The organism is Chryseobacterium sp. ON_d1, from assembly GCF_006829085.1.
Lineage (GTDB): Bacteria > Bacteroidota > Bacteroidia > Flavobacteriales > Weeksellaceae > Chryseobacterium.
Genome location: NZ_BJTC01000014.1, coordinates 1 through 57,671, shown reverse-complemented (window position 1 = coordinate 57,671; position 57,671 = coordinate 1). Strand labels below are relative to the sequence as shown.

Annotated in this window: 52 protein-coding genes (1 of these 52 running past the window's edge); 41 read left to right on the top strand and 11 right to left on the bottom strand. The window is 37.5% G+C overall.

The window, feature by feature from the left end; translation table 11 throughout:
* On the top strand, nucleotides 1–370 hold the 3' end of the coding sequence (locus CRS_RS20100; RefSeq protein ID WP_142725741.1) for a DEAD/DEAH box helicase. 1,769 nt of this gene lie to the left of the window's left edge; 370 of the gene's 2,139 nt are visible here — the last part of the coding sequence; the start codon falls outside the window, past its left edge; its stop codon occupies nucleotides 368–370.
* A 39-nt stretch (nucleotides 371–409) separates the two neighbouring features.
* On the opposite strand, the gene CRS_RS20095 is transcribed toward CRS_RS20100, so the two are convergent.
* Nucleotides 410–1,003 carry a Crp/Fnr family transcriptional regulator gene (locus CRS_RS20095; protein WP_142725740.1) on the bottom strand — a complete coding sequence of 198 codons (594 nt, stop codon included), beginning with the start codon at nucleotides 1,001–1,003 and terminating at the stop codon, nucleotides 410–412.
* A gap of 587 nt (nucleotides 1,004–1,590) precedes the next feature.
* Here CRS_RS20095 and CRS_RS20090 point away from each other — a divergent pair.
* Nucleotides 1,591–1,932, top strand: coding sequence for a hypothetical protein (locus CRS_RS20090; protein ID WP_142725739.1), 342 nt, complete (start codon nucleotides 1,591–1,593; stop codon nucleotides 1,930–1,932).
* 10 nt (nucleotides 1,933–1,942) lie between these two features.
* Here the strand turns inward: CRS_RS20090 and CRS_RS20085 are convergent, their stop codons facing one another.
* Nucleotides 1,943–2,674, bottom strand: a complete 732-nt coding sequence (locus CRS_RS20085; protein WP_142725738.1) for an MBL fold metallo-hydrolase — start codon at nucleotides 2,672–2,674, stop codon at nucleotides 1,943–1,945.
* 257 nt (nucleotides 2,675–2,931) lie between these two features.
* Here CRS_RS20085 and CRS_RS20080 point away from each other — a divergent pair, with 257 nt between their 5' ends.
* Nucleotides 2,932–4,128, top strand: a complete 1,197-nt coding sequence (locus tag CRS_RS20080) for an MFS transporter (protein ID WP_142725737.1) — start codon at nucleotides 2,932–2,934, stop codon at nucleotides 4,126–4,128.
* Between the two features lie 121 nt (nucleotides 4,129–4,249).
* On the opposite strand, the gene CRS_RS20075 is transcribed toward CRS_RS20080, so the two are convergent.
* Complete coding sequence (locus tag CRS_RS20075) at nucleotides 4,250–4,627, bottom strand: helix-turn-helix domain-containing protein (RefSeq protein ID WP_142725736.1); 378 nt, start codon at nucleotides 4,625–4,627, stop codon at nucleotides 4,250–4,252.
* 196 nt (nucleotides 4,628–4,823) lie between these two features.
* Here CRS_RS20075 and CRS_RS20070 point away from each other — a divergent pair, with 196 nt between their 5' ends.
* From CRS_RS20070 to CRS_RS20025, 10 genes are all read left to right on the top strand, one after another.
* Nucleotides 4,824–5,714, top strand: a complete 891-nt coding sequence (locus CRS_RS20070; protein WP_228451308.1) for an alpha/beta hydrolase — start codon at nucleotides 4,824–4,826, stop codon at nucleotides 5,712–5,714.
* A 7-nt stretch (nucleotides 5,715–5,721) separates the two neighbouring features.
* Nucleotides 5,722–6,894, top strand: coding sequence for an MFS transporter (locus CRS_RS20065; protein WP_142725734.1), 1,173 nt, complete (start codon nucleotides 5,722–5,724; stop codon nucleotides 6,892–6,894).
* Between the two features lie 67 nt (nucleotides 6,895–6,961).
* The gene (locus CRS_RS20060) at nucleotides 6,962–7,663 is read left to right on the top strand and encodes a DsbA family protein (RefSeq protein WP_142725733.1); all 702 of its coding nucleotides are present in this window, start codon (nucleotides 6,962–6,964) and stop codon (nucleotides 7,661–7,663) included.
* Between the two features lie 109 nt (nucleotides 7,664–7,772).
* Nucleotides 7,773–8,786: a hypothetical protein gene (locus CRS_RS20055; RefSeq protein WP_142725732.1), complete on the top strand. Its 1,014-nt coding sequence runs from the start codon at nucleotides 7,773–7,775 to the stop codon at nucleotides 8,784–8,786.
* An 80-nt stretch (nucleotides 8,787–8,866) separates the two neighbouring features.
* On the top strand, nucleotides 8,867–9,448 hold the full coding sequence (locus tag CRS_RS20050; RefSeq protein WP_142725731.1) for a 5'-methylthioadenosine/S-adenosylhomocysteine nucleosidase: 582 nt from the start codon (nucleotides 8,867–8,869) through the stop codon (nucleotides 9,446–9,448).
* 65 nt (nucleotides 9,449–9,513) lie between these two features.
* Nucleotides 9,514–10,308 carry an AraC family transcriptional regulator gene (locus CRS_RS20045; RefSeq protein ID WP_142725730.1) on the top strand — a complete coding sequence of 265 codons (795 nt, stop codon included), beginning with the start codon at nucleotides 9,514–9,516 and terminating at the stop codon, nucleotides 10,306–10,308.
* A 69-nt stretch (nucleotides 10,309–10,377) separates the two neighbouring features.
* Nucleotides 10,378–11,388 (top strand): S41 family peptidase, encoded by a 1,011-nt coding sequence (locus CRS_RS20040; protein WP_142725729.1) that lies wholly within the window; start codon nucleotides 10,378–10,380, stop codon nucleotides 11,386–11,388.
* A 9-nt stretch (nucleotides 11,389–11,397) separates the two neighbouring features.
* Nucleotides 11,398–11,919 carry a GNAT family N-acetyltransferase gene (locus tag CRS_RS20035; RefSeq protein ID WP_142725728.1) on the top strand — a complete coding sequence of 174 codons (522 nt, stop codon included), beginning with the start codon at nucleotides 11,398–11,400 and terminating at the stop codon, nucleotides 11,917–11,919.
* 80 nt (nucleotides 11,920–11,999) lie between these two features.
* Nucleotides 12,000–12,575, top strand: coding sequence for a Crp/Fnr family transcriptional regulator (locus tag CRS_RS20030; protein WP_142725727.1), 576 nt, complete (start codon nucleotides 12,000–12,002; stop codon nucleotides 12,573–12,575).
* 161 nt (nucleotides 12,576–12,736) lie between these two features.
* Nucleotides 12,737–13,549, top strand: a complete 813-nt coding sequence (locus tag CRS_RS20025; RefSeq protein ID WP_142725726.1) for an alpha/beta hydrolase family protein — start codon at nucleotides 12,737–12,739, stop codon at nucleotides 13,547–13,549.
* 270 nt (nucleotides 13,550–13,819) lie between these two features.
* Here CRS_RS20025 and CRS_RS20020 read toward each other — a convergent pair whose 3' ends face one another.
* Nucleotides 13,820–14,917, bottom strand: a complete 1,098-nt coding sequence (locus tag CRS_RS20020) for a TauD/TfdA family dioxygenase (protein WP_142725725.1) — start codon at nucleotides 14,915–14,917, stop codon at nucleotides 13,820–13,822.
* A 217-nt stretch (nucleotides 14,918–15,134) separates the two neighbouring features.
* On the opposite strand from CRS_RS20020, the gene CRS_RS20015 reads away from it, so the two are divergent.
* The 9 genes from CRS_RS20015 to CRS_RS19975 are packed head-to-tail and all read left to right on the top strand — an operon-like array spanning nucleotide 15,135 to nucleotide 28,803.
* Nucleotides 15,135–16,661, top strand: a complete 1,527-nt coding sequence (locus tag CRS_RS20015; RefSeq protein ID WP_142725724.1) for an aspartate aminotransferase family protein — start codon at nucleotides 15,135–15,137, stop codon at nucleotides 16,659–16,661.
* The gene (locus tag CRS_RS20010; protein WP_142725723.1) at nucleotides 16,633–19,041 is read left to right on the top strand and encodes a GNAT family N-acetyltransferase; all 2,409 of its coding nucleotides are present in this window, start codon (nucleotides 16,633–16,635) and stop codon (nucleotides 19,039–19,041) included. Before CRS_RS20015 ends, CRS_RS20010 begins: the two co-directional genes overlap by 29 nt.
* Complete coding sequence (locus CRS_RS20005; protein ID WP_142725722.1) at nucleotides 19,034–20,350, top strand: lysine N(6)-hydroxylase/L-ornithine N(5)-oxygenase family protein; 1,317 nt, start codon at nucleotides 19,034–19,036, stop codon at nucleotides 20,348–20,350. The genes CRS_RS20010 and CRS_RS20005 overlap by 8 nt, the downstream gene beginning before the upstream one ends.
* A 7-nt stretch (nucleotides 20,351–20,357) precedes the next feature.
* Nucleotides 20,358–22,169 (top strand): IucA/IucC family siderophore biosynthesis protein, encoded by a 1,812-nt coding sequence (locus CRS_RS20000; RefSeq protein WP_142725721.1) that lies wholly within the window; start codon nucleotides 20,358–20,360, stop codon nucleotides 22,167–22,169.
* Nucleotides 22,166–23,569, top strand: coding sequence for an MATE family efflux transporter (locus CRS_RS19995; protein ID WP_142725720.1), 1,404 nt, complete (start codon nucleotides 22,166–22,168; stop codon nucleotides 23,567–23,569). Before CRS_RS20000 ends, CRS_RS19995 begins: the two co-directional genes overlap by 4 nt.
* A 1-nt stretch (nucleotide 23,570) precedes the next feature.
* Nucleotides 23,571–23,816, top strand: a complete 246-nt coding sequence (locus CRS_RS19990) for an acyl carrier protein (RefSeq protein WP_002979498.1) — start codon at nucleotides 23,571–23,573, stop codon at nucleotides 23,814–23,816.
* Between the two features lie 4 nt (nucleotides 23,817–23,820).
* Nucleotides 23,821–25,209: an AMP-binding protein gene (locus CRS_RS19985; protein WP_142725719.1), complete on the top strand. Its 1,389-nt coding sequence runs from the start codon at nucleotides 23,821–23,823 to the stop codon at nucleotides 25,207–25,209.
* The gene (locus CRS_RS19980; protein WP_142725718.1) at nucleotides 25,196–27,613 is read left to right on the top strand and encodes a TonB-dependent receptor; all 2,418 of its coding nucleotides are present in this window, start codon (nucleotides 25,196–25,198) and stop codon (nucleotides 27,611–27,613) included. The genes CRS_RS19985 and CRS_RS19980 overlap by 14 nt, the downstream gene beginning before the upstream one ends.
* 2 nt (nucleotides 27,614–27,615) lie before the next feature.
* Nucleotides 27,616–28,803 carry a PepSY domain-containing protein gene (locus CRS_RS19975; RefSeq protein ID WP_142725717.1) on the top strand — a complete coding sequence of 396 codons (1,188 nt, stop codon included), beginning with the start codon at nucleotides 27,616–27,618 and terminating at the stop codon, nucleotides 28,801–28,803.
* Nucleotides 28,804–29,056: 253 nt separating this feature from the next.
* On the opposite strand, the gene CRS_RS19970 is transcribed toward CRS_RS19975, so the two are convergent.
* Nucleotides 29,057–30,544, bottom strand: coding sequence for a PLP-dependent aminotransferase family protein (locus CRS_RS19970; protein WP_142725716.1), 1,488 nt, complete (start codon nucleotides 30,542–30,544; stop codon nucleotides 29,057–29,059).
* Nucleotides 30,545–30,610: 66 nt separating this feature from the next.
* Here CRS_RS19970 and CRS_RS19965 point away from each other — a divergent pair, with 66 nt between their 5' ends.
* Genes CRS_RS19965 through bioB form a run of 4 tightly spaced genes read left to right on the top strand, consistent with a single transcriptional unit; the run spans nucleotide 30,611 to nucleotide 33,989 of the window.
* Entirely contained in the window at nucleotides 30,611–31,234 is a 624-nt protein-coding gene (locus CRS_RS19965) for a hypothetical protein (RefSeq protein WP_142725715.1), read from the top strand.
* On the top strand, nucleotides 31,227–32,342 hold the full coding sequence (locus CRS_RS19960) for a pyridoxal phosphate-dependent aminotransferase family protein (RefSeq protein ID WP_142725714.1): 1,116 nt from the start codon (nucleotides 31,227–31,229) through the stop codon (nucleotides 32,340–32,342). The genes CRS_RS19965 and CRS_RS19960 overlap by 8 nt, the downstream gene beginning before the upstream one ends.
* A 49-nt stretch (nucleotides 32,343–32,391) precedes the next feature.
* Nucleotides 32,392–33,006, top strand: coding sequence for a dethiobiotin synthase (gene bioD / locus CRS_RS19955; protein WP_142725713.1), 615 nt, complete (start codon nucleotides 32,392–32,394; stop codon nucleotides 33,004–33,006).
* Nucleotides 33,006–33,989, top strand: a complete 984-nt coding sequence (gene bioB, locus CRS_RS19950; protein ID WP_142725712.1) for a biotin synthase BioB — start codon at nucleotides 33,006–33,008, stop codon at nucleotides 33,987–33,989. Before bioD ends, bioB begins: the two co-directional genes overlap by 1 nt.
* A 151-nt stretch (nucleotides 33,990–34,140) precedes the next feature.
* On the opposite strand, the gene CRS_RS19945 is transcribed toward bioB, so the two are convergent.
* Nucleotides 34,141–34,320 carry a hypothetical protein gene (locus CRS_RS19945; RefSeq protein WP_114820171.1) on the bottom strand — a complete coding sequence of 60 codons (180 nt, stop codon included), beginning with the start codon at nucleotides 34,318–34,320 and terminating at the stop codon, nucleotides 34,141–34,143.
* A gap of 22 nt (nucleotides 34,321–34,342) precedes the next feature.
* Between CRS_RS19945 and bioA the strand changes: the two genes are divergently transcribed.
* The gene (gene bioA / locus CRS_RS19940; RefSeq protein ID WP_142725711.1) at nucleotides 34,343–35,635 is read left to right on the top strand and encodes an adenosylmethionine--8-amino-7-oxononanoate transaminase; all 1,293 of its coding nucleotides are present in this window, start codon (nucleotides 34,343–34,345) and stop codon (nucleotides 35,633–35,635) included.
* Between the two features lie 121 nt (nucleotides 35,636–35,756).
* Here the strand turns inward: bioA and CRS_RS19935 are convergent, their stop codons facing one another.
* Nucleotides 35,757–36,308, bottom strand: a complete 552-nt coding sequence (locus CRS_RS19935; protein ID WP_142725710.1) for a hypothetical protein — start codon at nucleotides 36,306–36,308, stop codon at nucleotides 35,757–35,759.
* Nucleotides 36,309–36,852: 544 nt separating this feature from the next.
* Here CRS_RS19935 and CRS_RS19930 point away from each other — a divergent pair.
* Together CRS_RS19930 and CRS_RS19925 are read left to right on the top strand one after the other, a co-directional pair.
* Entirely contained in the window at nucleotides 36,853–37,053 is a 201-nt protein-coding gene (locus CRS_RS19930) for a hypothetical protein (RefSeq protein WP_142725709.1), read from the top strand.
* A 41-nt stretch (nucleotides 37,054–37,094) separates the two neighbouring features.
* On the top strand, nucleotides 37,095–38,807 hold the full coding sequence (locus CRS_RS19925) for an RICIN domain-containing protein (protein ID WP_142725708.1): 1,713 nt from the start codon (nucleotides 37,095–37,097) through the stop codon (nucleotides 38,805–38,807).
* A 263-nt stretch (nucleotides 38,808–39,070) separates the two neighbouring features.
* On the opposite strand, the gene CRS_RS19920 is transcribed toward CRS_RS19925, so the two are convergent.
* Nucleotides 39,071–39,397, bottom strand: coding sequence for a helix-turn-helix domain-containing protein (locus tag CRS_RS19920; RefSeq protein WP_142725707.1), 327 nt, complete (start codon nucleotides 39,395–39,397; stop codon nucleotides 39,071–39,073).
* A gap of 92 nt (nucleotides 39,398–39,489) precedes the next feature.
* Between CRS_RS19920 and CRS_RS19915 the strand changes: the two genes are divergently transcribed.
* Nucleotides 39,490–40,260, top strand: coding sequence for an MBL fold metallo-hydrolase (locus CRS_RS19915; protein WP_142725706.1), 771 nt, complete (start codon nucleotides 39,490–39,492; stop codon nucleotides 40,258–40,260).
* A gap of 79 nt (nucleotides 40,261–40,339) precedes the next feature.
* Here the strand turns inward: CRS_RS19915 and CRS_RS19910 are convergent, their stop codons facing one another.
* Nucleotides 40,340–41,545, bottom strand: a complete 1,206-nt coding sequence (locus tag CRS_RS19910; RefSeq protein WP_228451307.1) for an MFS transporter — start codon at nucleotides 41,543–41,545, stop codon at nucleotides 40,340–40,342.
* Nucleotides 41,546–41,617: 72 nt separating this feature from the next.
* Here CRS_RS19910 and CRS_RS19905 point away from each other — a divergent pair, with 72 nt between their 5' ends.
* The 5 genes from CRS_RS19905 to CRS_RS19885 all read left to right on the top strand — a co-directional run bounded on the left by CRS_RS19905 (nucleotide 41,618) and on the right by CRS_RS19885 (nucleotide 46,254).
* Nucleotides 41,618–42,400, top strand: coding sequence for an AraC family transcriptional regulator (locus tag CRS_RS19905; protein ID WP_142725705.1), 783 nt, complete (start codon nucleotides 41,618–41,620; stop codon nucleotides 42,398–42,400).
* A 581-nt stretch (nucleotides 42,401–42,981) separates the two neighbouring features.
* On the top strand, nucleotides 42,982–43,590 hold the full coding sequence (locus CRS_RS19900; protein ID WP_142725704.1) for a hypothetical protein: 609 nt from the start codon (nucleotides 42,982–42,984) through the stop codon (nucleotides 43,588–43,590).
* Between the two features lie 85 nt (nucleotides 43,591–43,675).
* Nucleotides 43,676–44,851 (top strand): MFS transporter, encoded by a 1,176-nt coding sequence (locus tag CRS_RS19895; RefSeq protein WP_142725703.1) that lies wholly within the window; start codon nucleotides 43,676–43,678, stop codon nucleotides 44,849–44,851.
* A gap of 14 nt (nucleotides 44,852–44,865) precedes the next feature.
* Nucleotides 44,866–45,618, top strand: coding sequence for a siderophore-interacting protein (locus CRS_RS19890; RefSeq protein ID WP_228451306.1), 753 nt, complete (start codon nucleotides 44,866–44,868; stop codon nucleotides 45,616–45,618).
* A gap of 66 nt (nucleotides 45,619–45,684) precedes the next feature.
* Complete coding sequence (locus tag CRS_RS19885) at nucleotides 45,685–46,254, top strand: Crp/Fnr family transcriptional regulator (protein WP_142725701.1); 570 nt, start codon at nucleotides 45,685–45,687, stop codon at nucleotides 46,252–46,254.
* 13 nt (nucleotides 46,255–46,267) lie between these two features.
* Here the strand turns inward: CRS_RS19885 and CRS_RS19880 are convergent, their stop codons facing one another.
* The gene (locus CRS_RS19880) at nucleotides 46,268–46,861 is read right to left on the bottom strand and encodes a LysE family transporter (protein ID WP_142725700.1); all 594 of its coding nucleotides are present in this window, start codon (nucleotides 46,859–46,861) and stop codon (nucleotides 46,268–46,270) included.
* 82 nt (nucleotides 46,862–46,943) lie between these two features.
* Between CRS_RS19880 and CRS_RS19875 the strand changes: the two genes are divergently transcribed.
* The 6 genes from CRS_RS19875 to CRS_RS19850 all read left to right on the top strand — a co-directional run bounded on the left by CRS_RS19875 (nucleotide 46,944) and on the right by CRS_RS19850 (nucleotide 57,503).
* The gene (locus CRS_RS19875) at nucleotides 46,944–47,828 is read left to right on the top strand and encodes a LysR family transcriptional regulator (RefSeq protein ID WP_142725699.1); all 885 of its coding nucleotides are present in this window, start codon (nucleotides 46,944–46,946) and stop codon (nucleotides 47,826–47,828) included.
* Nucleotides 47,829–47,908: 80 nt separating this feature from the next.
* Complete coding sequence (locus CRS_RS19870; protein ID WP_142725698.1) at nucleotides 47,909–48,271, top strand: hypothetical protein; 363 nt, start codon at nucleotides 47,909–47,911, stop codon at nucleotides 48,269–48,271.
* A gap of 215 nt (nucleotides 48,272–48,486) precedes the next feature.
* A complete protein-coding gene (locus CRS_RS19865) occupies nucleotides 48,487–52,824 on the top strand; it encodes a CusA/CzcA family heavy metal efflux RND transporter (RefSeq protein ID WP_142725697.1) in 4,338 nt (1,445 codons plus the stop codon).
* Nucleotides 52,825–52,831: 7 nt separating this feature from the next.
* Nucleotides 52,832–53,983, top strand: coding sequence for an efflux RND transporter periplasmic adaptor subunit (locus CRS_RS19860; RefSeq protein ID WP_142725696.1), 1,152 nt, complete (start codon nucleotides 52,832–52,834; stop codon nucleotides 53,981–53,983).
* 386 nt (nucleotides 53,984–54,369) lie between these two features.
* On the top strand, nucleotides 54,370–56,178 hold the full coding sequence (locus tag CRS_RS19855; protein ID WP_142725695.1) for a hypothetical protein: 1,809 nt from the start codon (nucleotides 54,370–54,372) through the stop codon (nucleotides 56,176–56,178).
* Nucleotides 56,179–56,558: 380 nt separating this feature from the next.
* Entirely contained in the window at nucleotides 56,559–57,503 is a 945-nt protein-coding gene (locus CRS_RS19850) for an aldo/keto reductase (protein WP_142725694.1), read from the top strand.
* Between the two features lie 73 nt (nucleotides 57,504–57,576).
* Here CRS_RS19850 and CRS_RS24850 read toward each other — a convergent pair whose 3' ends face one another.
* Entirely contained in the window at nucleotides 57,577–57,669 is a 93-nt protein-coding gene (locus CRS_RS24850) for an IS3 family transposase (protein WP_373995763.1), read from the bottom strand.
* Between the last annotated feature and the right edge of the window lie 2 nt (nucleotides 57,670–57,671).

The window sequence follows — 57,671 nt, the reverse complement described above, 5'->3', positions numbered from 1 at the left end:
GCCTCTTCTCAACCATAACGGAAGACTTACTTTTTATTCTTTTACCGGTTCAAAGATCAACCGAACGCTAAAATTGATGTTAGACAGCATGAACGTAGAGGTTACATTTGATGATAAAGACAGCTCGTTCACAACAGACGATCTTGCTGTGGAAGAGCTGGTAACCATTCTTTCCGACCCCACACTTAGCAGGAATACAGATGAAATATTAACAGGTTTAATAGAAAATCTGCCGGGAATTATTGATTTTTCCAAATGGGGAAAATATCTTCCCGTCATATATCAGGTTAAATTATTAAGAGATAAATATTTTGATTTTGAAGGATGCCATACGTACCTCCGGAACCTGAAAATAATAACAAACCCATGACAAAGCGTTAATAAAGCCGGATAGATTCCGGCTTTCATCTTAATAATAGATCTTCCGCCGCTCTATCTTTACAATCTGATCCTTTTCCATTTGCTTTATAGTTCGTATTACTGTTTCTACACATAAACCGGTAAGTGAAGCCATCTGCTGACGGGTAAGAGGAATCTGGAAGGAGTAAGGTTTTTTATGATCCTGATAGCTTTTCAGATAGTCCATCAGCAGCTTCAGTTTGGTAACAGGATTTTGAAAAGAAAGATTATATAACATAATGTACTTATAATACATTCTTTCAGCCAGACACTCATAAATATTCAGCGAAACTTCAGGGTTATTTCGGATCAGGTTCAGAAAGTTCTGTTTAGACATTCTGTAAATGGCTGAGTCTTCCAGCACAACAGCATTCATAGGGTAAGGTCTGTCTACAAAAAGAAGAGATTCTCCAAAGCTGTGTCCTTCTGAGAAAATATTCTGGATAAATTCCTTTCCTTCTTCTGTATAATTGTTGAGTTTAATTTTACCTTTTTTAATCTGGTAATAATACATTGGAAGCTCTTTTTCACGGAAAATAACATCTTCTTCTCTGTAGTTTTTAATTTCAGCTCCAAATGAAACTAATAAATTTTCAATGATCATAGCAGTTATTTATTTTCAGTTACAATTTTAAAACCTTTAAAAAACCTTTTTCATCATTCAAAAATTTTAAAAATAAAGGAACATGGATTTTATTTATTCTCCTTAAAATGTGGTACCACACATATACCACATATTTTTATTTTCTGGATGATTATTCTGAGAATATTGATTGAAATCATAAAAACCAAACTAATGAATCCACTACATTTACATCCTCCTCATCAATAGACACAGATAATGGAAAACAGGCTGATAAAAGCTGTTATGATATTTTGTTTAAAATATAACGTGGTATCTATGTGGTACACAGTTTTGATAGAATTTTAATCATTTTTTCTTTCTTTGCCTGTATAAAAATGAGACAAAATTCACATGTGGATTTTTTTAACATAATCATTCAATAATATAACCTATACGCTATGATTTATTACATTATATTAACTTAAACCGATGAAATTTTGAATACTTCAGAATTATTTCACTTTTAATATTAAATCAGCCAAACACAGACAGATAAGAGAAAAAAAGACTTTGTACTGATGCACAAAGGATGTTGCATCTGAAATACGTAGAGATGAGAAAGTATTATGAAAAATAAAAAACCTGAACCGAACATAGAGGATTTGAATCAGAAGATTCTTGTACAAGACGAAATAATGGCATTAGCCAAAGCCAATTCTCCCCGCTTACTAAATAAATTCAGGCTCGTCTATCCTGATTTTTTTAAAAAATTATCTGCCATACAGCCTTCACTGAAAAATTCTGAACTGATCTTTTGTATTTACCTTAAGCTCAATATGACTACTAAGGAAATTGCAACCTGTATTTTTGTGACCCCAAAGGCGATACAAAACAGAAAAAACAGGATCAGAAAAAAACTCAATATCCCTTCGGAATTTGATATTTATAAATGGTTTAATGAAATTTAAACCATTTTTTTTAGAATTTTATGACAGCTTTATCGAGATCATGATACAGAAGGATTTTCCAATGGTTTTCTCTTGCCTCTTTTTCCCATTTCAACCTCAGTTCCATAGCTCTTCTCCCGTCAAAGTCACTTTTATAAGCCAAATGATACTTTAAGTAAGAAGCCTGCGGAAGATCATCAGCACCATAGAAAACAGTTTCTCCATTTTCCCTGATCCAGAAAACCTGCATAAACGGAGTGTGCCCGCCTACTACTTCATATGAAATTTCATCTGTGATCTGTCCCTGATCTTCATCCATCCAGATAATATTGGGCAGTTGAATCAATTTTTCCAGCATGTCAAAATCAAAAGACGGATTGCCTTTCTGTTCCATTGCAAAATCCAGTTCGCGTTTCTGTATATAAATCAGCGCATTGGGAAAGACCGCTTCAAAACCATTATCCATAAGCCTTACTGCTCCTTCAATATGATCTTTATGAAGATGAGAAAACAATACCTTTGTGATTTGTTCAGGGCTGATATTTTCTCTTTCCAGGATTTCGGAAATAACTGTTGTTCCCGTTTCATTTTTCCAGCCGATACCTGCATCCAAAAGGATATAATCACTTTCAGTAATGATAAGAAACGGCTGTACAGACATCTTAATTCCTCCAACCTGATCAAAATTTTCATCTGTTAAAAGTGTAAAATCCTTGGTTTTACTGGCCGAAAAATTACCTTCTTTGAGCGGAATGATTTTCATATTGCAAATTTCCTTAATATTTCTAATTATTCAAAAGGTTTTCATCAATACATACCATCAATAAAAACAATCATACTGCTGTATTCTGAAAATCATTCTATTTATTGTTATTCTGGCATTATTTATTATAATGCAAAAGCAAAAAACCATAAATTTCTTTTTTTAATGGTTATCTTTGATCTCTTAAAATCTGGCGATATATCATCATGATTAAACAGTCAGGTCACCACTTATTCAAATAAAAAACTTTATACGTAATGCAGGAGAGTTCTTCCCATGGTATTTCAAGAACCGTCATCTGGCTTATGGCTATCATTTCCGGTCTTGTGGTTGCTAACAATTACTATAATCAGCCATTACTGGCACTTATTTCAGAAGAGCTTCATATCTCTGAGAGTGCAGCGAGTAAGATCTCTGTACTTACCCAGATTGGTTATGCATTGGGGCTTTTGCTGATTGTTCCGTTAGGAGATAAATTTTTCCGTAAGAAATTAATTTTAATAGACCTGTTTCTGGTTTTTGGAGCCCTTTTATGGATGACTTTTGCAAGCCAGCTGTGGATGTTATATGCTGCCAGCTTATTGATTGGGGCAACTTCAGTTATTCCTCAGCTATTTGTCCCTATTGCTGCAGAACTTTCTTCAGATAAAGAAAAATCATCCAATATAGGGCTTGTCATGTCCGGATTATTGCTTGGGATTCTTCTTTCCCGTTTTATAGGAGGAATTGTAGGAGAAGTATGGGGATGGAGAGCCATGTTTGGTATTGCAGCGGGACTGATGATTCTGGTATGGCTGGCTGTTTATAAAATGCTTCCGGAATTATCTCCTAACTTTAAAGGTACTTATAAAGAGCTGATGCGTTCAGTTGTACATCTTGCTAAAACACAGCCCATTCTTCAGCTGGCTTCTTTCAGGGGAGCTATGGCATTCGGGTCTATGTGTGCTCTGTTTACAACGCTGGTTTTCCATATGGAGAAGCCTCCCTTCAATGCAGGATCTTCTGTAGTAGGCAGTTTTGGTCTGGCAGGGGCGGTAGGGGCTTTGGCCGCCGCAAAAGTGGGAAAACTTCAAAAGTACATGGATATTAACAGAATTATCTTGTATTCTTTACTGATCGTTATTGGAAGCTGGGGCTTTACTTATTTTGCAGGAGAAACATACTGGGGGCTGATAGTTGGAGTAATCCTTGTTGATCTGGGGGTCCAGTCGAGTCATATTATGAATCAGACCAATTATTTTTTAATTAAATCAAACGCAGTGAACAGGCTGAATACAGTCTATATGGTTTCTTATTTTATCGGTGGGTCACTCGGAACCTGGCTGGCTTCTATAGCATGGCAAAAAGCTCAATGGACGGGTGTTTGCTTGGTAGGAACAACATTTGGAGTATTGGCACTGATTGCTCATCTTCTGTTCTCTAAAAACGTAAATAAAGTACAACAGGAACTATAATTTTTTATATTCCGAAGTGTTTAATAATATGGGGATTTTATCTAAGATAAAATCCCCATATTATTAAATATATCTTATTAATAACTTCGTATCCATTGACTTCCTGAGCTACAGGCTCTCTCTATTCTTCATCTGCCTGTCGGGTCTGCATCAATTCTCGGTGCTTTCCTCCCCATTCATCAAGCTGTTTCCAGATAGGGATAAGCTCCTTCGCAATATCCGTAAGTTCATAATCAACCCTTGGAGGAACTTCCGGATGGACTGTTCTCTTCACCAAATATTCTTTCTCCAGTTCTCTTAGCTGAAGTGTAAGCATCCTTTCCGTTATTCCTGAAATACATCTTCTAAGTTCACTGAACCGTAATTTCCCATCCTTTAACTTGTTTAAAATAAGCAGCTTCCATCGCCCTCCGATTTTACATACAGCATAGCTCAGATCACATTCATGTATATATTGCCTGTTGATATTGTTTGTGGAATTCTCCTTTATTTTACCCATAACTTACAAATTTGTTAGTACCATACATTTAGCTGTATACTATGCAAATGTAAGGTTTGATATTTAATTTTGTTCATCTGAAAAAGAAAAAATCAGCAACCAGGAACAATAGCGCTAACATTCCTGCAGCCAAAACAGAAACTTAAATCATAACAAAATGCAATTAACACCTAAAATAGTACAGATTTTAAATCATTTGGAAACAATACAACCATTCAATCCAGAGAATTCTTTAGACGGAGCCCGTAAGTATCTTGAAACGATGTCACTTCAGCTTAGCGGAAAGAAAGAACCTGTGGCAATGATTGAAGAAGTGATGATTCCGCAGGAAAATCATCAGATCCCTGTTCGGATTTACCGTCCTGATGGTAAAAATATTCAACAATCATCAGCTATTATTTATATTCATGGAGGATGGTTTATAGCAGGGGGCTTTGAGACCCATGATGCCGTAGTCCGCAAACTAGCCAATCAAACGGGATCTGTAGTTTTTTTTATAGATTATCGCCTTGCCCCGGAATATCCTTTCCCGGCAGGTTTAAATGATTGCATCAACGGAATAAAATGGATAACAGAAAATGCGGAATCTCTAGGAATTGATTCCGATAAAATAGGAATTATAGGGGATAGTGCAGGAGCAGCTTTGTCTACAGCAGTTTCTACCCGGTTAGGCAGACAGTTTAAATTTCAGGTCTTGATTTATCCGGCAGCTGATAATCAATTGAGTTCAAAATCATGGAAAACGTATGAAAACGGACCTGTTCTCAACAGGCAAGGAGGGATAGAAGCATGGGACTGGTATCTTCCGGAAGCAGAAAAAGATAATCCCTTGGCCATTCCTGTTTTAATAAAAGATTTTAAAGATACTCCGCCTACTTTAATGATCCTGGCAGAACATGATCCTCTGCTGGATGACGGAAAACTGCTTTCTGAAAATATGAAAAATGCAGGAGTTGAGCTTAAAACGAGCCTTTACAAGGATATGGTCCACGGATTTATGCACATGGGCGAACTTTTGGAAGAAGTACAATCAGCGATAAATGAAATGGCTGATTTTGCCCATCAAAACTTAAAATCTGACGAATAAAAGGATCATGAAGAAATATGCATACATTGGATGTCTCGGATTTATAGCGGTGATTACAACAGAATTTGGCGTTATCGGTATTCTGCCGCAAATTGCAGAATATTATCAAATTAGCATAGACAAAGCGGGGTATCTCTTGAGTGCTTTTGCTCTAATCATTGCCCTTACAGGACCTTTTATGACCCTACTTACCTCAGGTTTTGATCGTAAAAAAATAATGCTGACTGCCATTTTTATGTTTCTGGTGACAGGACTGGTCTCTTCCTTTTCACCTCCTTTCTGGCTGCTGATGCTGGTAAGAATCCTGCCAGCCTTTCTTCAGCCTGTTTATATTGCTACAGCATTATCCGTAGCGGTATCTCAGACAGATGACCGGAAAAAGAATGAGCTGATGGGAATCGTTTTTAATGGAGTTGCCATTGCAATGGTAACCACAGTTCCTTTCGCCACATGGATTGCCGGGCTTTGGTCCTGGGAATATTCATTTATGATACAGACTGTGGTTAGTTTGATTGCTCTGGCTGTCATTTATTTCCTTCTTCCTCCGATGCCTGTAAAAGAGAAGAAATCCTACGGAAATCAGATCAGAATATTGAAACAGCCTCCATTTATTCTGAGTACTCTGACTAACTTTTTTATGATTACTGCCTGGTTTTCTACGTACAGTTACTTTGCTGATTATCTGAATAAAGCCAAGGGAATGGATACTTCCATGGTAAGTTATATGCTTCTGCTTTTTGGACTTATCGGAATTGCAGCCAACGGAATTGCAGGTAAAATGCTCAATAAGAATGTTGCAGGGACTACAGCATTTTTTCTTTCAGGCACCGTTTTAGTACCCATTTTTTTATATTTTTCTGATGGAAATTTATGGGCAACTATTGCAGTTATAGGAATTTGGGGATTTTTGTATTCACCAAGCTTTCTGAATGCCTCCGCTTATATGATTTCTTCTGCACCTGAATCATTAGAATTTGCCAACAGCCTGGCTACCTCATTCGGAAACCTGGGAGTAACATTGGGAACAACAATCGGAGGGTGGATTATCGTGACAAAAGGAGTAGAATATATTCCCTGGCTAGTGCTGATCTTTGGTCTTCTTGCATTTCTGATGATGATCTTAAAAGGCATAGCAGAGAAACGTAATCAGGTTCTAAGTACGTGTCAGAATCAAATGTAATAATTTTTGTTACATTAAATAAATTGTCGTAACTTTGTATTGTTAATTTGATTTAAAATTCAATAGAATGAAAATAGAAATCTGGTCGGACGTAATGTGTCCGTTTTGCTATATCGGAAAGAATAATTTTGAACAGGCCTTGAACAAACTTCCTTTCAAAGATCAGGTAGAAGTGGAGTGGAAGAGTTTTCAGCTGGATCCTACTTTAGATCCCAATAAAACTCAGGACACCTTTCAGTATTTCAGAGAGAAAAAAGGGGTTGCCGAAGCTCAGGCCGCTCAAATGCTGGGGCAGGTTACCCAAATGGGAAAGGGAGCCGGAATTGATTTCAACTTCGGAAAAACATTGATCACCAATACATTCAGTGCTCATAAGCTGCTTCATTTGGCTAAAAAGCATAATAAATCCAATGAAATGGAAGAGGCATTATTTATTGCTCACTTCATTGACGGTAAAAATGTAGGAGATACTGAAGTTTTAATTGCTCTTGCAGAAAATCTGGGAATTGATAAAGATGAAGCCAGAGAAGCCGTTACAACAGACCAACTGGATTATGAAGTAAACCAGGATATTCAGGAGGCAAGAAACAATGGGATTTCCGGAGTGCCCTTCTTTGTTCTGAACGGTAAATATGCTGTTTCCGGAGCTCAGCCTGCGGAGGTATTTGAAAATGCACTTCAGCAGACTTATAAAGAAACGGTGAGTCCGTTTAAGGATCTTTCCGGTGGCAGTGGAGCGTCCTGTGACACTGATGGATGCAGTATTTAAGATATCAGAACCCCAAAGTAAATAAAATTGCTTTGGGGTTTTTAATTATATTAGCATTCACTTTTACAGTTAAACCACATTTAAAATTATTGTTTGACAGTTACTATTTATGAAAAGAATTTATTTTATTCTGTTGACTTTTTTCCCTATATCTTTTTTTTCACAGACTAGATATGAAAATAATATAGATTTCATCAGAAAAAACTGTAACCAGGAGTCATTGGATAAAGCCAGAAAAATTTATACTGAACTGCAGGCCAAACAAATGGATAACTCATTTGATACCACTTTAAAAGAATATTATGAAATTTTAGAATCAACAGGATGCAGGAAATTTGATACAATATTATTTTCTGCCTGGGAAAAAGATAAAGTAATCAGTAAAAGAGTATTTGAGACTTCTTTTTATGGTTCAAATGAAAATTACAGCATTTTTATGAATGGATATCTTCAGAAGAAAGAATTCAGATTTGCCAATCAGGAAAATCTTGATCAGGGAATAGATGATGAGCTCCAGCTTAAAATGTTAAAGTATATAGCAGCACACTCAAAAAGTGATTTGCAGAAAGTCATTAGGGTCAATATTCAAAAATTAAGTGGCCAGGAATTAATCCATTTTATATCTGCTATAGAAAAAGGATTTGAGCTCAAAGAATTTCAGGAAGATTTAATTAGTAAATCTTATCATGCAGAATATGCTTTTGATCTTAATTATTTAATGACCCAATTGATCAGTTTAAAAGCTGATAATTCTACCCTGGAGAGCATTTTAACCGATAAAAAAAATATTTGGGACAAAGAGAACTGGTCAGAAAAATTTTGGAGTTTAATAAGGAGTAATGGATTTAATATTAAGCCAGATCCATTCTACCAAATAGATGATAAGGGTAGAAAAAGATACAGGGTCAGAGCGTATATCAGCCATCTGAAACAAAATAAATCAATTGGAGAGAACCCATTGCTTTTTATCAATTATAATCTCGTTGAATATAAAGAAAATGCATTAATAGAAATGTTGGAAAAACTTGATATTAAAGACATTCAAATTGAATCTAAAGACGAGAGTGTAAATACATTTGGGGCAAGAGGTACCCAAGGTGTTTTAAAGATACAGACTTATTAAACGGTGAATAATACTCTACATTATGGTAAACTCTCTTATCTTTGTAAAGCAGTTCTAACCGCTGTTTAAATTATTTCTCAATGATAAAAATTAACGACGAAACCCAATATTCAATTGATGATACACTATTCGTTTTTGCATTAGATTCCGAAGCAGGAACCGTTTTTGACGATAAAAATAAATTAATTACAGGTATTGGAAAAGTAAATGCAGCGATAGAACTAACCAAAGAAATTCATACCAGAAAGCCTAAACTGATTGTAAATTTAGGGTCTGCGGGAAGTAAAGGATTTCATAAGGGAGAAGTCGTGTGCTGTACAAAGTTCATCCAAAGGGACATGGATGTAAGAGGACTGGGATTCAAATTATATGAAACACCACTCTCCGGAGTACCACCTGTATTGGAGTACGGTCTGAAAATGGACACTTTAAAAGAAGGAATCTGTGGAAGTGGCGACAGTTTTGAAATGAACCATTCTGAAACCGATTATAATATTGTAGACATGGAAGCCTATCCATTGGCATTGATTGCTCAGCAGGAAAACATTCCGTTTCTATGTCTTAAATACATTTCTGATGACGCAGGAAGTGATGCTGCAGACGACTGGAGCGTGCAGGTACATCTGGCTTCTGAAGCATTCAAAAAAATACTGTTTTCATAAAATGGTAGAATACTGAACCCATTCAGTATTTTTTTCTGTTTGTATTTCATCTTCAATTTTTTAGTATGAAAGTTACTTTTTATCAACCCACGCACCCTGTACTTAAAGAATATATTGAAGGGTATTATTTTGTGGAGAAAGATGACAGTCATCAACCCATCAGATATCTCACATTTCCGGACAATTATTTTATCGTATCAGCATGCCAGGATGTCTCTATTGCTCAGAGTAAGGGACGGGTAGAAATTATGAGATCTCCATCTGAGAATATGGTCATTGATTTTGTATCCAGATGTTCCGTTCCCACAGAAATTTTTTATCAGCAGTCCGTTAATGAAGTTACTGTTTATTTTAAACCATTAGGAATTTATCATTTTTTTGATGCTGATAAAAACCAGGATCTGCAGCAGGAAATTCATATTGCAGATTTTAAAGATATCATGAATGGAATTTTAAAAGAATCTGACAGGAAAACACAAATCGAAATACTGGAAAATTACTGGCTCTCAAAATTCAGGAAAAAGGATATGATTCTGGCTTATGCGATACTGGATGATTTTGAAAATGAACTGAGTATTGAAGAAATTGCGGTAAAAAATAAAATAACCAGGCAATATGTCAATAAAATTTCCCAGCGTTATCTGGCGAAACCTGCTTCAGAATTCAAAAAAATACAACGATTTCGCAATGTGCTCATCTCAAATAAAAAGACCAGAAATCTTACAGAGCTTTCCTACGAAAACCTGTTTTATGATCAGTCCCATCTTATTAAAGATTTTAAAGAGCTTACCAGAATAAGCCCCGGAAAGTTCTTTGATCATGTAGATACGGAGAAAAATAATATCTGGTTATTTATCTGAGTTTCCATTTTTACAATGCTCACAGATTTCATTGAAATACATTTGTTGAAATATTAAATCTTTATTTCAATGAAAAAAATATGTATTGGAGTTTGTCTCCTTTTCCCTTTATTCGCTCTTGCCCAGAAGAATGATTTTTCAGTAGTACTTTCTGAAATTACAGGAAAAGTGAAAGACTACTATGTCGATAAAGAAACGTATAAAAAAGTAGACTCTCTGTTTAAGAGTGAACTGAAAAAAGGAACATTTAATCAGCTCAGTAAAAAGGATTTTTCTTCACTTCTAACTCAAAAGCTGAGAACGACTGTTAAGGATGAACATTTTTTTGTTAAATATCTTGAAAACTATACTCCTGAGCAACGGATGAGCGAGAAGGAAAAAGAGGCGTTAAACAATGAGCACAACCGGCTTGAAAATTTTGGATTTGAAACAGTTCAGCGTCTTCCGGGAAATATCGGTTATATCAATTACAAAGGCTTTGCGTCTCCCGATGCCAGTGAAAAAACACTGGCTGCCGCTATGGATTTTGTGGCGAATACCCATTCCCTGATTATTGATCTCAGAGAAAATGGAGGAGGAGAAAATGGTATGCTTCTTCTGTTTTTGAGCTATTTTTTTGATCAGAAAACAGATCTTTATACCACGTATTTCAGACATGATCAGAAAACGGTTATCAACAGTACTCAGCCCAAAGTTTCCGGACAGAAATACCTTCATAAAAAAATCTATATTCTTACCAGTAAAAAGACGTTTTCGGCAGGAGAGGGAGTAGCCTACTTTTTGCAGCAAAAGAAGCTTGCTGAAGTAATAGGTGAAAAAACGGGTGGTGCAGCCAATCCTGTAGATCATTTTATAGTCCGTAATCAATATTTGCTGCTTGTTCCGGGAGGAAAAATAGCCTCTCTTGCAGATGATAAAAACTGGGAGCATATTGGAGTGATTCCTGATTATGAAGTAAAAAGTGAAGAGGCTTTAAAGACGGCCCATAGTATAATTTTAAAAAATATTATAACAACAGGTACAAAAACAGAACTAACCCTACCTGAAATAAAAAATCTTATTAATACATTAGAGCAATAAATGCAAAATATGTCATCAATAATCATCAGTAAGTCGGGAGAGAAAGATCTGGAGATAGTACAAAATCTGGGTATACAAACTTTCACTGAAACATTTGCAGAAGATAATACGGAAGAATCCATGAAAAAATATCTGGATGAAAGCTTTAATACGGAGAAGATAAAATCGGAGCTTAATAGCCCTGACTCCCTTTTTTATATTGCCTGGGAAGAGGATAATCCTGTAGGCTATCTTAAAGTAAACTTCGGAAAAGCACAGACAGAACTGCAGGATGGAAACAGCCTGGAAATTGAAAGGATCTATGTGAAGAAAAGCCATCACGGGAAAAAAGTAGGACAGCTTCTTTATCTTCAGGCTTTGGAAACGGCTCAGCAGCTTGGTAAATCGTATCTTTGGCTGGGGGTCTGGGAGAAAAACCTACGCGCGATCAGCTTTTATAAAAAAAACGGATTCGTTGAGTTTGATCAACATATTTTCAGACTGGGAGAAGAGGAACAGACTGACCTGATGATGAAAAAAAACTTGGATTAAAGCGTTTTAACTTCCTGTAACGCAGACTGTAGCAGACCATTGCGTGGCAGTTCTTTATACTTCCTTAACAATATTCTAAAATGATCCATTCAGAATTTATAAAGCAAATCAATCAATATAATCCACTATCCGAAGAAACGATTAAGGATTTACTGGATATCTGTACTGAAGAATACTATCCAAAAAATAGCCTGCTACTGGAATCCGGTACCATGGCCAGATATTATTATTTTCTGAAATCAGGATTGATAGGGTACTACACTGTAGATGAACAGGGAAATAACATTTACAAGATCTTCTTTGAAGAAAACAGCTTTGTTGCTTCTACAGCAGCCATCATCAAAAATGAACCCAGTGATTTCAATATCATTGCGATGGAAGATTGTTCAATCATACAGTATCCTGCAAAATCATATCGTGAATTATTAAAAAAACATCATGACCTTGCCCTTTTTCATATGTACTATCTGGAAAAAAACTGGGTGGTTAAAAAAGAGCCCCTGGAAGTCTCCCTCAAATACGAAACCGCAAAACAAAGATATGTGCAGTTACTGGAAAATAGATCACTGTACAACAGGTTAAAACAGCATCATATTGCTTCTTATCTGGGAATTACGCCTACCCAGCTAAGCCGGATAAAAAAAGAAATCAATTGATATTTCTAAACCTAAATGAAAAATAAATTCATAAAAGCTTCAACATATGTTGAAGCTTTTATTCTTTTTCTGTCGCAATTTTGCTTTGTCATCGGGTCATTGGTACATTATATGTTTTGTAATAAAAACCTGTGACCATCATTAATTAAACATTTTTTAGCATGAAGAAGCTTATTAACATTGTAATTGTACTGACTGCCTTTATTCAGACATCAGCACAAAAAATTATTCATCAGGAAATTTTCAGTCCGAAAATGAATAAAAAGATCAAAACAATAATCATTATCCCTAATCTACAGCCTAAAACGACCTATCCATCCGTGTATATTCTCCATGGCTTCAGCGGTAATCCGGACAGAATCATTAAACAGGATATCCCGGATCTGGTCAAAAAAGCACAGGAATATAAAACAATTTATGTGCTCCCGGATGGAAATTACAGTTCATGGTATGTAGACAGCCCGATTGTTAAAGATTCGCAATATCAGACTTTTATCGGGAAAGAACTGGTGGAGTTTATTGATAAAAATTACCCTGTGAAAACGGAGAAAAAATTCCGCGGAATTTTGGGATGGAGTATGGGGGGCTATGGTGCAACCAATATCGGGGTCACTTATAACAAAACATTTGGTATTGTTGGAAGCTCGTGTGGCGCACTTGATTTCAGCGTATTTGGAGAAGCCTATCAGAAATATATGGTGAATAAAGTTCTGGGTCCGTTTGAATCATTAAATCCCAATTTTCTTACCGACAGCAAAATTAAGCTGATGGCAGATGCTGGACAGCAATATATTTTTGATTGCGGAACAGAAGATACCCAAATGATTACCATGAACCGCAATTTTCATAAAAAACTGACAGAATCAAAGGTTCAGCATCTTTACATCGAATCTCTGGGAGGACATACTCCTGAATACTGGAGCAGATCATTGTCTGAGCAATTGTCTTTGTTTGAAAGGTTCTTTAAACAGTAAAATAGCTAAAGGTAATTTTTAGGTTTTGGCTAAAGCCCGCTTCTATTGATATAAAACCAGTCTGAAATTTTTGAAATAATAGGATCATAAAACATTGAATGTTTTAAATATTCAATAGGAACGGGCTTTAGCCCGTTTTAATAAATAAATATAAATTCCGATGGCTTTAGCCAAAACTTAAAATCAAATAAAAAAAAACCTTTTTGAGCCTTGCCCAAAAAGGTTTTTGATTGATTGAATGTTCAAAAATGCTAACTAACAAGCATTCTATTAAAAATGTCGAAAGTTTTTACCCAAATGCTCTTCTATCACAAAGAATGGATCTTCCGTAAGGGTGTGTGCCCTCATATCAATAAGGCTCACTTTACTCATCATACGAAGCATGATTCTTCTCTCACAGGACTGTTCAATACCATTTATGTTTCTCACTCCGGCGCGGAAAGCTGATCTTCCGTGGGCGCATAAGTGATTGTTAACCAAAATAACGTCTCCTGCCTGAGGCGTAAATCCTGAATAAATTAAATGCCTTGCTTCCTCCCAGAATTCATGCAGGGTATGCTGTGCTTCTTCTGACTGCCTGATGCTGGAATTGAAAAGCTGTTCTGCCGCATCAAACCTCATGAAAGGGAGATTGGCATTCCCATACAATACAGAATCCAGTGTTTCTTCTTCATTTTCTCCCATCTCAAGATTGGCATCCTTGGGAATTTTATAAATACGCTCAAAAAGAGGTTTGTAATTTTCACCAATCGATTCATGAGAACGTATAGAATAAAGGGTTGAAGGTACCTGTTCATCATTTCTTACATACATAAAGCTTAAAAAATCAGCCTGATGCTTCAGAAAAGCATCTTCGGTATGTACATACAGATCTGTTGAAGATCCTGATCCGGTTTGTGTCTCCTTCATTTTCTCATCCGGAATGATAGCATGGATCAGCCCTCCTCCTTTACGCTGTGAATAATATTGTACGGGCTTTGAGGGAAGTGCTCCATGAATTAGAGCACACGCAAAACCATATAAGTTAAATTTTGAATAATCTGCCGATTGCCAGTTGGGTGGAGTAGATCCTATTTCCTCCTGATCTATGTCCATCAGGCCTGTAAAGATCAGTGCACCATACTGATTTTTTGAAAAGTCACTCGCAAAATCAGCCGCTGTATTTAAAATCCTCTCTGGCAAGAAGTAAGAAGCCAGCTGATGAACATGCTTAATAAAATCGCGGTTTTCATAGGTATCATATTTTTTCTGAAGATGCACGGCTGCATCTTTGATCATTCTTCTCTCCTGAGAGGTGATTTCTATGACTGTAGGAAGCAGTTTTATTGCTGCAGAACAGTCTTTATCTAAAATTTGTGTAGAATTCATTAAAAAAAATTTGATGTTAAATAATAATTTTTATCTTTGTTTTTAATTATTCTAAATAACAATAGTCGAGTCAAATTTAGTAATAATTACGTAATCACCAAATAAAAATATAATAAAAAATGCAAAATTTAAAAAACTGACTTACAGATATATACGATAATATATTGAAAAAACCACAACAACTCACAGATTAAAAAAATCACATTACAAAACATTTATGAACAATAAAATAATATCCCTGGAAGAGCTATCAGGTTCAAATTCACCACATATTTCGGAGAATTTTGGGAATATTTTTCATCCTGACAATTATGATCATTATCGTAATGCTGTCAACAGAACTTTAGACCTTGTACAGGAATTTCTTCATAGGAATAACAAACCTTTCAGTGGTATAGAAGCCAAAACAATGAAAGGACTGGTACAAAAGATTGATCTTAATCAAAAACTTTCCAATTATAATGAGCTGCTGGCAGAAGTAGATGATATTTATGTGAAACATGCCACCGCTTTTCACCTTCCACAATATGTAGCTCATCTTAACTGTCCTGTAGTAATTCCGGCATTGGCAGGGGAAATTCTTGTAAGTGCTATCAATTCTTCACAGGATACTTATGATCAGAGTGCGGGAGGAACCTTCATGGAAAGAAAACTGATCGACTGGACTGCCGGTCAAATTGGATATAATACGAATGAAAGCGACGGTGTTTTCACCGCAGGGGGCTCACAGAGCAATTTAATGGGATTGGTCATGATGCGTGACTGTTTTTCTCAGAAAAGATATCATCACAACATTAAAATGGATGGTCTGCCGGCAGAAGCAAGCCGTTTCAGAATATTTGTTTCAGATAAATCCCACTTCAGCAATCTGAAAAATGCATCCATTATGGGACTGGGCGAGAAAAGCATTGTTAAAGTGCCTACGGATGAGCGTTTTCGTATGGATATCACTCTTTTAAAGAAATATATTAAAAGGGAAGAACAGCTAGGAAATATTCCTATTGGCATTGTAGCTACCGCAGGAACCACAGACTTTGGAAATATTGATCCACTAGAAGATATCGCGAATATAGCAGAACACTATAACATCTGGATGCACGTAGATGCAGCGTATGGATGTGCATTATTATTGAGCGAAAAATACCGTGATTTGATCAACGGTATTGAAAGAGCAGACTCTGTAACGATTGATTATCACAAATCATTCTTCCAGCCCATCAGCAGCAGTGCTTTCATTGTTAAAAACAAAAAAGAACTGTTGATTCTTAAACATCACGCCGATTATCTGAATCCGAAGGAAATGGACGAAGAAGAAATACCGGCACAGATCAATAAATCCATTACTCAAAGTACCCGAAGGTTTGATGCTTTAAAGCTTTGGTTTACCTTAAGAATGATGGGTAAAGAACAGCTGGCGGCATATACAGACACGGTGATAGATCTTACCAAAGATGCTGCAGCGATGATCTCTGAAGATACTGATTTTGAACTCCTTTCAGATTCCGACTTAAGTGTTCTTGTTTTCCGGTATCTCAATCCGGAAACCAGTGATCTGAATGCCCTGAATCAGTACATCAAGATGAAACTGTTCTACAGTGGAGAAATCCTTGTAGCGAGCACAAAAGTGGATGGAAATTTCTATCTGAAATTTACGTTCCTGAACCCGATTACCACTACTGAAGACATTCATCAAATTCTCACCACAATCAAAAATCATGGAAAAGACTTTAATTCAGAAAAATAGAACGGGAGAAAAAGCCAGAGAAATTACTTTCAGAATTCTGTTGAACGGAATGTTGAGAGAACTGGGAAACGGAAAATTCTATCAGGGTGTTCCAAAATATGATGTTCTGACAGCAAAAGCTCTTCAAAACAGTGATTATTCATTGTTTATGAGGTTTGAAATGAAGAAAAGCGGACTGTTTTTATTTGCTCCGGTTTCTTATCGTTCCGAAACTCTTTTTCATGAATACGGACCTGTTTTGTGGGCGGTAGATCACCAAAATCAGGAAGTTTTTGAAGTGAATGATCAAAAGCTTACTGAACTGGTTTACAAGGAACTTTCTGGGACTACAAACGAAAAGGGTTTCAGAAACTTTGTGGAAAGAATTCAAAGCAGCTTAAGAAATCTGGAACTGACTACAGAAGCGTGTCTTCAGGATGATCAGCTGTTGACCTATTCTTTCCTTGAATCTGAGCAAATGCTTCCTGCCGGACACAATTTGCATCCTTTCACCAAATCAAGAATGGGATTCTCTGAGGAAGAACAGCTCTTATACGGCCCAGAATTCGGAAAAGGATTTCAGCTGGATTATTTCCTGATTCACAAAGACTGCATCACAGAAAAATCCCTTCCGGGAATTTCTGCAAAAGAAATCTTCGAAAAATGGACTTCTTTACCGGAAAGCTACGATTTTGAAAACATCAATGATTTTTATATAGTTCCATGCCATCCGTGGGAGGCACAATATCTTTTATCAACCGAAGAATATCCTGAAATGCTTGGTTCCGGGAAGATTATTCACATCGGACCTTTGGGAGAGGATTTTTATGCAACATCTTCCATAAGAACGGTATACAATCCGGATTTCAGCTGGATGTTGAAATTTTCTCTGCATGTTTTAATGACAGGCTCTGTAAGAACAAACAGCTTAAAAGATCTCAACAGAGGATATGCTTCCGCAATCTGGTGGCAGCATCAAAAAGCTTCATTTGAACAAAACTTCCCGAATTTTAAATTATTATTGGAACCTTCCACGCTAAGCGTTCATTATGAAGGGAAGAATATGGACAGTCTGAATATACTGCTCCGCGAAAATCCTTTTTCAAATGAAGATAAAGTCATTTTATTAGCAAGACTTTGCCAGGATGAGTCTACAGATGGTTTCAATTTTACGACGCACTTCTTTAAAAATGTTTCCAATCAATTAGGAGTAGATACAGAAAAAGCAGCTATCATCTGGTTTGAAAAATATGTAGATCTTTTGCTTTCTCCTTTGAACAGGTTGTACAGTCAATTAGGCATGGCTCCTGAAGTTCATCAGCAGAATCTGCTTGTACAATTGGATAATCAACTTCTTCCTGAGTCTATTTATGTAAGAGACGGACAAGGTTATTTAATCAAAAAAAGCTTCAAAGGTAAATATGAATCTCTGATCAAAGATTATCCTGAAGTGGAAGACCTTTTCATCAGGGATGAGCGTCTGCTGGATATTGTTTCTCACCATCTTTTGGTAAGCAACCTGAGTGCACTGATTGCTTCAATAGGTAAAACTGGTCTGGTTAAAGAAAGAAGATTAATCCATATTCTGTACAGAGAGTTTGAAAACCTTCATGAAACTGAACCTTCCTCATTAACGGATTATGCTTTGAATCAAAGATATTGGGCGGTAAAATCAAACCTCCAGTCGGCGGTTGCTGATGTAGACGGCGGTGTAAATGCTTCTTCAATTTCTTATGCTAAAGTTCCGAACCTTCTTCATAAACATTTCTTCTCCGATCAGCTGATCAATCCGCAGGGAACAGAAGTTTTCTTTAAAAGGTATTTCCAGAAAGAGGATGTAACCATGAGTATGCGTCCTATAGATCTTGAAAACGACCTTGAAATGCTTCATGAATGGTTTAACCGTGAACATGCCGTAAAAATCTGGCAGATGAACTGGCCCATTGATGAGCTGGAAACGTACTACAGACTAATGCTTCCAAGTGATGAAGCACACAGTTATATCATCGCAGGGAATGACGAACCTTCCTGTAATATTGAGGTGTATTGGGCTTGCAGAGATATTGTAGGCGATTATTATGAAGTGCTGCCTACGGATTACGGAACACACCAGTTCATTGCACCTGTTGATCCTAAAAAGAAATTTGTATCTCCATCCACTCAATCTATGGTTGACTATGTTTTTGCACAGCCACAGGTAGGAAAAATGGTAGGCGAAGGATCTGTAGACTCGCTTGCTTCTATGATGAATAAAGCCCATGTAGGCTTCAAAGTAGATAAAGTAATAGAAATGCCTCATAAAAAAGCCAATCTGAACTTCTGTTACAGAGAATGGTACTGGGAAAAATTCCCGCAGAATAAAGAGGTACAAATCACCACAAACATCACAAAAAATGACTAACGAAGCCGTATACAATGTAATAGGTATAGGTATTGGCCCTTTTAATCTGGGACTTGCCGCATTATCCAATCCGATTCCGGAACTGAAAACCCTTTTTCTGGACCAGAGAGATGGTTTCGACTGGCATCCGGGACTGATGATTGACCATGTAACCCTGCAGACTCCATTTTTATGTGACTGTGTTTCCATGGCGGATCCTACGAATCCTTTAAGCCTTTTGAATTATCTGAAGGAAACCGGAAGACTGTATAAGTTTTTTATCAGAGAAGATTTTTTCATTCCGAGAAAAGAATACAACCGTTACTGCCAATGGGTAATTGAACAGCTTCCACAATGCCGTTTCTCTACTCAGGTGGTGGATATTACTTATGAAGAGGGTTTATATCATGTAACTACGATTCACACCAAAACCAAAGAAACTACGATTTTCAAAACGGAAAGATTGATTTTAGGAACAGGAACACAGCCTCATATTCCTTCTTTCATTCCGAAAGATGATTCCCGAGTTATTCACACCAGTTCTTATCTGTACAGAAAAGAAGAGCTTTTGTCTCGTGGTAAAAAAATAGCAATTATCGGTTCTGGCCAGAGTTCTGCAGAAGTTTTTTATGACCTTCTTCAAAACAGAAATGAAGAGACACAACTGGGATGGTATTCCCGTCCGGACAGATTTTTCCCCATGGAATATTCTAAGTTGACGCTGGAGCTTACTTCACCTGATTATGTAGAGTATTTCTACAACAGAAGTGAGTCTGCAAGGAAAACCATTTTAAGCAAGCAGCAAGCTCAGTTTAAAGGAATCAATTACGATCTGATCAATGATATCTACGATTTTATTTATGATCTGAATATCGACAATGCGGATCCTAATCTTAAAATTATTCCTAACAGCCAGTTGAACAGAGTAGACAACAGCAATCCGGATTTCATCAATCTTGAGTTTACCCAACTGGAACAGGAAGTACCTTATGAACAGGAAGCGGATTATCTGATTCTTGGAACCGGATACCGCTATCATGAACCTGCATTTTTACAAAATATTCAGGATAGAATCAAAAGAGATTCCAGCGGATTGTTTGATGTCAACAGAAATTATTCAATAGACTACAACGGAGGAGAAATCTATGTTCTCCACGCTGAAGTTCATACCCACAGCTATATTTCTACAGATCTTGGAATGGCTGCTTACCGCAATTCCTACATCATCAATGATATTCTGGGAAGAGAGCATTATAAAATTGAAAAGAAAATTGCTTTCCAGGATTTCGATGTAGAAAAATATGCTGATTTACCAACTGCCAAAATTTAATCAAAAAATGAACACCAACTTAAAAAATACAGTAAGCCAGGAAAACTGGAATCAGGCCAACAGAAACCTAATGGCCAAAACCATCGCAGAGCTGATGCATGAAGAGCTTCTAAAACCTGTGGTAACCTTTGAAAATAAAAACGGATATACTGTTTTTACCCTTGAAACCGGAGTTGAAAATATTGTCTACAGCTTCCGCGGACAGGAAAGAATGATGGATTACTGGCATATTGATAAAGACAGCATTACAAAAACAGAAAATGGTGAAGATCTGTCTTCAGTAGATGTAGCGGCTTTCTTCCTGGAAATGCAGTCTGTTTTTGACTTAGATCCTTATACGATTGCAAGATACACGGAAGAGTTACTCCATACACTGTATTGTGATGCTTTAACCTTATCAAGAGGAGTGATGTCTTCAAAAGAGCTTGCTGATGTGGATTATCAAACTGTAGAGCATAATATGACGGGACATCCATGGGTAATTGTGAACAAAAGCCGGTTGGGTTTTTCTCCAAGAGATCTTAAAACATTTGCCCCTGAAGCCGATGAAAATTTAAAAGTGATCTGGCTGGCTTCTCATAAAAGCAGATCTTCATTCCAGGCTCTGGAACATATTGACAGAGATGAGTTTTATCGTTCTGAAATAGGAGAGGATTTATACAATGATTTTCAGCAGCAGCTGTTGAGCAAAAGAAAAGTTGTTGAAGATTATCATTTTATTCCTGTACATCCATGGCAGTGGGAGCATAAGCTTCAGATTCATTTTGCGGGAGATATTGCTTCCGGACTTTTAATCCAGTTAGGAGAGGGTAGTGATACGTACAGTCCGCAGCAGAGTATCCGTACTTTATTCAATGTAGATCATCCTGAAAAAAGATACCTGAAAACCGCTGTTTCTATTCTGAGCACAGGGAATATCAGAGGATTATCGCCTAAACAGATGAAAATTGCGCCAGCCATTACAGACTGGGTAAAAGGCTTAATTAAAGATGATGCTTATCTGGAGAATAAAGAAACTATTTTCCTGGGAGAAGAAGCTGCCATCACGTATCTGCATCCACAGTATGGAGCGATTGCCAGCGTACCTTATCAATATAATGAATTCCTTGGCGCATTATGGAGAGAAAGTGCTGAAAATTATCTGAAAGAAGACGAAAAAATGGTAACCATGGCCTCTTTACTTTATGTAGATGAAAATGGAGTTCCATTGGTTGAGGCATTTGCTGAAAAAGCAGGAGTGAGCATTAAAGAATGGATTGAAAGCTATCTTGATGCTTATCTTACCCCATTATTACACATTTATTACACCCATTCATTATGTGTAACGCCACACGGAGAAAACATTATGGTGGTTCTGAAGAACGGAGTTCCGAAGAGAATCGTCATCAAAGACTTTGTGGATGATATTGTACTTACTACAGAGGCCAGAGAAAAACTTCCTGCACACCTTGCAGACGGTTTGATCCAGTCTTCCAACAAAGAAAATATCCCGTTGTTTATTTTGCTGGGCGTTTTTGATGCTTTCTTCAGATATCTGTCGAATGCATTGCATACGTATTCCAACTTTAATGAAGAAACATTCTGGGAACTCGTTCACAACTGTGTAGAAAATTATAAAGCTGAGAATACTCACCTTCAGGAAAGATACGAAAAGTATGACCTGTACGTGCCGGCATTCAAAAGATTCTATATCAACAGTCTGCGTCTGAAAAATAACGGTTACAGTGAAAACAAGGCATTTGCCATTCCGAGAAAAGACGGAGCACTGCCAAATCCGCTGTATCAGATTGCCAATAAAAATTCAGTAGCAGCAGTATGAGGAAATTCCTGCATATCCTAAAAGAAGGAGCGGTTTTTACGTATGGAGCCATAGCCGGAAAGAAAGTTGAACTCACTTCCGGAAGTATCAACCGTTCCATTTTTAGTCTTGCCATTCCTATGGTGATGGAACTTGTCATGGAATCTGTTTTTGTAAGCGTCAATCTATTGATTATCGCAAAATTAGGAGACAAAGTTCTTGGGCTTGTGGGAATTACAGATAACTACATCAACTTTGCTTATGCCATTGCCGTAGGTTTGGGAATTGCTGCAGCAACCCTTACGGCCAGAAGAGCGGGCGAAAAAGATAAAGAAGGAATGGGAAGAACAGCCCAATACATCATCTTGCTGGCCCTGTTTTTTGCAGTGCTTATTGGTGGGGTTTCCTGCTTTTTTGCATCAGAAATTGTTGATTTTCTGGGAATCAATGCCAGTACCGTAACTGAGGGAGTTTCTTTTTCAAGACTCGTCTTCCTGAGTATCGGGCTTGTAATTCTCCGTCTGTCTGTCAATGGGCTTTTCAGAGGGGCAGGTGATGCCGATATTGCCATGAAGTCACTTTGGATCTGCCATATTTCGAATATCATTTTTGCAGTGGTCCTTGTTTTCGGATTAGGATTTATTCCTGCTTTTGGATTGATGGGATTGGCATATGCTACAGTTTTATCAAGGCTTTTAGGCGTTTTATACCAGGCTTTTGTATTTGCCACAGGAAAAACCAGCATCAGTATCAGAGTTCCTTTACAGCTTGATATTCCATTGCTGCAGAAGATTCTGAAACTCGCCTTTGGAGGACTGGTTCAATATATTATCCCAACATCCAGCTGGCTGATTATGGTGAAGATCATCTCCACTTTCGGAACTACAGCACTTGCAGGATATATTATTGCCCAGCGTATTGCTTCCGTAGCCACGATGCCTGCCTGGGGAATAGGAAATGCCGCCGGAGTTCTTACGGGTCAGAATCTGGGTGCCGGAGAGCCTGAACGTGCTGAGAAGACAGTCTGGAGAGCAGGAACCATCAACATGACGTATCTGGTACTTGTAGCCCTATTCTGGCAGATTGCTGCGGAATATGTGGTGAAATTTTTCACTACAGAACCAGAGGTCGCAAGATATGCTGTGCAGTATATCCATGTGGTATCAATGGCTTATCTGCTGTTAGGATTTACCATGGTCATCAGCCGTGCCCTGAATGCTGCCGGAAATATTATGCAGGTTACACTGCTATATCTCGTCATGTTTTATGTCATTCAGCTTCCTCTTGCTTATCTCTTAGGAGTAAGATTTCAGTGGGAACTGAGAGGAATATTTACTGCTATCGTTTCTTCGGAAATAGTTTTAGCTGTGCTATTCCTGATGATTTTTAAAAATGGAAAATGGAAAACTATAAAAATTTAAAATGAACACTACAGAAGAATTTTATGAAATAATCGCCTCTGCCATCGCTATAAAAAAAGAACTGGTAGATGAAAAACTAACGTATCAGGAGATCCCGGAATGGGATTCTATGTCCCACCTTCTTATTGTAGAAGCGCTTGAACAGTTTTATCAGATCAAGTTTGATTTTAACGATATTCTGGAGATGGGAACCGTCGGAAAAATTCGCGAAAAAATGAAAAAATACGATGTATTCGTAGAAAACTAGGCCTATGAAAATTTTAGAAAATGTAATTGCCAATAAGAACCTGGCGTTTACAGATGCTTCCACCGGTACAACAATACCGGTGGGAACACTGTACCGCACTTTAGGCTTAAATCCTGTAGAAAAAGGACTGCTCTTTTTATACAATGACAATCAGCTGCCAAGCATTGAGGTGCTTCTCAATTTTTACGGAACAGCGCACACGATTGCGGTACTAGGACAGAAACTGCATGAGGAATTCAAAGAACGTATTGAGGCAGAATACCGTCCGAAATACATCTTTGATCCACAGAGAGAGGCCATTGAAGGATACACTCTGAAAGCATTTTCAGACCATATCAGTATCTTTACAAAGGATGATTATAGGAGTGAGGTTACCATTCATCCTGACATCAAAATCCTTTTGAGTACTTCAGGGACAACAGGTGTTCCGAAACTGGTTAAGTTATCTGATGAAAACCTTTACCAGAACGCCTTGAGTATTCTTCAGTATATGCCGATTCTGGATACTGATGTAGTTCCTTTAAACGTTCCGATCAACTTTGTGTACGGATTCTCTATTTTCACCACCAACTGTATGCGTGCCGGAAGAATCGTATGTACAGATAAAGACATTATGCAGAAAGCATTCTGGGACGAAATGGAGGAATACGGTTACAGTACTTTGGGCGGAGTTCCTTTCCTTTATGAAAACCTGAACAGAATAGGATTTTTCAGAAAAGATTCTCCAAGTCTGAGGTATTTTACCCATACCGGAGGAGTAATCAATGCTGAATTGAGAAAAACTATTTTCTCTTATTGTCATGAATTTAAAAAAGAATTCTTTGCACAATACGGACAGACGGAAGCAGGAGGAAGAATGGCTTACCTAACTACAGAAGGATTGCTGGAAGAAGAAACATCAATCGGAAATGTGGTAGAAAGAGGAAGCTTCAAAATTGATCCTGAAACGGATGAATTGCTGTTTTCTCATGTCAGTATTTTCGGAGGCTATGCCAATAAACTGGAAGATCTTGCCACATATGAGCAGCCTTCCGTACTGCATACCGGAGATACCGCCAGAAAAGGTGAAAACGGAATTTATTATATCACAGGTAGAATAAAACGTATCATGAAACTTTTCGGCATACGTCTTAATCTTGATGAGGTAGAATTTATCCTTAAAAATGAAATGCGGGGCAATACTTTCGTATGTCTGAATGCCAATGATAAAAAAATCGTGGTATTGTATGACAATCCGGAAATAGATCCTCAGATCATCACCGAAATCATTAAAAATAAACTGCGTATTAACCCGCAATATGTACGCACAGAACGTATAGAATCATTCCCATTATCACAAAACGGTAAAATAAACTATCCCCTGTTACAAAACTTACAGCATGAAAACATCTAAAACCCTTATATTACTTCTTGGTCTTGCTTTATCTTCCAACTCGCTTTCTGCACAGCAGGGCGACAGAATTCATGGCAAAATCATGCTGTCTGAAAAAGCACCGGTAAAAAATGCTGTTTTAAGACTTGTCAACACGTCTTATCAGGCAAAAACCAATAATTCAGGAGAATATTACTTTGAAAATGTACCACCTGGAGAATATACGCTTCAGGTGGTTTTAAATGACATCGAACTGATGAGGGAGCCCATCCACATTCAGAAAGATGTCTATGAAATCCCTGCGATCTATGCCCCGTTACACAATAATGTGATTGAGGGAATTACAGTATATGCAGTGAGCAGAAATAAATTTTTGGATAAAGACAGTACTTCAGTGGCTAAAATGCCATTGAAAGTTCTTGAAAATCCACAGGCTTACACAAGCATCAACCAGCAGATCATGAAGGAACAGCTTACTTACGATATTTCGGAAGTCCTCAAAAACGTTCCGGGTATGGTAAAAATGCAGGGAAGTCCGGGAAGAGGTTCAGGAGACGGAAGTTTCTACTACAGCCTTAGAGGTTTCCCTACCAAAGTATCGATGGTAGACGGTGTTCCCGCAACGACCAACGGAGAAATTGATCCTGCTGATATAGAACGTCTGGAAGTGATTAAAGGACCTTCAGGAACCCTGTATGGTGGCGCTGTGACATCTTTCGGAGGTTTAATTAATGTCGTGACCAAAAAACCAAAAGATTATTTTGGAGGAGAGGCTTCTTATCTCATGGGAAGCTATAATCTGAACCGTGTAACCGCTGATGTCTATGGCCCGATGACAGAATCCAGAAATATGTTATTCCGTTTAAATGCCGCCTATCAGTATCAGAACGGATTCAGGGATTCTGAATTCAGAAAGTCATTCTTTGTGGCACCTACAATAAGCTATCAGGTGAATGACAGATTGAAATTTAACTTGGGAGCTCAGATCTACAATTATGAAGGAACCAACACGCCGATTATTTTCCTTGCGAGAACAAGACCTTACTTCGCCCACAATCCGGATGAATTGGGCTTCGACTGGAAAAAATCCTATTCCAATAATGATATTACTTTAAAAGCACCATCTATCAATGTAAAAGCTGAGGCGAATTACAGAATTTCAGATCAGTGGACCTCACAGACTTTGCTTTCAAGAAACTTCAGAAAAACGGAAGGATTATATCAGTACCAGTTTATCCGAGGAAATACCAGTGATGCGATGTTGGAACGTAATGTACAGTGGCAGAACTCGGAAGCTTCTTCTACCAGTATTCAGCAGAATTTTAATGGAGAATTTAAAATCGGAAACGTTAAAAATAAAGTGCTGATCGGATTAGATTATCTGAATCAGACCATCAACAATAACCATTCCCCGATTGTGGTATATGACAATATCAACGGGCAGACTTTAGCAGGATATGCCAATATCACCAGAGATCTTGTATTGCAGAAAATCCAGACCTCCACAGCTCCTTTGGTAAGAAATAATTCTGCATCCAATCTTTATGGAGCCTATATTTCAAATGTTACCTATATTACAGACCGTTTGATTACCCTTTTAAGCTTACGTATGGACCACTACGAAAGTAAAGGCCAGCTGAACCTGAACACCAATATCCGTACGGGAGATTTCAACCAGACCGCATGGTCTCCAAAAGTAGGAATTGTATATCAAATCCTGAAAGACCAGTTATCTGCCTATGGTAACTATATGAATGGTTTCAGCTATACAGCACCTGTTGCACAGCAGCTTCCGGACATTAGCGGGGAAATGAAACCTCAAATGGCGAATCAGTGGGAAGTAGGATTGAAAGGGAACCTTTGGAGAAACAAGGTTAATTTTACCGTTTCATATTACGATATTCTTGTTGACAATATCCAGAGAGGAAGCGGTGTAATCCGTGACGGAAAAGAATACAATATTGTTGTTCAGGATGGAACACAAAGAAGTAAAGGGATTGAAATTGAAACCATCATGAATCCTGTTCAGGGATTAAATATTATGGCCGGATATGCCTACAATCACAGCAGATACGAAAAAGCAGATCCAGCTGTAGACGGTCGCCGTCCTGAATCTGCTGGTCCTGCAAATGTATTCAATTCCTGGATCAGTTATATTCTTCCGATCAAAGGACTTCAGGGACTTGGAATTGGTTTCGGGGTAAACCGTGTTGGAAAACAGATTACCGGAAATAAAACCGTTACCGGACAGTTTGCATTCCCGGCTTATACTTTAGTCAATGCTTCTATTTCCCTTGAAAAAGAAAGATACAGACTAGGATTTAAAATGAATAACCTGGGCAACGTACAGTATTTTGCAGGGCAGGGAGTGGTGGTCGCTCAGATGCCCCGTAATTTCGTTGCTGAGGTAAGTTTTAAATTTTAAGAATGAAGCTGAAATTCAGAAAAATTTCCTATCAGTTACATCTATGGCTCGGACTCACGTCCGGGCTTATCGTTGTTATCATGGCCTCTACAGGATGTATCCTGGTTTTTGAAGAAGAATTAAAACATATGGTTCACCCCAACCGATATTACGTTGAAAATATCGGAAGAAACAAACTTTCACTGTCTGAGCTTACGGAAAAAGCAGAAAAAGCACTTCCCGAAGGCTTAAAAGTCAAAAGAGTCGTTATGTCTTCCGATCCATCACGAACCTATGTATTCCGTACCTTAAAAATGAATGATGAAGCATGGACGTATTGGGGAACTTATCTTTATTATTATCGAATTTATGTAGATCCTTACACCGGAAAAGTGCAGGAAGTAGAAGATGCCAAAAAAGACTTCTTCGAAATTGTACTGGATCTTCACAGAAGACTTCTGCTGGGTGAAAAAATCGGAAAAACAATTACCGGTTATTCCACACTGGTATTGGCTGTAATCCTTCTATCAGGGCTTGTGATATGGTACCCCCGCAAAATGAGTAAAGCCATGCTGAAAGGAATGTTTTTCATTAAAGTATCAGCCAATTGGAAAAGGATTAACTATGATGCTCATAATGTGTTAGGATTCTATGCCATCATTCCTTTACTCTTAATCTCTTATTCCGCATTGATATGGAGCTTTAAGGATGTAGATAAATGGGTAAAGAACACACTGAACGGAAATACCCCCACAGAAAAGAGAGTCAAAAGTATAATCTCTTTCGAGGAATTTTCAAATCGGGAAAATATCCTCAATCTGATCGGAAATACTATGGAAAAAGAATTGAAAAACAAAAAATCAGCACTTGTCAATTTTCCAAAATCAGAAGATGGGACCTATTATGCCGAGCTCACTTATGATGGAAGGCAGTATAGAAATGAACACTTTAATTTTGATCAGTATTCAGGAGATATTTTAAAATCTCAATCGTATAAAAACAACAATATCGGATATGGAACCGCATTAAGAGAAAGAAATTATGATCTTCACACCGGAAGTATTCTGGGACTGACCACCAGAATTATTTATTTTCTGGCAGCAATTATCGCACTGTCACTCCCAATTACCGGTTTTATTATCTATTTGAATAAGAAAAAGAAGAAACCAAAACATAAGAAGAACAAAGTAGTTTTTCCTTCTCACCATTAATAAAGAGAAGAGTTATCTCAAAGGTTAATAATCCGGCTTTTGTCATTCTGACGAAGGAAGAATCTCATTAATAATTTATGTTAAGAGATTCTTCACTACATTCCATTTCGTTCAGAATGACACTTCTGTATAACCTCTTTACTCCAGTATCAAATTTTATCGCAGATAAAATCCTAGCGCCTTAAAATAAGTTCTCTTCATCTCAATTGCGCCTTTGCGTTTTCCAACCAAGAAATATGCAATTGATTATAAATCAACCAATCAATCCCTTCACATTCTTCGAAAAAACCTCAATTCCTTTATTCATCTCTTCAAAATTAAGATCTCCAAACCCTAAACGCATGGCTGTAAGCCCTTTATTCTGATATAACAATGTCTTAGGAATGAAAAGATTGTCTTTCACACAATTCCGGCTAAGCTGCATCAGATTCAGCGGAATATTCCATTCCAGCCATATAGCAAGCCCTCCGGAAGGTCTTTGAAAAGTAATAAAATCCCCAAGATTTTCTTCTAACAGCAAAGCAAAATAATCACGCCTTTCCTGATATACTTTTAAAGATTTTTTCAGATAACGGTTGATTTCCCCTTCTGCAATCATCTCTCCAAGCGCTCTTTCCATCAGAATATCCCCTTGGCGATCGATAATCCCCAGATATTTACGCATTTCGGTCATCAGATTCTCCGGAGCAACAATAAAACCTGTCCTAAACCCTGGAGCCAAAGATTTTCCGAAAGAACCAATATAAATTACCATTCCGTTCGTATCAGCACTGGCCAAAGGAAGAATTGGGCTTTTATCGTAGTGAAATTCGTAATCATAATCATCTTCCAGGATAATAAATCCATATTCATTGGCCAATTCCAATAATTCAAACCTTCTTTGTGCACTCAGTGCAACGGTAGTAGGATAGTGGTGGTGAGGAGTAAGATAAAGCATCCGTATTTTTTGCTTTTTACAGGCTTCCCGTACACTTTCTACAATAATCCCTTCCTCATCAATGGGAATAGAAACAATATCAACCCCAGCTTTCATAAAGATCATATTGACGGAGAAATAACTCAAAGCTCCCACCAATACGGTATCTCCAGCAGAAAGAAGAATTTCGGAAACGATATAAATACTCATTTCCGTGCTTCGGGTGATGAGCAGATTGTTCTTGGAAATTGGAAGTCCACGGGAAAGATTCAGGTATTGGGATAAATGTTCTTTAAAAAATTCACTTCCGTCATGATTATAATGTCCCAACGCTTTCTGGTTAGATTTTCGCTTCAGAATTGAGCTGTAAAACCGGGAATGCTGCCCGATTTGAGTTAAACGGATATCCGGCACCCCATCATTAAACACATACTCACAATTCGAATGTTCAAAAGGATTATCGAGAATATTGGATGTTTTGAATGAAAAACCAGTCGAAACAGGGTAGTTTTGAAGATTATTTTTAAAATCATTCAATTTAACAGGTTTTTCCTGATCTTTTCCAATGACAAATGTTCCTTTATTCGGAAAACTCTCCGTCCAGCCCTGTGCAGAGAGCTCATCATACACTGCAACAGCTGTATTTCTGTGGATTTCCAGCATTTCACTGAAAGTTCTTGTTCCCGGAAGCTTGGTTCCAAAAGGTAAAAATCCTCTCTGAATCGCATTGATCAGCTGGTTGGCAATCTGTAAATAGATAGATGTTTCTGATTTTCTATCAATCTTAATAAAACTTTCGTAGGGAATTTTAACCGGACTATCCATAATATCAAAACTGGCACCATGTAACCATCCGGCAATATACTACTTTTGACATCAAAATAAAAATCTATGGAATTTCATCATCTGTTAAAAAAAATTGTACAGAAAGGAAGTACCCACGCCAAGTGGCTGAACACCCTTTCTTTTATGGAAAATGCCGGTGCAAGAAAAATATCAAAATGTGAACATCCAACATTGGTTTCTCAGATCCAGCTGAAACATGCTGCTGAGGAACACCGCCACGCTTATTATTTAAAAAAACAAATTGGGAAAATAAACCCTGAGCTCTGCAAAACTTACGAAAGCACAGAACTTCTGGCGCCAATTGCAACAAGCCAATATCTCCACTCATTGGATATTAAAGCCTGCCGTTACCTTCAGAAAGCATTCAATCTCAACAAAACAGACATTAAATACGCGGCCTATCTTTTTGTAACCTATGCTATTGAAGTCCGTGCTGATGAGCTTTATCCGGTCTATCAACAAGCACTTACAGAAGCATCTTCTAAAATTATGGTAAAATCGATCATTCTTGAAGAAGAAGGACATTTGGAAGAAATGATTCATCAGCTTAATGAATTTGCTCCAGACTGGAAGTATCATGCAGAACATATTTTAACCATAGAAAAAGAATTGCATGAAGAATGGATCAATGCTGTTACCCAGGAAGTCACTCAATTGAATTATGCTTAGCAACAGCTCTCATTTTCAGGAATCTCTTGACAAAAGAAAAGAGGAGGGAACATTAAGGCGTTTAAAACTTCAATCTGATGGAATTGATTTTTATTCCAATGATTATCTGGGATTTGCAAGAAGTAAAGAACTTCAATATTTACTACTACAAAAGATTACAGATAACCCTCAGCTGCTTTCCGGAAGTACAGGTTCAAGGCTAATTAGCGGAAACAGCGATATTGCAGTTTCTGTGGAAAAGGATATTGCTCAAAAACATCAGTTTGAGTCTGCGTTACTTTTTCCGTCCGGATACAATGCCAATCTGGCTTTGTTTTCTACACTTCCAAGCCGTCACGATACCGTGATTGTGGACGAACAGATCCATCGGTCAGTGCATGACGGCTGTAAATTATCGAATGCTAAAAAACTGAAATTCAAACATAATGACCTTAAAGATCTTAAAAACATTTTAAAAAAACAAAAAAATCACTGCTATATCGCAATAGAAAGCCTTTATTCTATGGAAGGGGATTTTGCTCCGATCCGGGAAATCGCTTCACTCGCCAGTAAATACAAAGCCTCTCTGATTGTAGATGAAGCTCACGCTTTTGGAGTCTTCGGATATGGACTGATTGAACAATATCAATTACAGCATCAGATTTCTGCCGCAGTCATAACCTATGGAAAAGCCCTCGGAAGCCATGGAGCCACAATTCTTTGTCGTGAAACGGTGAAATCTTACCTGGTGAATTTTGCAAGCCCATTCATTTATACGACTTCAGCACAGGATTTTCAGTGGATGAGTATCAAAACAGGATATGAATTTTTAGATCAAAATCACCACCTGGCCATTCAGCTTCAGAACAATATTAAAACTTTCCGAAGCAGGAATTTACAGTCTCCGTCCGCAGAAGCAAGTCCGGTTCAGGCTATTATAATACCGGATAACCAAAGACTGAAAAGCTTACAGGATGCTTTATCTGAGGAAGGATTTTTAACCTATGCCATCTACAGTCCCACAGTAAAAGCAGGAAGTGAAAGGTTAAGAATATGCCTCCACAGCTTTAACACAGAAGAGGAAATTGTAAAACTGACAGGAATTATTGAAGAATTTATTGAAAACTAAAGAAATAACATTCAAAACCCGGAACACGAATCCCCGAATCACAAAAAAAATGAAATTATTTATAACAGGAATAGGAACCGAAATAGGAAAAACAGTGTGCTCAGCCGTTTTGGTTCAGCATTTTAAAACAGAATACTGGAAACCCATACAGTCAGGTGATCTGCACTATACAGACAGTCATAAAATTGAAGCATGGACTGATACAAATATCTGTCATCCTGAAACTTACCGTTTACAGCTGGCAGCCTCACCCCATCAGTCTGCAAAAGAAGAAAATATCACCATCAATCTGAATGATTTTCAACTTCCAAAAACAGCAAGCCCATTAATTGTAGAGGGAGCCGGAGGACTTATGGTACCCATTTCAGACACTACTTTTATGATTGATCTCATTGAAGAATTAAGTCTTCCTGTAGCATTGGTAATCAGAAATTATTTAGGCTGCATCAATCATAGCTTGCTCTCCATCCTGGCTTTACAACAGAGAGAAATTCAGCTTGAGTATTTAATTCTTAACGGAGATTTCCCGGAAGATACAGAAAGAGTGATCTGCAGTTTTATAGAAAAAGAAACAAAAATCATAAAGATTCCGGAGATCAGCACCCCCGATAAAGAATCTATCAAACATGCTGCAAAGCAATTAACAATAACAAAAATAGGATAATGGATACAAAAACAACATTGAGAAACAATTGGACGAAAGAAGAAATTGAGGAAATTCATCACCTTCCTCTGATGGAACTGATCTATAAAGCAGCCACTGTACACCGCCAATGGCATGATCCTTCCGAAGTGCAGATATCTACTTTATTATCCATCAAAACAGGTGGATGTCCTGAAGACTGCTCCTACTGCGGACAGGCAGCACGTTATCACACCAACATCAAAGTACAGGCTTTATTACCTACAGAAACCGTAATTGCCCATGCACAAAAAGCAAAAGATTCGGGATCTTCAAGGTTCTGTATGGCGGCAGCATGGCGTGAAGTTCGTAATAACCGTGATTTTGACAGAGTGATTGACATGGTGAAAGGAGTAAATGACCTTGGTCTTGAAGTCTGCTGTACGTTAGGGATGCTTACGGAAGAACAGGCTGTAAGGCTTCAGGAAGCAGGATTATATGCTTACAATCACAACCTTGATACCTCTGAGCAGTATTATGAGGAGATCATCTCTACCAGAACTTTTGACAATAGGATCAATACCATCAATAATGTAAGAAAAGCAGGAATCACGGTGTGTTCCGGAGGAATTATCGGGCTTGGTGAAACACACAGAGACAGAATTTCAATGCTTCTTACACTGGCAACAATGCCAAAACATCCGGAATCCGTTCCTATCAATGCATTAGCGAGAGTAGCAGGAACACCATTAGAAGATAATGAAAAAGTTGACACGTGGGAAATGGTAAGAATGATTGCTACAGCCAGAATTGTAATGCCGTCTTCTATGGTAAGATTAAGTGCCGGACGTATTGAAATGTCTGAAACAGAGCAGGCGTGGTGCTTTATGGCAGGGGCTAATTCTATTTTCACAGGAGAAAGAGAAACGCTCTTAGTAACACCTAATCCGGGTGTATCTGAAGACATGCAGATGCTGCAGACCTTAGGACTGAAACCTATGATGAAAAAAGAAACATGCTGTTAGATAATTATGAATTATAAATGATAAATGATGAGTGATGAGTTGGATTATTGGTATTATAGCGCTTATTATAAAATTGGTTTTTGAATTTTTATAAACTGCAGTACAAGTTGGAAAACGCAAAGACGCAAAATCTTTTGTAGTAAGAAATATTTTAAGGCGCAAGGATTTTATCTCCGATAAAATTAAACACATTCTTTGCTGAAAATCTTTGATTTTCTTGCGCCTTAAAATATTCGCAATCTATGATAAAACTTTGCGCCTTTGCGATTAATCCAACATTTACGCCAACATATTCAACTAAATTATTGTTAAATCCAATTCCATCACTCATTTCTACTTTTTAGATCTATAATATGAATACAATAACAAAAGAAATCAGCCTTCAACAGAGGGATAGAGCAGTCAATTGGCATCCTTACACCCAGATGAAAACAGCTGATGATGCCATTCCAATTGTAAAGGGAAAAGGAATTTACTTGTATGACAACGAAGGAAAAAAATATCTGGATGTTGTTTCATCCTGGTGGGTTACGTTGCACGGACATTCTCATCCTTATATTGCACAGCGTGTTTTTGAACAGTTAAATACATTGGAGCAGGTTATTTTTGCGGGATTTACGCATGAACCAGCCGTACAGCTTTCAGAAAATTTACTGAAACTTCTTCCGGCTGGCCAGGAAAAAGTTTTTTATTCAGATAACGGGTCTACAGCAGTAGAAGTTGCTTTAAAAATGTGTATTCAATATGCATACAATAAAGAACAGAAGAAGACAAAGATTTTAGCTTTTAAAAATGCTTATCACGGAGACACCTTCGGAGCGATGTCTGTAAGTGGAAAAAGTTTCTGGACAAGACCTTTTGAAAGCATGCTGTTTGAAGTTGTATTTATTGACACACCCAATTCAGAAAATCTGGAAAGCCTGCATGCGCAGATTAAAGAACGCGCTGATGAAGTAGCCTGCTTTATCTATGAACCGCTAATTCAGGGAGCTGCCGGAATGTTGATGTATAAACCTGAAGATCTCAGCCAGCTGATGAAATACTGCAGAGAAGAAGGCATTCTTATGATTCAGGACGAAGTTTTTACCGGATTTGGGAGAACAGGTAAGCTTTTCGCAGCAGATTATCTTACGGAAAAGCCTGACATTATGTGTTTTTCAAAAGGTTTAACGGGAGGCACGATGCCCATGGGAATCACCACCTGTTCCAATGAAATTTACAATGCTTTTCTGTCGGATGACCGTTATAAAACCTTATTTCACGGACATTCGTTCACTGCAAATCCTTTAGCCTGTACGGCTGCTCTCGCCAGTATGGAAATACTTTTGACAAACGAAACTCAAATGAATATCAACCGCATTGCTCATCAACATTCAGAGTTTGTAAAAACACTTGCTTTACATCCTCATGTAGAAAAGGTTAGACAGATCGGAACTATTTTAGCTTTCGATTTTAAAACCGGGAATGATACTTCTTATTTCAATGAGATAGGGAAGAAGCTGTACAATGAATTCTTACAGAGAGGGATTATTATGAGGCCGCTGGGAAATGTAATCTATCTGGTTCCGCCATATTGTATTACTTCCCAAGAATTGGATTTTGTATATCAGAATATTATGGAAGTTTTGGATCAGTTTAGAGATTAAACGATCCCTTCAGGTAATAATTTTTTTTAATTTTTCAACCTTATAGGTCCTGTAAACCTATAAGGTTTTTAAATTTTTTGCAGTTAGCGTTTTACATCCACAATAGTTGTCTGATTGTTTCTTAGAGTTCCTGTTCTGCTTTCTTTAAAATAGCAATTAGCTCCTTCAGTTCATCTTTATTGAAATCCAGTACATTCTGATTAAAATGATTGGATGGGATTTTTATATAATGAAGCCACGAAGAAAGTTTTTCCCGATAAACACTTCCGAATTCAATATTACTCATGGTAACGAATTTATATTTGGTTTCCTGATTTGTTTTTTCATTTTCTTTCTGTTCCATGATCTGAAGAGCCTGGATCAGCTTTTCCAATTCATTTTTATCTATAGTGAGTGTCTTCTTGGAGATTTCATCAAAAGTTTCGTATTCATACATAATTCCCAGAAGAGTTTCTGGTGAATTATCTGAAACATCTTTGGTTACGATTTTCTGAATATTCAGATTCTTAAACCTACCAACATTAATTATTTTTTTCTCAATCAATGTTCCTTTTCTTGAATTGACAGATAGTCCGCGGGAAGTTGTAGTAAATCTTTGAATGGACGGCAGTGTAGTCTGAGCATGTCCCCATGCACCTAATACGCAGGAAATCAAAATAATGATTCTTTTCATTTGTAAAAATTGTTATTAGTCTTTTATACTGAATCTGTTAACCTTTTCGGATAAAAAGGGCTCCCAGAAGATTATCCATTTAAAGGTACAAAAAATGAAATAAAGTCTGGGGAAGACATGAAAAATAGATTCTGGACAAAAGGCATTATCTGTAAATGGATTCTAAGGGACATTTAATCTCCACCAAAAATCATCAAAATCAGTAATTATATTTTCCCTTACAATAATTTCATTGATGATTTAATAGGAATCTCGTTTTTTTTGTGAGGTTTTTTTGAGCTAATATTAAAAGTTTTGATACAAAATAAATATGACTTCCGTTTTTTTTAATCTATATCATAAAAAAAAATTATGATAAGGTTCTGTTTATTTTCTTTATTATAAAAACCTTATGACTATTTACTGATTATTTTATTTATGATATTGATTTTTTTATGTTAATTTTAAATAAATATTGATTTATATTCAATAATATATGTATTTTTATCACAAACTAACAATAGTTATCAATTAGAATTCAGATTTTCATAATATCATATTTAAGATGGATGATCCAGAAATGAGAAGAAACACTCTCAACAGGAATAGAAACGATTCCATTGTTCTGAAATCTGAGAACAAAGCAACAAAGATCATGCTCAGTATCCTATTGAGTGATCATTACAGTGTTGCAGCATTACCTTACCGTCCAATTAAAATTAAAACATCCAACCCTCCTGTACAGGCTAGGGAATCGAAACATTGATGAGTAAAATAAAATCACCTTTTAATATTAATATTTAAACTATGAAAACAAACAAAATGTGGCTACTGGCCTTTCTGTTAATTATTCTTTCCAGCTGTTCTACGATGGATGAGAAAAATTTACTCGAAGAACCCGAAACCAACCTCAATGCCAGCGCAAGAGCATTGGCCGCAACACCAACATTGCATGTCGGAGGCAGATACCTCCAAGATCCGTGTGGCAATAACGTTGTCTTACATGGGGTTGCCATAACACCCAGCCCCTGGTTTAATGGATGCCAGTACGGTGCCAATTCCGGATACTGTACCTGGGACAATTACAATGTTCAGGGAGCTCTGAACTACAACAAAGCTGTCATGAATAAGCTCAGCAGCTCTGCCGATGGCTGGTATCTCAATTACATCCGCCTTCATATTGATCCGTATTGGACCAATGATCCCGGACCGGCTATCCCTGAGAACGATATCTCAAGATTCAATTACAACCGCCTGGTAACTTATACGGATCAGGTGATTATTCCACTGATCAACCATGCCCGCAGCCTGGGAATGTATGTGATCTTACGCCCGCCAGGCGTATGTCCAAACCGTATTGCCGTGAACGATGCCTATCATAGTTATCTTAAAACGGTATGGACATTTTTGTCTCAACATCCTAGCCTGAAGAACGCTGACAATGTAATGTTCGAACTGGCCAACGAACCTGTTGAGATCCTGGGGACAAACGGAACATGGGGATCAACGGGGAACGAGCACTTTGCAGCACTTAAAAACTTCTTCCAGCCATTAGTCAATATCATCCGTAACAACGGGGCCAATAATGTCTGCTGGATACCGGGTACAGGGTGGCAGTCGCATTATCAGGGTTATGTCAATAACCAGATCACAGGTGGTAATATCGGATATGCCGTTCACATCTATCCGGGTTACTGGGGTGGTCTCAGCAACTATCAATCCTTTCAAAATGCATGGAATATTAACGTTAAGCCTATTGCAGACATTGCACCGATTGCCATTACCGAAACCGACTGGGCTCCTCAGGGATACGGAACCTTTGGTATCGGAACAACCGGGACAGCAGGCGGAAGCGGATTTGGTGCGAATCTGAAATATATTGCGGATCAATCGGGTAATGTAAGCTGGAATGTTCTTGCTCCGGATAACCTCCTCCACAAGGGTGACCCTAATGCAGGAACAGCCTACAACAACGATTGGGAGGCCTGCGCTGCACCAGTTAAACAGTGGTTCCAACAATATGCATCTTCCAATTATCCTGTTGGAAACTGTAATACAAACAATAGCCTGGTCAACAATGGTATTTACGAAATCGAGTTTCAGACTGACGCCAATAAAGTACTTGATCTAAAATCAGGTGAGGATGCCAATGGCGCAGTGTTAAGACCATGGACACGAAATGGTGCTTCTGCACAGCGATGGGTTGCTATCGATGCCGGTAACGGGTACTGGCGTTTTGTATCCAAAGCGAGTGCATCTAACCGTTGTATTGACCTAACCAGTAACAGCAATACATTGGGAACTTCAATACGGCTTTGGCAGAACTATGGTAATGATGCACAGGCCTGGCAGGTAGTCGCTGTCTCCAATGGCTACTACAAAATATTATCAAAAGTGGATGCCACACGTGGTTGGGATATCCCTAACTGTACTATGGATGGTAACTCAAACTTGCAGCTTTGGGATTATTATGGTACATCCTGTCAATTGTTTAAGTTCAAATTTATAGCGATGAACTAAACGATTCAAAAAGATACAAATCAATGTGATTTTATTTTTAAAATCTTTTACACCATTTCGCGGTAAGTAGTACTTACCGCGATTTTTTTAATGAAGCTGTTTAAATTTTTACATTGATTATTTTGAACCAATTAAGCTTTTTAGAATCAAGCTTTACGCATAATAAACACACCTGATTTTTGTAAAGTTTAACAACTTTAATAAAAAACTAAACTTCACTACAAAAAGAAACTCATTTTAAGATCTTATTACAGACTGACAACTCAATCCATTTTCTTACTCAATCCATTTCCCCACAAATGAAGTTCAGAAAGAACAGGTCCAAGTTTTCGTCCATTTTCTGTTAGTTTATAATAAACTTCACTCGGAAAATTATACACTTCAATCCGTTCAATAATAAAATCTTCTTCCAGCTGTTTTAACTGTTCTGCAAGTACTTTTTTTGAAACCCTGGGCATATTCCGCCAAAGCTCCACAAAACGCACCCGATCTTCCTCAAAGAGGTTTTGCAGGATCAGCGGCTTCCATTTACCAGAAAGGACATCCAGGCTTCGTCTTAATCCACAGTTTTTAAATTCTTCAAAATTCATGGGTCAGTTAAATATTTATGGTTAACCTTTTGGTAACCTTCGATTGTTTTACTTTTACAAGGTAATAACTTTATCCAACAAAAATATCTAAAATGAAATTACAATTATGGCGCAATGCAACATTGCTATTGAATATTGATGGAGTTTCTATTCTGATAGATCCGATGCTCGGAAACAAAGGCTCCAGAGGAAAAATGCCAATGACAGAGAGCGAATTACTGAACCCTCTGATAAACCTGCCTTTTAATAAAGAAGAATTAATTAAAAAATTAGAAAGCGTAGATGCGGTTTCCGTAACCCATCTTCATCCTGATCATTGGGACGCTGCTGCTATTGAACTTCTTGATAAAAATATTCCGGTCATCTGCCCGGATGTTATTTCAAAACAGATTGCAGAACAAGGATTCACAAACATTATTGCTGTAAGTAATGAGCCGGTTCAATTCAAAAATATTGAGATATCAACCACCAAAGGACAGCATGGAACCGGAGAAATCGGAGAAAAAATGGGAATCGTGAATGGTTTTATATTTAAAACAGACAATAAATCAGTATACATCGCAGGAGATACTATCTGGTACGATGAAATTGCTCAGGAAATCGATAAGCATCAGCCACAACACATCATTGTAGCAGGAGGCGCCGCTACTTTTTCCATAGGAGATCCTATTATTATGACCCGTGAAGATATCTTAAAAGTCTGTGAATATGCGCCGGAGTCTACTGTTTGGGTAACGCATCTGGAAACTTTAAGTCATTGCAGGGAAAACAGAAAATTTATTAAAGAGAAAATAAATGAAAACAGACTGGAGAAGAGATGTTTTGTACTTGATGACGGTGAAGAAGCTGAATTAAAATTTTAATTAATAAAACTGTTTAAAGAAGCAAAAAAAAAGGATAGAAGGCAATGATTAATTAATTTCTATCCTTTAAACTTATGTCTTAATCTTCTACATATTTATTTCTCGCAGCCTTCATCCCAAAATAGAGCATTAACAATACTGCCGAACTCAATAAATAAAACGAACTGTTCCAGGAAATATCCCAGTCATGCAGTTTACCAAATAATGGAGGCCCAAAAGCGGCAATCAGATATCCTACCGACTGTGCCATCCCTGATATTTTAACCGCATTGATGCTGCTTTTCGTTCTCGTGGAAAAGAACAGAATGGATAAACTGAAAGACAATCCATTGGAAATCCCTATGATCACGGCATTTACGTAAATCCATTGAGACTTCAGGAAGACAAACATCATGGTACTTCCGAACATCAGAGTGCAGATAAAAAGGATCATAGCTCTCTGGTCTTTCATTTTACTGGCAATAATCGGACAACAGAACGTAACAGGAATCATCGTAATCTGGATTACAAAAAATACCCAGCCTGAACTTTCTCCCTGCATATGAAAATCAGCAAGAAATGAAGGCAGCCAGGCTACCAGACAGTAATAAAATAAAGACTGCAGTCCCATAAAAATACTGATATTCCATGCCTGAGCAGATCTGAACATATTAAAATCTGAAGTACTGAGCGCCGTTTTGGGCTGATCAGGATTTCTTTTATTGAATATGAATTCCAATGATAAAACCATAAAACCCAATGCCGCAATCACCAGCCATATTCCCAGGGAACCTTTCCATCCGAATCCTGTCCATTCTCCGATTTTCACGCTAAACCCTGAAGCCAGAGCTGCTGTAAGATTCATCGATACAGCAAAAATGCCTGTCATGAGACCAATCTGTTTCGGGAAATTATTTTTAACATATCCGGGAGTAACTACATTTCCAATGCATATTCCCAAACCAATGAATAGAGAACCTAAAAATAAAAGCCAAAGAGATCCGCTTATTCTTAAAAATAAACCAAAGCTTAAAATAATCAGAGAATACATCAGCAGTTTACTGATTCCGAACTTATTGGAAAATCTGCTAACCAGCACAGAACAGGCAGCAAACATAAACAGTGGAATAGAAGTCAGTAAACTCACCTGAAAATTATCCAGATGCAAGGCATCTCTTACTTCTCCCAACACAGGCGCAACTGCAACAATTGGGGAGCGGAGATTGCTGGAAATCAGTACAACAACCAGAATATTAATAATCAATAAAACATACGAAGCATTCTTTTTTACTTCATTCTTCATCATAATAAAAAACTTTTGTACAAAATTAGCACAGTAATTTTGTTTAATTTTGCCAAAATTTTAACCTAAAACGACATGAATGCCAATGATACTATAAAAATAGATGATCTGAAAAAACCTTATTTTGTATGGTTCGAAGAAAACTGGGTTCATGATGATGTTCTTCATCACCATCAGAAAGGCCAGCTCGTGTATGTGGAGAGTGGGTTTCAGTATATTACTATTGAAGAAAAAATCTATCTCCTTCCTCAAAATCATGCCATATGGATCCCGCCTAATGCAGTCCATAAAACCAATTCCCATTCTGAGAAGATCAGGCTGATGATCATGTTTGCAGATATTGATACAGACAATCCTTTTTATGATGAAGTCAACGTATTTTCCGTTCCATCTGTTTTAAAGGAAATGATAAAATATGCAGAAAAATGGTCTAAGCTGATGACTACAGATCATCATGAAATCTTTTTTCTTAAAGCGCTGTTCAATGAACTGCCTCAGTTTGTAGAACATTCACTAACCCTTCACATCAGCCTTCCAAAAGACAAGCGCCTCACAAAAGTTTTAGAGCATCTGCACAATCATTACCGAAATGAAATCAAAATGACAGATCTCAGCGATACAGCTCTATTATCTCTCCGTACGCTGGAACGCATCTTCAAAAAAGAAACAGGACTTACCTTAAGCAAATATCAGCAAATGCTTCGTATCATCAAGAGTCTGGAATACTTGAGTTCGGGTAATCTGACGATTTCAGAAACAGCCTATGAAGTAGGCTATAAGAGTGTTCAGGCTTATACCAGAAGCTTTCAGTCTGTAATGCAGTTCAGGCCGACTGATTTTATTAAAACCATTCAATAGGCTTAGAAACGCACACAAAGGCAGTCTGAATTTATTAAAAAAGAGAGTTATTAACATCACAAGACTTCATCCATTCCTTTATATAAAAGCAATTGACGATAATAAAAAATAAGATATTTCACATTTCATCCATTTTTCCACTTCAACAGCCAATATTCAATTATGAGATAACTGAAAACAAAAAGGTCTCCACGAGTGGAGACCTTAAAAAAACACAAATGATGAAAAAAAATTATTTCGATTCACAAATATAAACAAAAAACATATTATGCAAAACATCATAAGCTTATTTTTTTTAAAAATTATTTATTTTAAGTAAAAATAATTATTTGCTAAATGTCTTTCATTTTCTTTAGGATTCTGAAATTAACAGTATAAAAACATATCTTATTAAACTTATTTCGCTAACTGAAGAATTGTATGCCTGTTTTTTCCCAAAAATGAATAAATTCTCAAAAGTGAATTATTAGCCAACCGAGAGCTGATTACACAAAATATTCAAACAAATGTTTAACTCTTTTGTGACCCTGCTCATAAAATTTTGGAGGATTTTTGTATTAATTTGCTAAAAACCCTATCATATGAGTCCAAAAATATTAAAAAGTGTTCCTGCACAAAAGTTTGGCGGTTTCCATGATACGGAAAGCAGAAAAGTATTTAAACAGGACTTGATTCCGCATAAGTTTACCATATTAAAAGAAAGGTTTTTCTCAGTGAACCAATGGGAAAGCTATAGCGGTAAGGCATTTGCCGCATTTAGATTATATGATTTTGATGGCAATCCTGTAGACCGTGAACCTCAAAAAGGAGATTTTATACGGATTGACATTCCGGGCCCGGGAGAGCCTGAGGCCAGAGGATACGACTGGGTAGAAGTGACAGATATATGCTTTTATCAGGACAGCTTTTCTGAAAGCATATCAATGACCTGCAGGCCATCCAGAAATCCCCAAAATAAAAAAAACCGTCATGTTGCTCATTTTTACAGTTCAGAAGCCACTTCTACCTTTATGATATCGAGAAGTCCTGATTATTTAAAAGCAGCAGTATATGGACGAAATGAAAGACCTAATTTTAATGCCAAATTCGTTGACATAATAAGAAATCTATTCATTGCTGTTCCCGGGATTTTTGGAGTTGCCAAAATACAATGGAAGCAGCTTACCGATAGCTTTTTAGATTTCGATTAAAACAACTGTACCTTTTTTGATCTAGATCAAAGTTTTGTGTTAACTGTTCGGGGACCTTTGCACCCGAATATTTTAAACAAAATTTATGAGTACAACATTAGAAAAAGGACAGACTATTAATTTCTATCAGGCAACCACTCCGATTATTATTTCGGTATTCGGAGTTTACCTGACAATAGGAATTGCTTTGGGCGTACTTCCCAGGTTTGTTCAGAGTAATTTAGGTTTTGACAGTATCATTGTGGGACTTGTTATTGGCCTGCAGTCTCTGTCAACACTTTTAACCCGAGCTTATTCCGGCAAAATTACGGATACAAAAGGAGCAAAGACAAGTAAAATGTCCGGTGTGATATTGGCTGTGATTGCAGGAGCAGCTTATATACTGGCTGTATTATTTCAGACTCATCCACTGCTGGCACTTTCTTTTCTTTTAATAGCACGGATTATACATGGTGTGGGTGAGAGCTTTCTGGTTACCGGAGCATTGACATGGGGAATAGGCCTTGTAGGGCATACCAATTCCGGAAAAGTAATGACCTGGAACGGTATTGCCATGTATGCCGGAATAGCAATCGGAGCTCCAGTCAGCATCTGGCTAAGCAAAGAATACAGCATTATGCCTGCTTTTGCTCTTATTGCTTTACTTCCCATCGCAAGCTGGCTTTCTACGGCAAAACTTCCTTCTCTTCCTACAGATAAAGATCACGTCCGAACCCCTTTCTACAAAGTAATCGGTGCCATATCCGGACAGGGATTAGGCCTTGCGTTTTCATCAATGGCCTTTGGATGTATTGCTTCTTTTATTGCTTTATTTTTCTCACAAAAAAACTGGGGTGATGCTTCGCTTGCCTTTATCATCTTCGGGGCCTGTTATGTCTTTACCAGGATTCTCTTTGCTTCTTTTCCTGATAAATACGGAGGCTTTACGATTGCTTTCATCTCACTGACCATTGAAGTGGTGGGACAGATGCTGATCTGGGCATCTGTATCCAAAACATTAGCCATTATCGGATGTGGATTGACGGGGGTCGGATTTTCACTGATTTTTCCAGCCTTGGGAGTGCTCGCGATTCAAAAAGTAAAACCTCAGATGAGAGGTACAGCATTGGGAGCCTATGTAGCATTTGTGGATCTTTCATTAGGACTGGCGGGTCCCATTGCAGGATTAATCGCAGGCTGGTTTGATTATCAGACCGTTTATCTGTTCGGAGGCATCAGCGGTGTCGTGTCTATGATTATTTTACTGTTTAATAAAAAATAAATATGAAAAATTCTATGATAGTTCAAGAAGAAAAAACGAAAAAGATTCGTTCTGCATTTGCCGTTAAAAACAAACAATATCTTACTCCGCACCTTATCCGTGTGATATTTGACATCAACGATATCCAGGCTGGATTGCTGAGCAATGTCCGTGCCGGCTCTAATAATAAAATCTTTATTCCCACTGAAGAGGGAAGTGCTCCTTTTATCAGAACCTATACCAACAGAAAGATTGATCTGGAAAATCGAGAATTGACTATAGATTTTGTAGCGCATGGTGATAACGGTCCGGCTTCTGCCTGGGCACTGAAAGCCAGTCCTGGTGATGTATTGGAAATAGGAATGAAAGAAAGTACAAGACCCTTAATTCCAAATGCTGATTTTTATCTGCTGGCAGGGGATGCAACCGCATTACCTGTTATCTGTGCTATCGCAGAACAGTTTCCATCAGACGTAACGGCAAAAATAGTACTGGAAGTTGCAGGCAGAGAAGATGAACTTATTCTGTTCTCTGCAGCAGATATTTCGGTGGAATGGCTTCATAACCCTCACCCGGAAGAGGGAAGTCAGCTTGCAGAAGCAGTGAAATCTGTTCAGTTTCCACCTGGAGTCTTAAAAGAATATGTTTATATCGCAGCGGAATATACCACGGTACGTGAACTTCGCACCTATTTTAAAATAAATCTGAAATGGGATGCCCATGCAATGAATATCTGCTCATACTGGAGGGCAGGACAATCGGAAGGAAAATCTTCTGAAAGTACTTAGGAAGCGGGAATAGCAGTAACTTTTTAACTTATTTATTGCTACATTTGCGGTGACTGATTTAAATAAATGGAAGACGTATTAGTTTCATATATTAAAAGCAAAATATCAATAACGGATGAAGAATTGAAAATTATTCTTTCTTACTTCAAACCTGTTAAATTAAAAAAGAACGAGCTTCTCGTTACCAATGTTCATTCTCCCAAGAAAACATTCTTTGTTGTAAAAGGCTGTTTGCGGATATTTTATATCAATAAGGATGGGCAGGATTCTACAAGGTATTTTGCTTTTGAAAATCAGTTTGCTACTGCCCTTCATACCTTTATTACTTCAGAACCTTCTGATGAGCTTCTTCAGGCTGTAGAAGATTCGGAAGTATATTATATTACCCATCAGGATTTTTATCATTTATTGGACATCATCCCTCAATGGGAAAAATTTTACAGAATTTATATTGAAATTGCCTGTATTGCCAATACAAAAAGACTGATGTCTTTTATGGTGCAGGATGCTCTTGAAAAATACAAACAGCTACTGGAAGAAAATCCAATTATTGTACGCCGGCTTTCTAATAAAATGGTAGCTTCCTATCTTAATATTTCACAGGAAACTTTAAGCAGACTGAAATCTAAACTTTGATCAATTTAATATATTATAAGAATAAGCTTACTGCACAGTACAGCAGCAGGACTCCCATAACAATGTTAACTATTTTATAATACTGATTCAAAAACTGCTGCAGATTTTGTCCGGCGACAGCCCATATCCAGGTAGCTGAATTGCCTATAAAAGAAAGTAAAAAAGCAAAAATAAGTACGATCCACAGCTCTTTAAATTGAGGAAAGACAAAGCTGCTGAATGCTGTTATTCCATAAATAATAATCTTAACATTAACTAACTGCAGCAGGAATCCTTTCCAAAAATTACCTGCAGAATCGGAAACCGGTATTTCCTGTTCATGATCAGTTACTGTAGGTTTTCCGGACATTACCGACCATGCAAGATAGATAAGATAAACCGCACCAATATATTTTAGGTAGTTCATAAGGAAACCATATGAATTAAGAAGAAATCCTGTGAAAAAAGCAGCCAGTAACATGACAACTGTAAAACCTGAGTAAATTCCCAGAAGCAATGTTTTGCTGTTTTTATATCCTGATTTCATACTGCTGTTAAGAGCAAGAATATTATTGGGACCCGGAAGCAGTGCCGTCAGAACACTGTAGATAAAAAATGAAAACCACATATATTTTTTTTACAAAATTAAAGAGCTCAAACACTTCAAACAATCGGAATTATTTATACTTTTACTTCGAAAATATTAAAGTATGGATATTCATCAGCTTAGAAGTTTTAAAACAATAGTAGAAAAAGGTAATTTTCAGGACGCTGCCAAAGAACTTAATTACTCTCTGTCTGCCATCAGTTATCAGATTCAACAGCTTGAAAACGAAATAAAATTTCCTTTGTTTGAAAAAATAGGAAGAAGAATGCTTCCTACCGAGCAGTCGTTGAAGCTGATTCCACATATAAAAAAAATAGAGGAGGAGATAGAACAGATTAAACAGCTGAACTCAAAGGATAGAAGAATAGAAGGAAGCCTTAATATTTCAGTTTCTGACAGTCTGCTGACATATATTCTGCAACCAGTATTAAAAGAGTTTATAGAAACTGCTCCTGATGTAAAACTCAAATTAAAAGTGAGAAACTGCTATGAAGTTCAAAAAGAAATTATCCGAAATAATATCGATCTGGGTATTCATTATCAGGTGCATGGATATGATGAACAGATCAGGGTCAAAGAGCTTTCTACTTTCACCGTAGGAGTAATGGCATCACCCGCATTTTCACAGGAAGAAAGAAACTTTGACAGGAAAGATCAGGTAAAATCATGTTCAGTGATTAATAATGATGCCAATGGTGTCTATCAGCAATATTTTGAAGAATATCTTAATAAAAAAAATATTACAACCGGTCAGAATATCGAATTATGGAGCATAGAAGCAATCAAGAAAAGTATCATTAATAACTTGGGAATAGCATGTTTACCCCATTTTGTTGTAGAAGAGGAAATTAAAAATGGAGAAATAATAGAAATTAATATCAAAGGCTTTCAGCGTAGCATCACCATGATTACGGCCCATCATACCAATAAATGGATCAGTCCTGCCATGGAGCTCTTTTTAAAAATTCTTAATGAAAAAATGATATAATACGCTGTAAGCCGAAGAAATTAAAAGAAAATTAATACCTGAGTCCTTTCAGGAAAGATTTAAACCTTATATTTGCACTGATGCTAAAATGGTTCTCCATATTATGTTCGATGATGTATGTACTGGCTACCACCAATGCGGGGGAAGTTCTGAAAGTGCCTATGTTTGTGGAACATTTCATGGAATACCACGGAAGCTTTTCAGAATTTGTGATGGAACATTACGATAATCACAAACAGGATTCTGACTGGGACACCGATCAGAAGCTGCCGTTTATCAATCCACCTATTGTACTTACTGTACATGCCCAGCTTCCGGAACTGACATTCGAAATAAAAAAACCTAAAGAAATTACGGTTTCAAAGAAAACCAGTATTTACAAGGAAAAAGATTTTTCCCATCAATACCTTTCTCAGATTTTCCAGCCTCCGCGGCTTTCTTAATTAATTTTATACTGAAATTGCTTTACTCTTAAAGCAGTCCATTTATTATTACCTATCAATTTAACCTGTTGTGCATGATACTGTTGTTTATCATGTCATTATAAAAGCTGTTTCCCTGAGGTAGTGTTGATGAAACCGGAAGGTTTCAGTTCATATCGTAAATAAAGACCTCAGAAACATTTTATCACTTCAGGTTATTCATTAATCGTTTTTTCATGTTAAATAAAATTATTGAGTTTTCTGTAAAGAATAAACTCATCATTGCTCTGTTTACAGTGGGGCTGGTCCTTTTTGGGATCTATGAAACCACTAAACTACCCATTGACGCTCAGCCGGATATTACCAATAATCAGGTTCAGATCATTACCACTGCACCTTCTTACGGTGCGGCAGATATAGAACGCCTTGTTACATTTCCTATCGAACAGGCTACCAGTAATATCAGCGGGATTACAGAACTAAGAAGTTTCTCGCGTTTCGGACTTTCATTAGTAACGGTGGTTTTTGATGACAATACCGATGTATATTGGGCACGCCAGCAGGTTCAGGAGCGTTTACAGCTTGTACAGGACAATATACCAGCTGGAATTGGCAAGCCTGAATTAGGCCCAATTTCCACCGGGTTGGGAGAGATCTTCCAGTATGTGGTAAGAGCCAAAAAGGGATACGAAAATGTGTACGATGAAACGGAACTAAGAACCATTCAGGACTGGGTAGTCAGAAGGCAGCTTCTCGGAACCAAAGGGGTAGCCGATGTCAGCAGTTTCGGGGGAAAACTGAAGCAATACGAAATTGCCATTAATCCTAATAAGCTTCAGGCATTTAATATCAATATCAACGATGTTTTTGCAGCGCTGGAAAAAAACAATCAGAATACCGGAGGTGCCTATATCGAAAAGAAAGAAACCGTCTTATTTATAAGAAGTGAAGGGCTCCTGGGAAGCACGGAAGATATCGGAAGCATCCAGGTGGCAAAAACCCAAGGAGGTATTCCGGTACATATTAAAGATGTAGCATCTGTGAAAATAGGGTATGCCACAAGATATGGTGCCATGACCTATAATGATACCGGAGAAGTATCCGGAGCGATTGTTCTGATGCTGAAAGGAGAGAATGCCAATGTAGTCATCGGAAATATTAAGCAAAGACTGGAGAAAATCCAGGAATCATTACCGGAAGGAGTTGTAATTGAACCTTTCCTTGACCGTGCCAAAATGGTAAACAATACCATAAGTACTGTAAAAACAAACCTTATGGAAGGAGCTTTGATTGTTGTTTTCATTCTGGTTTTATTTTTAGGAAATTTCAGAGCAGGATTATTGGTGGCTTCCGTCATTCCTTTGGCCATGCTTTTCGCCATTATCATGATGAATATTTTCGGGGTGGGAGGAAACCTGATGAGCCTTGGAGCCCTGGATTTCGGTCTTATTGTAGACGGAGCCGTTATTATTGTGGAAGCCGTGCTGCATCAGCTTGCCCATAAAAAGCACTTTGGGAAAGACAATATGCTCACCAAAAAAGAAATGGATGACCAGGTTTCAAGCTCTGCTACCAAGATGGTCAACAGTGCTGTTTTCGGGCAGATCATTATCTTAATTGTATATCTCCCTATTTTTACACTTCAGGGAATTGAGGGAAAAATGTTTAAACCAATGGCCCAGACGGTTGCTTTTGCCCTGATCGGCGCATTTATTCTTTCTCTGACGTATATTCCGATGATGAGTTCTCTGGTATTAAGCAGAAAGAAAAAAGAAAAAGAAAACATTTCAGACCGCGTCATGGGTAAAGTGGAAACAGGACACCAAAAACTGCTGATGAAAGCACTTAAATTCAGAAAAACGATCATTCTAAGTGTATTAATCCTGTTTGCAGGTGCTGTCTTTATTCTTTCCAGAATGGGAGGAGAATTTATTCCTTCTCTTGAAGAAGGTGATTTTGCGGTTGAAATGAGAATCCTTCAGGGAAGTAATATCAACGAAACAAAAAAGGCAACTACACAGGCCGGACATATCCTTTTAACACAGTTTCCAGAAGTAGAAAAAGTAGTGACCAAGATCGGTAGTGCCGAAATTCCCACAGAGCCCATGCCTATGGATGCCGGGGATATTATCATTGTTTTAAAACCTAAAAAGGAATGGACTTCTGCCCAGTCATTTCCTGAGCTTTCTGATAAAATGAGTAAAGCTCTAAGTGTTATCCCGGGATTGACTACCAGCTTTCAGTTTCCTGTACAAATGCGTTTCAATGAGCTGATGACCGGAGCCAGACAGGATGTGGTTTGTAAAATCTACGGCGAAGATCTGGACAGTCTTGCCACGTATGCCAAAAAGATTGGAAGCATCATCAATACCGTAAAAGGTGCTCAGGATCTTTATATTGAACCGGTAGTAGGTGCTCCGCAGGTTGTGATTGATTATAACCGTTCCGAACTTTCCAGATATAATATTTCGGTAGCAGACATCAACAGAGTGATCAATATGGCTTTTGCCGGGCAAACCGCAGGAGCCTTGTATGAAGGTGAGAAAAAGTTTGATATCGTTGTGAGAATGGATAATGAGCACAAAAAAGATATAACCAGCATTCAGAATCTACTGGTTCCTACTTCTTCGGGAGAGCAGATACCATTGTCACAGCTGGCAAAAGTAGAGCTTAAAAACAGTCCGAATCAGATTCAGAGAGAAGATACTAAAAGAAGAATTATCGTAGGATTTAACGTAAGAGGAAGAGATGTTCAGAGTATTGTGGAAGAGCTTCAGCAGAAAGCAGGTAAAAATCTGAAACTATCGCCGGGATATACCGTTTCTTACGGAGGTGCTTTTGAAAATTTAAATGAAGCCAAAGCCAGATTAGGTATAGCAGTTCCCATTTCGTTAGTGATGATCTTCCTGTTATTATTCTTTGCTTTTGGTTCTGTAAAACACAGCTTACTGATCTACACAGCTATTCCATTATCAGCAATAGGAGGTGTGTATTTTCTGGCGTTGAGAGGAATGCCTTTCAGCATCAGTGCAGGGGTAGGGTTCATCGCTTTATTTGGCGTTGCCGTACTTAATGGAATCGTTTTGATATCAGAGTTTAACCGGCTGAAAAAGAACGGAATAACCAATACCAGCAGAATTGTACTCATAGGTACAAAAATCAGGCTTCGCCCGGTCTTAATGACAGCTTTTGTAGCTTCTTTAGGGTTCCTTCCTATGGCAATCAGCAACGGTGCGGGAGCAGAAGTACAGAGACCTTTGGCAACTGTAGTGATAGGAGGGTTGATGCTTGCCACCTTTTTAACCCTTTTTGTACTTCCTATTCTGTACGTCCTGTTTGAACATATTAATAAAGATAAAATGAAATTCTCAAAAAAAACCAATTATAAAAAACTGTCTGTTTTCTTACTGCTGATCTCTTTCGGAAGTCTCCATGCTCAGGAAAACATCACTTATGACCAGGCTTTGGAAAAAGCATACCGGCAGAATGGTACCCTGAAAAACTCAAAATTAGTATCAGATTATCAGGAAAAGCTTAAAGCCAGCTATCTGGATATACCCCAACTCGAAGTTACAGGAGGATTTGGACAGATTCAGGGAGAGGAAACCGATAATTCATTCGGGATCTCTCAAAAATTCAGCTTTCCAACAGTGTATTCAAAAAGAAAACAGTTGCTGGATGCCGAATGGTCTGCCGGTGTTATCAGTCAGAATCTGACAAAGACACAGCTTACCAAAGAAGTGACAGATGTCTTCTACAGAATACTCATCATTCAGGAGAAGAAAAAAGTATTGGAATATATCAGCCAGCTGTATAATAATTTTGCAGATAAAGCCGTATTAAGATTAAAAAAGGGTGAAGCCAACATCCTGGAAGAATCTACAGCGGAAATCCAGAAAGAACAGGTAAAAGTTCAGCTGAATACCCTTGAAAATGATCTGAATATCGCTAAACTCCAGCTCCAGCTGTTACTTCAATCCGAAACCCCTTACCAACCCGTAGCTGATCAACCAACAATGAATATAGGTCTTCAGATCTCTGAAGAAATGATAAAACAACACCCTGAACTCCAGTATTTACAGCAACAGATCAAAATAGGAGAAGCAGAAGTACAGCTTGAAAAAAGCAGGCTGCTTCCTGATCTTCTTGTGGGATATACCAACCAGAGCATGAAAAACATTAATAATAACCGCTTCAATTCGGTTCAGGTGGGTGTGGGAATTCCCTTATTTACAAAAGGACAAAGAGCTTTGGCAAAGGCTGCACAGGCTAAAATTGCGATTTCTGAAAACCAGTACCAGAGAAAGGAAATAGAACTTAAAAACAGATTGAACCAACAGTTGAACAATTATATGAACCAACAGCGGATCATCGAAAATTATGAACAAAAGCAGCTTCCAAAATCTGAAACCATTCTAAAAACAGCTCAGAAACAGATGGAAGTGGGAGAAATTGATTATCTGGATTGGGTAATTCTGGTGAATCAGGCTGTAAAAACAAAAGCAGATTATATTGATCAACTGGAAAAGCTCAATCAGACCGGAGCCGAACTTCAATTCTTAATTTCAAAATAACAACATCATGCATTTCAAGAATATACCTCTATACAGCCTTGCTCTCATCCTTACTTTATCCTCATGTTCAGGAAAAAAAGAAGAAGAAAAAACCGTTTACGAAAACACAAAATTTGCCACAAAAAATGAAAACTCGGTTCATCTTACAGAAAAACAGATTCAGTCTGTAGGGATTACCACAACATTCATTCAGAACAGGAATATGGAAAAGCTGTTACGTTTGAATGGGAAAGTAGAAATTGCACCTTCTCACATCAATTCAATATCCAGTATTATGGGAGGTCACATCAAGTCTATTCATGTGATCAATGGAAGTCATTTCAGCAGGGGACAGGTACTTGCTGTTGTGGAAGACCCACAGTTTATACAGCTGCAACAGGACTATCTCGTGACCAAAGCCCAGCTTGAAGCAGCAAGACTGAATTTCAACCGTCAGAAAGATTTGAATACAAGTAAAGCCAGCAGTGACAAAACCATGCAGACTGCCCAGGCAGATTATTCTACTTTGAATGCCACACTAAAAGGGTTGGAAGAAAAACTGAAAATCATTGGAATCAATGCCAAAAGTCTGACTACCGGAAATATCAGAAGCAAGATCAATATCTATGCTCCGTTTACAGGCTTTGTAAGCAAAATTCTTGTGAATAACGGACAGTACATCAACCCTTCAGATACGTTATTTGAGCTGATCAATCCGGCTGGATTACTTTTAGAACTAAAGATTTTTGAAAACGATGTGAATGATGTAAAAGTAGGGCAGGAAATTTTGGTGTACAATAATCAGAATCCGGATGTCAAATCCAATGCAAAAATTGTCAGTGTAGTTCCTAGTATCGAAAACGGAGGTTCTGCAACAGCAATCGCCAGATTGTCATCTGTAAATACTGAATTTGTAAAAGGAATGTACGTGAATGCTGAAGTGAATATCAGCAGCCGTTATACAATGGGACTTCCAAACGGCGCAGTAGTCTCTTTTGAAAATAAAAATTATATTTTTGAGGACCTTGGAAAATCCACCTACAAAATGATTCCCGTAGCAGTTGGAATTTCAGATGACCAGTTTACAGAAATCTTAAAAGCTGATACCTTAAAGGATAAAAAAATTGTACAGAAAGGAGCTTACAGTCTTCTGATGATGCTGAAAAATAAAGCAGAATAATTAAAGTGAAACCACTAAAACTTTTATTTTAAAACACTTTAACATTTAACCAAGCTGGAAATAATGACGCAGAAATTCCATAAGCGAAAATCAAAGATTTCAAAAACTTAGGTGTACTTATTATATTTAAGCAGGGTTCTTATGAAAACTTAAGTGTAAAAAACTTTTGTGACTTTTGCGGTTAAAATAAAACATACAAGAAGAAAGATCAGTTATCCGACTGATCTTTTTCATTTCAAACGATTTAAAAAATGACATTTGGCATGTTTTTCACAATACAGAATATTATTTAATGCATAATTCATTTTAAAATAATAATTTTATAGCAGTGAATAGTTGTAAAGGATTTTTAGATAAATAAGAAACGAAATTTTTATCAAAACTTTATGACAAAAAAACCTTTGCACAATTTCCATATTCCGGTGATGGGACTGGCTTATACGATAGACAGCCCGATTCGTGTTGCCCAGTATGGAATATCTTCTGTGATCTCCATCATTGATGATGAAATCCTTGAGAAGATGAAGAACTTTTACAATAAAAAGTTCAATCTTGACTATTTCGGAATCTCCACAAAGACTGAGGATTACAGAGCCAGAAGAATTACAGCCTATCTGGATATGGTAGATGATATCGTGAATGAAAAATTTGAATCTTTCAAACAGGAAATCAGCAAAAATAAGGAAGCTTTGAAAGACTTTATGGCCATGCTTCCGAATACTTCAGATCTTAAAAACAGTCTTCAAAATTTAATCAATCAAAAGGAGAACTGGAGTTCCAGTATTAAAAACTTCATAGAATCCAATTTAAAACCGGGAAGTATTGATGTCAATATCATGACGAAAGTGGATAAAGACAATTATCAGAATAATGAACAGCTTCCTGTGATGTATAATGACGCTCATGCTTCACTGCGTGGATTTGCCAAAAGTAAATTATCATCATCAATGGTTCTTTCAGCAGGTATGAATCCTCGTTTATACAGCTATATGGAAGAGTTTGACGACTTTTTCCCGGACGAAAACGGAAATATTAAAAAGAAAATTATCCTTAAAGTAAGCGATTTCCGTTCTGCCATGATCCAGGGGAATTTTCTGGCAAAAAAAGGATTATGGGTTTCAGAATACAGAATAGAATCCGGATTGAATTGCGGTGGCCATGCTTTTGCAACCGAAGGAATGCTACTTGGCCCTATTATGGAAGAATTTAAGCAGAAAAAAAACGATTTGATACAATCTGCTCATTGCTTAATGACGGCTGCTTTAGAACAAAAAGGTAAGCCTGTAATTTCTGAGCCTTTAGAAATGAAAATTACCGTTCAGGGTGGAGTAGGAACTTCTGAAGAACACGAGTTTTTATTAGCTCATTACAGTGTAGACAGCGTTGGATGGGGTTCTCCTTTTTTGCTTGTACCGGAAGCAACTTCTGTAGATACCGAAACCCGAAATCTGCTTGTACAATCAAAAGAACAGGACTTTTATTTAAGTAATATTTCGCCATTGGGAGTGCCTTTCAATACCGTAAAGGGGACATCCAATGAGGTGTTGAAGTTTGAAAAAGAAGCAAAAGGGAAATATGGAAGCTCATGTCCCAAAAAACTTCTGGCATTAAGCAAAGAATTTTCTCCGGAAGGAACCTGTACCGCTTCCAGAAAGTATCAGGACATCAAACTGAAAGAGTTGTACACCAATAAGGAAAGCCTGACTGAAAAAGAATTCAATAAAAGAAAGTCTGCAATCACTGATAAAGCCTGCCTTTGTGTAGGACTTGTGAATGCGGCATATATGGAACAGAACCTTGAAATTAAAGGGGAAAAACAAGGCGTTGTCATCTGTCCCGGACCGAATATTGCCTTTTTTGATAAGGAAGTTTCTCTTTCGGAAATGGTACAACATATCTATGGAAACACCAATATTCTTTCCGATAAGCAACGTCCAAATATGTTCATTAATGAATTGAAAATGTATGTGGATTATCTGAGAAAGGAGATCACTGAATCCACTGTACAGATTACCCATTCGCAAACAAAAAAATGGAATGCTTTCAGGAAAAATATTCTTGAAGGGATCGCATATTATCATGAGCTTTTTAAAGCATCATCATTCTTCAGCAACGGTTTATCAACCATCAATCTTCAATTACAGGAATATCAACTTCAGCTTATTGCTATTGAAATTCCGCAGGTTGAAAAATAACCGTATTTTTAATTGATAGATAATAAAAACAGCTTTTACATGGCTGTTTTATTTTTTTTGTTACTAATGAAATCACATGTATTTTTGTTAGAAGCGGCAAAGGTCTAAGAACATTTCAACTTTAATCAATGTAAGATTTTCAGAAAGAAATATAAAAATAAATAGTATTCAATTGTATCGGAGATAAAATCTTTGTGTCTTAAAGCAGTTAGCTTTTAAATTATTTGCGCTTTTGCGCTTTTCCAACACATTCAAATAATAAAAAAACTTAGGAAACATCAGCATTTCCATTTATAATAACTATGGCTGAAATGGTCATTTTGAATATTTTCCAGGCTTAATATTCCCTACCTTAGTGGTCACTTAGTAAAATTATTTTTATGGAAAAAAGAAAAATCAAAAACACCGATTTAACGATTGCCCCAATCAATTTCGGAGGAAATGTTTTTGGATGGACCCTGGACGAGAAACAGTCATTTGATATACTGGACCGTTTTACAGAAGCAGGATTCAACTTTATAGACACGGCAGATACTTATTCATGGTGGGTGAACGGAAAAGGCGGACAGTCTGAAGAGATCATCGGAAAGTGGATGAAAAGCCGATCTAACCGTAACGATATTGTTTTGGCAACAAAAGTAGGTTCACAAACACAGGAACATGGCTTTGATATCAGCAGAAAGCATATCTTAAAATCCGTAGATGAGTCGCTGCAGAGGCTTCAGACTGATCATATTGATCTCTATTATACGCATTTTGATGACGATACCACTCCGGTAGAAGAAACACTATCCGCTTATGATGAAATTATTAAGGCGGGAAAAGTACGTTATATTGCAGCTTCCAATCTGTCACCGGAACGTCTGAAAGCATCATTTGACGCCGCAGAAAAGAATAACCTTCCCAAGTATGTCGCCTTACAGCCTCATTATAACCTGATGGAAAGAGAAGGTTTTGAGCAAAATTATGCCCCTCTGGCGGAACAGTTTGATTTAAGTGTGTTTCCATATTGGTCTCTGGCAGCAGGTTTCTTAACGGGTAAATACCGTGATGAAGCAGATCTTGCCAAAAGCGCGAGAGGCGAAGGGGTAAGAAAGTATTTAAATCCTAAAGGACTTGAAGTATTAAAAGCGCTGGATCAGGTAAGTACCAAGCATAATACCGCTCAGGGAACCGTTTCTCTGGCATGGCTGTTATCCAACCCTTTAATCACAGCACCTATTGTAAGCGCAACCAGTGCATCACAGCTGGAAACGGTATTCAATGCGCCAAAACTTGTTTTGGATCAGGAAGATATTGATCTTCTTAATAAGGCAAGCAACTAATTTTTTCGACTTTCATTATAAATTAAAATGAAATCCGCTCAATAGTAGACTGCACCCAAAAGTTTAGACAAAATTAAACAATATTATTATATGAAAGAGTTCGGTACTGTACCGGACTCTTTCCTTTTAGATTAAGTCTTATCCTGTCGTTATTGTAATAATTGATAT

Excerpts from the sequence above, each read along its gene's own strand:
- CRS_RS19920 (WP_142725707.1), bottom strand. The coding sequence starts at position 39,397 with ATGAATTTTGAAGAATTTAAAAACTGTGGATTAAGACGAAGCCTGGAT.
- CRS_RS19855 (WP_142725695.1), top strand. The coding sequence starts at position 54,370 with ATGACAAAAAAACCTTTGCACAATTTCCATATTCCGGTGATGGGACTG.
- CRS_RS20050 (WP_142725731.1), top strand. The coding sequence starts at position 8,867 with ATGATAAAAATTAACGACGAAACCCAATATTCAATTGATGATACACTA.
- CRS_RS20040 (WP_142725729.1), top strand. The coding sequence starts at position 10,378 with ATGAAAAAAATATGTATTGGAGTTTGTCTCCTTTTCCCTTTATTCGCT.
- CRS_RS20015 (WP_142725724.1), top strand. The coding sequence starts at position 15,135 with ATGAACAATAAAATAATATCCCTGGAAGAGCTATCAGGTTCAAATTCA.
- CRS_RS19850 (WP_142725694.1), top strand. The coding sequence starts at position 56,559 with ATGGAAAAAAGAAAAATCAAAAACACCGATTTAACGATTGCCCCAATC.
- CRS_RS19925 (WP_142725708.1), top strand. The coding sequence starts at position 37,095 with ATGAAAACAAACAAAATGTGGCTACTGGCCTTTCTGTTAATTATTCTT.
- CRS_RS19965 (WP_142725715.1), top strand. The coding sequence starts at position 30,611 with ATGGAATTTCATCATCTGTTAAAAAAAATTGTACAGAAAGGAAGTACC.
- CRS_RS20005 (WP_142725722.1), top strand. The coding sequence starts at position 19,034 with ATGACTAACGAAGCCGTATACAATGTAATAGGTATAGGTATTGGCCCT.
- CRS_RS20075 (WP_142725736.1), bottom strand. The coding sequence starts at position 4,627 with ATGGGTAAAATAAAGGAGAATTCCACAAACAATATCAACAGGCAATAT.
- CRS_RS19880 (WP_142725700.1), bottom strand. The coding sequence starts at position 46,861 with ATGTGGTTTTCATTTTTTATCTACAGTGTTCTGACGGCACTGCTTCCG.
- CRS_RS20035 (WP_142725728.1), top strand. The coding sequence starts at position 11,398 with ATGTCATCAATAATCATCAGTAAGTCGGGAGAGAAAGATCTGGAGATA.
- CRS_RS19890 (WP_228451306.1), top strand. The coding sequence starts at position 44,866 with ATGATAGTTCAAGAAGAAAAAACGAAAAAGATTCGTTCTGCATTTGCC.
- CRS_RS19935 (WP_142725710.1), bottom strand. The coding sequence starts at position 36,308 with ATGAAAAGAATCATTATTTTGATTTCCTGCGTATTAGGTGCATGGGGA.
- CRS_RS19900 (WP_142725704.1), top strand. The coding sequence starts at position 42,982 with ATGAGTCCAAAAATATTAAAAAGTGTTCCTGCACAAAAGTTTGGCGGT.
- CRS_RS20065 (WP_142725734.1), top strand. The coding sequence starts at position 5,722 with ATGAAGAAATATGCATACATTGGATGTCTCGGATTTATAGCGGTGATT.
- CRS_RS19915 (WP_142725706.1), top strand. The coding sequence starts at position 39,490 with ATGAAATTACAATTATGGCGCAATGCAACATTGCTATTGAATATTGAT.
- CRS_RS20045 (WP_142725730.1), top strand. The coding sequence starts at position 9,514 with ATGAAAGTTACTTTTTATCAACCCACGCACCCTGTACTTAAAGAATAT.
- CRS_RS19860 (WP_142725696.1), top strand. The coding sequence starts at position 52,832 with ATGCATTTCAAGAATATACCTCTATACAGCCTTGCTCTCATCCTTACT.
- CRS_RS19870 (WP_142725698.1), top strand. The coding sequence starts at position 47,909 with ATGCTAAAATGGTTCTCCATATTATGTTCGATGATGTATGTACTGGCT.
- CRS_RS20090 (WP_142725739.1), top strand. The coding sequence starts at position 1,591 with ATGAAAAATAAAAAACCTGAACCGAACATAGAGGATTTGAATCAGAAG.
- CRS_RS20010 (WP_142725723.1), top strand. The coding sequence starts at position 16,633 with ATGGAAAAGACTTTAATTCAGAAAAATAGAACGGGAGAAAAAGCCAGA.
- CRS_RS20020 (WP_142725725.1), bottom strand. The coding sequence starts at position 14,917 with ATGAATTCTACACAAATTTTAGATAAAGACTGTTCTGCAGCAATAAAA.
- CRS_RS20095 (WP_142725740.1), bottom strand. The coding sequence starts at position 1,003 with ATGATCATTGAAAATTTATTAGTTTCATTTGGAGCTGAAATTAAAAAC.
- CRS_RS19875 (WP_142725699.1), top strand. The coding sequence starts at position 46,944 with ATGGATATTCATCAGCTTAGAAGTTTTAAAACAATAGTAGAAAAAGGT.
- CRS_RS19905 (WP_142725705.1), top strand. The coding sequence starts at position 41,618 with ATGAATGCCAATGATACTATAAAAATAGATGATCTGAAAAAACCTTAT.
- CRS_RS20080 (WP_142725737.1), top strand. The coding sequence starts at position 2,932 with ATGCAGGAGAGTTCTTCCCATGGTATTTCAAGAACCGTCATCTGGCTT.
- CRS_RS19945 (WP_114820171.1), bottom strand. The coding sequence starts at position 34,320 with ATGAGTGATGGAATTGGATTTAACAATAATTTAGTTGAATATGTTGGC.
- CRS_RS20060 (WP_142725733.1), top strand. The coding sequence starts at position 6,962 with ATGAAAATAGAAATCTGGTCGGACGTAATGTGTCCGTTTTGCTATATC.
- bioD (WP_142725713.1), top strand. The coding sequence starts at position 32,392 with ATGAAATTATTTATAACAGGAATAGGAACCGAAATAGGAAAAACAGTG.
- CRS_RS19975 (WP_142725717.1), top strand. The coding sequence starts at position 27,616 with ATGAAGCTGAAATTCAGAAAAATTTCCTATCAGTTACATCTATGGCTC.
- CRS_RS19930 (WP_142725709.1), top strand. The coding sequence starts at position 36,853 with ATGGATGATCCAGAAATGAGAAGAAACACTCTCAACAGGAATAGAAAC.
- CRS_RS19910 (WP_228451307.1), bottom strand. The coding sequence starts at position 41,545 with ATGATGAAGAATGAAGTAAAAAAGAATGCTTCGTATGTTTTATTGATT.
- CRS_RS19995 (WP_142725720.1), top strand. The coding sequence starts at position 22,166 with ATGAGGAAATTCCTGCATATCCTAAAAGAAGGAGCGGTTTTTACGTAT.
- CRS_RS20030 (WP_142725727.1), top strand. The coding sequence starts at position 12,000 with ATGATCCATTCAGAATTTATAAAGCAAATCAATCAATATAATCCACTA.
- CRS_RS19895 (WP_142725703.1), top strand. The coding sequence starts at position 43,676 with ATGAGTACAACATTAGAAAAAGGACAGACTATTAATTTCTATCAGGCA.
- CRS_RS20025 (WP_142725726.1), top strand. The coding sequence starts at position 12,737 with ATGAAGAAGCTTATTAACATTGTAATTGTACTGACTGCCTTTATTCAG.
- CRS_RS19980 (WP_142725718.1), top strand. The coding sequence starts at position 25,196 with ATGAAAACATCTAAAACCCTTATATTACTTCTTGGTCTTGCTTTATCT.
- CRS_RS19960 (WP_142725714.1), top strand. The coding sequence starts at position 31,227 with ATGCTTAGCAACAGCTCTCATTTTCAGGAATCTCTTGACAAAAGAAAA.
- CRS_RS20085 (WP_142725738.1), bottom strand. The coding sequence starts at position 2,674 with ATGAAAATCATTCCGCTCAAAGAAGGTAATTTTTCGGCCAGTAAAACC.
- CRS_RS20000 (WP_142725721.1), top strand. The coding sequence starts at position 20,358 with ATGAACACCAACTTAAAAAATACAGTAAGCCAGGAAAACTGGAATCAG.
- CRS_RS20055 (WP_142725732.1), top strand. The coding sequence starts at position 7,773 with ATGAAAAGAATTTATTTTATTCTGTTGACTTTTTTCCCTATATCTTTT.
- bioB (WP_142725712.1), top strand. The coding sequence starts at position 33,006 with ATGGATACAAAAACAACATTGAGAAACAATTGGACGAAAGAAGAAATT.
- CRS_RS19865 (WP_142725697.1), top strand. The coding sequence starts at position 48,487 with ATGTTAAATAAAATTATTGAGTTTTCTGTAAAGAATAAACTCATCATT.
- CRS_RS19990 (WP_002979498.1), top strand. The coding sequence starts at position 23,571 with ATGAACACTACAGAAGAATTTTATGAAATAATCGCCTCTGCCATCGCT.
- CRS_RS19970 (WP_142725716.1), bottom strand. The coding sequence starts at position 30,544 with ATGGATAGTCCGGTTAAAATTCCCTACGAAAGTTTTATTAAGATTGAT.
- bioA (WP_142725711.1), top strand. The coding sequence starts at position 34,343 with ATGAATACAATAACAAAAGAAATCAGCCTTCAACAGAGGGATAGAGCA.
- CRS_RS19985 (WP_142725719.1), top strand. The coding sequence starts at position 23,821 with ATGAAAATTTTAGAAAATGTAATTGCCAATAAGAACCTGGCGTTTACA.
- CRS_RS19885 (WP_142725701.1), top strand. The coding sequence starts at position 45,685 with ATGGAAGACGTATTAGTTTCATATATTAAAAGCAAAATATCAATAACG.